49 protein-coding genes, 2 pseudogenes and 1 riboswitch (1 of these 52 running past the window's edge) are annotated in these 51,859 nt (G+C 42.8%); of the genes and pseudogenes, 25 read left to right on the top strand and 26 right to left on the bottom strand.

The annotated features are described in order from the left end of the window. Positions 1-418: 418 nt before the first annotated feature. From RMY31_RS33095 to cobG, 6 genes are all read right to left on the bottom strand, one after another. On the bottom strand, positions 419-625 hold the full coding sequence (locus RMY31_RS33095) for a hypothetical protein (RefSeq protein ID WP_322666702.1): 207 nt from the start codon (positions 623-625) through the stop codon (positions 419-421). A 21-nt stretch (positions 626-646) separates the two neighbouring features. Continuing rightward, positions 647-2,383, bottom strand: coding sequence for a precorrin-3B C(17)-methyltransferase (gene cobJ / locus RMY31_RS33090; RefSeq protein WP_322666700.1), 1,737 nt, complete (start codon positions 2,381-2,383; stop codon positions 647-649). Between the two features lie 470 nt (positions 2,384-2,853). Then, a complete protein-coding gene (locus tag RMY31_RS33085) occupies positions 2,854-3,441 on the bottom strand; it encodes a Panacea domain-containing protein (RefSeq protein WP_322666698.1) in 588 nt (195 codons plus the stop codon). 179 nt (positions 3,442-3,620) lie between these two features. Then, positions 3,621-4,325: a precorrin-2 C(20)-methyltransferase gene (locus RMY31_RS33080; RefSeq protein WP_322666704.1), complete on the bottom strand. Its 705-nt coding sequence runs from the start codon at positions 4,323-4,325 to the stop codon at positions 3,621-3,623. A gap of 2 nt (positions 4,326-4,327) precedes the next feature. Next, the gene (locus RMY31_RS33075; RefSeq protein WP_322666695.1) at positions 4,328-4,954 is read right to left on the bottom strand and encodes a precorrin-8X methylmutase; all 627 of its coding nucleotides are present in this window, start codon (positions 4,952-4,954) and stop codon (positions 4,328-4,330) included. Between the two features lie 72 nt (positions 4,955-5,026). After that, a complete protein-coding gene (cobG, locus tag RMY31_RS33070; protein WP_322666703.1) occupies positions 5,027-6,694 on the bottom strand; it encodes a precorrin-3B synthase in 1,668 nt (555 codons plus the stop codon). Beyond that, positions 6,668-6,810: riboswitch (cobalamin riboswitch) on the bottom strand. It overlaps the preceding gene by 27 nt. A 432-nt stretch (positions 6,811-7,242) precedes the next feature. On the opposite strand from cobG, the gene RMY31_RS33065 reads away from it, so the two are divergent. The 5 genes from RMY31_RS33065 (at position 7,243) to RMY31_RS33045 (ending at position 14,296) form a co-directional block, all read left to right on the top strand. Further along, complete coding sequence (locus tag RMY31_RS33065) at positions 7,243-8,844, top strand: alkaline phosphatase D family protein (protein WP_322666693.1); 1,602 nt, start codon at positions 7,243-7,245, stop codon at positions 8,842-8,844. Positions 8,845-9,357: 513 nt separating this feature from the next. After that, positions 9,358-9,696 (top strand): STAS domain-containing protein, encoded by a 339-nt coding sequence (locus RMY31_RS33060; RefSeq protein WP_322666692.1) that lies wholly within the window; start codon positions 9,358-9,360, stop codon positions 9,694-9,696. Between the two features lie 966 nt (positions 9,697-10,662). Next, positions 10,663-12,375 (top strand): VWA domain-containing protein, encoded by a 1,713-nt coding sequence (locus tag RMY31_RS33055; RefSeq protein ID WP_322666690.1) that lies wholly within the window; start codon positions 10,663-10,665, stop codon positions 12,373-12,375. 42 nt (positions 12,376-12,417) lie between these two features. Continuing rightward, a complete protein-coding gene (locus tag RMY31_RS33050) occupies positions 12,418-13,140 on the top strand; it encodes a hypothetical protein (protein WP_322666687.1) in 723 nt (240 codons plus the stop codon). 43 nt (positions 13,141-13,183) lie between these two features. Continuing rightward, the gene (locus RMY31_RS33045) at positions 13,184-14,296 is read left to right on the top strand and encodes a substrate-binding domain-containing protein (protein WP_322666686.1); all 1,113 of its coding nucleotides are present in this window, start codon (positions 13,184-13,186) and stop codon (positions 14,294-14,296) included. A gap of 133 nt (positions 14,297-14,429) precedes the next feature. Here RMY31_RS33045 and RMY31_RS33040 read toward each other — a convergent pair whose 3' ends face one another. Next, the gene (locus RMY31_RS33040; protein WP_322666683.1) at positions 14,430-16,001 is read right to left on the bottom strand and encodes a B12-binding domain-containing radical SAM protein; all 1,572 of its coding nucleotides are present in this window, start codon (positions 15,999-16,001) and stop codon (positions 14,430-14,432) included. 248 nt (positions 16,002-16,249) lie between these two features. Here RMY31_RS33040 and trpS point away from each other — a divergent pair, with 248 nt between their 5' ends. From trpS to RMY31_RS33020, 4 genes are all read left to right on the top strand, one after another. Further along, on the top strand, positions 16,250-17,260 hold the full coding sequence (trpS, locus tag RMY31_RS33035; RefSeq protein ID WP_322666682.1) for a tryptophan--tRNA ligase: 1,011 nt from the start codon (positions 16,250-16,252) through the stop codon (positions 17,258-17,260). A 59-nt stretch (positions 17,261-17,319) separates the two neighbouring features. Continuing rightward, on the top strand, positions 17,320-18,252 hold the full coding sequence (locus RMY31_RS33030) for a methylenetetrahydrofolate reductase (RefSeq protein WP_322666680.1): 933 nt from the start codon (positions 17,320-17,322) through the stop codon (positions 18,250-18,252). A 110-nt stretch (positions 18,253-18,362) separates the two neighbouring features. Next, the gene (locus RMY31_RS33025) at positions 18,363-19,064 is read left to right on the top strand and encodes a Uma2 family endonuclease (protein WP_322666678.1); all 702 of its coding nucleotides are present in this window, start codon (positions 18,363-18,365) and stop codon (positions 19,062-19,064) included. 231 nt (positions 19,065-19,295) lie between these two features. Next, a complete protein-coding gene (locus tag RMY31_RS33020; RefSeq protein ID WP_409879134.1) occupies positions 19,296-19,589 on the top strand; it encodes a hypothetical protein in 294 nt (97 codons plus the stop codon). A gap of 288 nt (positions 19,590-19,877) precedes the next feature. Here RMY31_RS33020 and RMY31_RS33015 read toward each other — a convergent pair whose 3' ends face one another. Beyond that, positions 19,878-21,107 carry a serine/threonine protein kinase gene (locus RMY31_RS33015; protein WP_409879132.1) on the bottom strand — a complete coding sequence of 410 codons (1,230 nt, stop codon included), beginning with the start codon at positions 21,105-21,107 and terminating at the stop codon, positions 19,878-19,880. A 272-nt stretch (positions 21,108-21,379) separates the two neighbouring features. Next, positions 21,380-21,493, bottom strand: a pseudogene (locus tag RMY31_RS33010) (serine/threonine protein kinase); the annotation flags it as partial. A gap of 314 nt (positions 21,494-21,807) precedes the next feature. On the opposite strand from RMY31_RS33010, the gene RMY31_RS33005 reads away from it, so the two are divergent. The 3 genes from RMY31_RS33005 to RMY31_RS32995 all read left to right on the top strand — a co-directional run bounded on the left by RMY31_RS33005 (position 21,808) and on the right by RMY31_RS32995 (position 23,579). Continuing rightward, positions 21,808-22,038, top strand: coding sequence for a hypothetical protein (locus RMY31_RS33005; protein WP_409879130.1), 231 nt, complete (start codon positions 21,808-21,810; stop codon positions 22,036-22,038). Positions 22,039-22,259: 221 nt separating this feature from the next. Further along, a complete protein-coding gene (locus RMY31_RS33000; RefSeq protein WP_409879142.1) occupies positions 22,260-22,553 on the top strand; it encodes a hypothetical protein in 294 nt (97 codons plus the stop codon). Between the two features lie 279 nt (positions 22,554-22,832). Then, positions 22,833-23,579, top strand: coding sequence for a Uma2 family endonuclease (locus RMY31_RS32995; RefSeq protein WP_409879128.1), 747 nt, complete (start codon positions 22,833-22,835; stop codon positions 23,577-23,579). Between the two features lie 69 nt (positions 23,580-23,648). Here the strand turns inward: RMY31_RS32995 and RMY31_RS32990 are convergent, their stop codons facing one another. The 3 genes from RMY31_RS32990 to RMY31_RS32980 all read right to left on the bottom strand — a co-directional run bounded on the left by RMY31_RS32990 (position 23,649) and on the right by RMY31_RS32980 (position 28,301). Then, complete coding sequence (locus RMY31_RS32990; RefSeq protein WP_409879126.1) at positions 23,649-24,779, bottom strand: CO2 hydration protein; 1,131 nt, start codon at positions 24,777-24,779, stop codon at positions 23,649-23,651. A 91-nt stretch (positions 24,780-24,870) separates the two neighbouring features. After that, positions 24,871-26,376, bottom strand: coding sequence for an NADH-quinone oxidoreductase subunit M (locus tag RMY31_RS32985; RefSeq protein WP_409879124.1), 1,506 nt, complete (start codon positions 26,374-26,376; stop codon positions 24,871-24,873). Between the two features lie 68 nt (positions 26,377-26,444). Further along, complete coding sequence (locus RMY31_RS32980; protein WP_409879121.1) at positions 26,445-28,301, bottom strand: NAD(P)H-quinone oxidoreductase subunit F; 1,857 nt, start codon at positions 28,299-28,301, stop codon at positions 26,445-26,447. A 654-nt stretch (positions 28,302-28,955) separates the two neighbouring features. Here RMY31_RS32980 and RMY31_RS32975 point away from each other — a divergent pair. The 8 genes from RMY31_RS32975 (at position 28,956) to RMY31_RS32940 (ending at position 36,826) form a co-directional block, all read left to right on the top strand. Continuing rightward, positions 28,956-29,264, top strand: a complete 309-nt coding sequence (locus tag RMY31_RS32975; RefSeq protein ID WP_010995042.1) for a carbon dioxide-concentrating mechanism protein CcmK — start codon at positions 28,956-28,958, stop codon at positions 29,262-29,264. A gap of 90 nt (positions 29,265-29,354) precedes the next feature. After that, on the top strand, positions 29,355-29,699 hold the full coding sequence (locus RMY31_RS32970) for a carbon dioxide-concentrating mechanism protein CcmK (RefSeq protein ID WP_010995041.1): 345 nt from the start codon (positions 29,355-29,357) through the stop codon (positions 29,697-29,699). Between the two features lie 6 nt (positions 29,700-29,705). After that, positions 29,706-30,008, top strand: a complete 303-nt coding sequence (locus RMY31_RS32965; protein ID WP_322666518.1) for a EutN/CcmL family microcompartment protein — start codon at positions 29,706-29,708, stop codon at positions 30,006-30,008. 83 nt (positions 30,009-30,091) lie between these two features. After that, a complete protein-coding gene (locus tag RMY31_RS32960) occupies positions 30,092-32,113 on the top strand; it encodes a ribulose bisphosphate carboxylase small subunit (RefSeq protein WP_322666520.1) in 2,022 nt (673 codons plus the stop codon). Between the two features lie 144 nt (positions 32,114-32,257). Continuing rightward, on the top strand, positions 32,258-33,004 hold the full coding sequence (locus RMY31_RS32955; RefSeq protein WP_322666522.1) for a transferase: 747 nt from the start codon (positions 32,258-32,260) through the stop codon (positions 33,002-33,004). A 93-nt stretch (positions 33,005-33,097) separates the two neighbouring features. After that, positions 33,098-33,886, top strand: coding sequence for a BMC domain-containing protein (locus tag RMY31_RS32950; RefSeq protein WP_322666524.1), 789 nt, complete (start codon positions 33,098-33,100; stop codon positions 33,884-33,886). Positions 33,887-34,122: 236 nt separating this feature from the next. Beyond that, positions 34,123-35,076 (top strand): LysR family transcriptional regulator, encoded by a 954-nt coding sequence (locus RMY31_RS32945; protein ID WP_322666525.1) that lies wholly within the window; start codon positions 34,123-34,125, stop codon positions 35,074-35,076. Between the two features lie 121 nt (positions 35,077-35,197). Then, positions 35,198-36,826, top strand: coding sequence for a mucoidy inhibitor MuiA family protein (locus RMY31_RS32940; protein ID WP_322666526.1), 1,629 nt, complete (start codon positions 35,198-35,200; stop codon positions 36,824-36,826). Positions 36,827-36,916: 90 nt separating this feature from the next. On the opposite strand, the gene dacB is transcribed toward RMY31_RS32940, so the two are convergent. Beyond that, a complete protein-coding gene (gene dacB, locus RMY31_RS32935) occupies positions 36,917-38,389 on the bottom strand; it encodes a D-alanyl-D-alanine carboxypeptidase/D-alanyl-D-alanine-endopeptidase (RefSeq protein WP_322666527.1) in 1,473 nt (490 codons plus the stop codon). Positions 38,390-38,596: 207 nt separating this feature from the next. On the opposite strand from dacB, the gene RMY31_RS32930 reads away from it, so the two are divergent. Continuing rightward, complete coding sequence (locus RMY31_RS32930; RefSeq protein WP_322666552.1) at positions 38,597-39,211, top strand: hypothetical protein; 615 nt, start codon at positions 38,597-38,599, stop codon at positions 39,209-39,211. Positions 39,212-39,527: 316 nt separating this feature from the next. Here RMY31_RS32930 and RMY31_RS32925 read toward each other — a convergent pair whose 3' ends face one another. The 4 genes from RMY31_RS32925 to RMY31_RS32910 form a co-directional block, all read right to left on the bottom strand. Then, positions 39,528-39,986: a tellurite resistance TerB family protein gene (locus RMY31_RS32925; protein WP_322666529.1), complete on the bottom strand. Its 459-nt coding sequence runs from the start codon at positions 39,984-39,986 to the stop codon at positions 39,528-39,530. Between the two features lie 196 nt (positions 39,987-40,182). After that, a complete protein-coding gene (gene ilvB / locus RMY31_RS32920; protein ID WP_322666531.1) occupies positions 40,183-42,117 on the bottom strand; it encodes a biosynthetic-type acetolactate synthase large subunit in 1,935 nt (644 codons plus the stop codon). A gap of 124 nt (positions 42,118-42,241) precedes the next feature. Continuing rightward, positions 42,242-43,504, bottom strand: coding sequence for an MFS transporter (locus RMY31_RS32915; RefSeq protein ID WP_322666533.1), 1,263 nt, complete (start codon positions 43,502-43,504; stop codon positions 42,242-42,244). A gap of 245 nt (positions 43,505-43,749) precedes the next feature. After that, complete coding sequence (locus RMY31_RS32910; RefSeq protein ID WP_322666534.1) at positions 43,750-44,322, bottom strand: hypothetical protein; 573 nt, start codon at positions 44,320-44,322, stop codon at positions 43,750-43,752. 310 nt (positions 44,323-44,632) lie between these two features. On the opposite strand from RMY31_RS32910, the gene RMY31_RS32905 reads away from it, so the two are divergent. Next, positions 44,633-45,748, top strand: coding sequence for a ferrochelatase (locus tag RMY31_RS32905; protein WP_322666536.1), 1,116 nt, complete (start codon positions 44,633-44,635; stop codon positions 45,746-45,748). Between the two features lie 54 nt (positions 45,749-45,802). On the opposite strand, the pseudogene RMY31_RS32900 reads toward RMY31_RS32905, so the two are convergent. Together RMY31_RS32900 and RMY31_RS32895 are read right to left on the bottom strand one after the other, a co-directional pair. Continuing rightward, positions 45,803-46,852 (bottom strand): annotated as a pseudogene (locus tag RMY31_RS32900) (IS5 family transposase); the annotation flags it as partial. Positions 46,853-46,864: 12 nt separating this feature from the next. Beyond that, on the bottom strand, positions 46,865-47,137 hold the full coding sequence (locus RMY31_RS32895) for a hypothetical protein (RefSeq protein WP_322666538.1): 273 nt from the start codon (positions 47,135-47,137) through the stop codon (positions 46,865-46,867). Between the two features lie 315 nt (positions 47,138-47,452). Here RMY31_RS32895 and RMY31_RS32890 point away from each other — a divergent pair, with 315 nt between their 5' ends. Genes RMY31_RS32890 through RMY31_RS32880 form a run of 3 tightly spaced genes read left to right on the top strand, consistent with a single transcriptional unit; the run spans position 47,453 to position 47,902 of the window. Next, the gene (locus tag RMY31_RS32890; RefSeq protein WP_322666540.1) at positions 47,453-47,617 is read left to right on the top strand and encodes a hypothetical protein; all 165 of its coding nucleotides are present in this window, start codon (positions 47,453-47,455) and stop codon (positions 47,615-47,617) included. After that, complete coding sequence (locus RMY31_RS32885) at positions 47,544-47,699, top strand: DUF6888 family protein (RefSeq protein ID WP_409879140.1); 156 nt, start codon at positions 47,544-47,546, stop codon at positions 47,697-47,699. Before RMY31_RS32890 ends, RMY31_RS32885 begins: the two co-directional genes overlap by 74 nt. Next, a complete protein-coding gene (locus tag RMY31_RS32880; protein ID WP_322666542.1) occupies positions 47,696-47,902 on the top strand; it encodes a DUF6887 family protein in 207 nt (68 codons plus the stop codon). Before RMY31_RS32885 ends, RMY31_RS32880 begins: the two co-directional genes overlap by 4 nt. A 145-nt stretch (positions 47,903-48,047) precedes the next feature. Here RMY31_RS32880 and RMY31_RS32875 read toward each other — a convergent pair whose 3' ends face one another. From RMY31_RS32875 to RMY31_RS32845, 7 genes are all read right to left on the bottom strand, one after another. After that, positions 48,048-48,260, bottom strand: a complete 213-nt coding sequence (locus RMY31_RS32875; protein ID WP_322666544.1) for a type II toxin-antitoxin system HicB family antitoxin — start codon at positions 48,258-48,260, stop codon at positions 48,048-48,050. A 1-nt stretch (position 48,261) separates the two neighbouring features. After that, on the bottom strand, positions 48,262-48,510 hold the full coding sequence (locus RMY31_RS32870; protein ID WP_322666546.1) for a type II toxin-antitoxin system HicA family toxin: 249 nt from the start codon (positions 48,508-48,510) through the stop codon (positions 48,262-48,264). 194 nt (positions 48,511-48,704) lie between these two features. Beyond that, the gene (locus RMY31_RS32865) at positions 48,705-49,001 is read right to left on the bottom strand and encodes a type II toxin-antitoxin system RelE/ParE family toxin (protein WP_322666548.1); all 297 of its coding nucleotides are present in this window, start codon (positions 48,999-49,001) and stop codon (positions 48,705-48,707) included. After that, a complete protein-coding gene (locus RMY31_RS32860; RefSeq protein WP_409879112.1) occupies positions 48,998-49,276 on the bottom strand; it encodes an addiction module protein in 279 nt (92 codons plus the stop codon). Before RMY31_RS32860 ends, RMY31_RS32865 begins: the two co-directional genes overlap by 4 nt. 247 nt (positions 49,277-49,523) lie before the next feature. Continuing rightward, on the bottom strand, positions 49,524-50,099 hold the full coding sequence (locus RMY31_RS32855) for a Uma2 family endonuclease (RefSeq protein WP_409879110.1): 576 nt from the start codon (positions 50,097-50,099) through the stop codon (positions 49,524-49,526). A 245-nt stretch (positions 50,100-50,344) separates the two neighbouring features. Beyond that, the gene (locus RMY31_RS32850; protein WP_322661941.1) at positions 50,345-51,484 is read right to left on the bottom strand and encodes a hypothetical protein; all 1,140 of its coding nucleotides are present in this window, start codon (positions 51,482-51,484) and stop codon (positions 50,345-50,347) included. Positions 51,485-51,625: 141 nt separating this feature from the next. Further along, on the bottom strand, positions 51,626-51,859 hold the final stretch of the coding sequence (locus RMY31_RS32845) for a magnesium chelatase subunit H (protein WP_322661943.1). The gene runs 3,750 nt beyond the window's last position; only the last 234 of its 3,984 coding nucleotides appear in the window; the start codon falls outside the window, past its right edge; it ends in the stop codon at positions 51,626-51,628.

Raw genomic sequence — 51,859 nt, 5'->3', positions numbered from 1 at the left:
TTGCCACTTGACGAATTGATATTTTCTCCTGAATATGTGCTGCAACTATTTTTTCTCGGAGATCGATTGAATATGCTTTCATGAAAAGATATTATTTTTCTTCTTACTAACTGTACCTCATAACAACGGGAAGTGCTGTATCTCCTGGTATTCAAGCTTTGCGTGACGCTGGTTTGTGGTTATCGGATAGTTTGGTCAATTTACTCAAACAACAAGCAGGGGAATAGCGATCGCTTACAAATTTTAACTTCAAATAGCGATCGCTCCCTTTTAATCTCTTCCTCTGTGTCCTTTGCGTCTCTGTGGTTCGATTCTCATGCTAATTAGCAAAGCGCGTAGGCGTAGCCCGTCGTAGACATCGCCCACTCATGTCCAAAATAAACTGAACCATAGTGCGAACGCATACTTGTTTTAAATTTTAAACCTCAAGTTTGAGTTTTTGAACCTCAACCCTCAGCCTTAAAGGCGCAACTTCCAGCATCAAAGGCTCAACGTTCACCCTTAAAGCCGCAACCGTCACCCTCAAAAGCTCAACTTTCACCCTTAAAGCCGCAATTTTGAGGATTAAAGCCGCAACCGTCACCCTCAAAGCCGCAACTTCGAGGATCAAAGCCGCAACTGTCACCCTCAAACGCTCAATAATCCCCTATATCTCTTTATCTTCCGTGTATCGACGGGGAGTATAGACAGAAATACTACCATTGCTGCGCTGAATAGTGCGAGTTTGCGTCGAACCAACAAGAATAACCGTCCGCATATCCGCAACAGCTGGCATTAACTCCTCAAGAGTAATTACTTTAACCGCTTGCCCAGGTCTACCGAGATTCCGTGCTAGCACCACCGGAGTATCAGGCGATCTATACCGCAGTAAAATATCTCTAGCTTGGGCTAGTTGCCAAGTGCGTTCTTTGGAAACAGGATTGTAAAAAGCAATGACAAAATCAGCTTGAGCAGCCGCCGCAATTCGTTGTTCGATAATTGACCAAGGCTTCAAAATATCAGAGAGGGAAATCGCGCAGAAGTCATGCCCCAAAGGTGCGCCAATCGTCGCCGCCGCAGCTTGCATTGCAGAAATCCCTGGTGCAACATGAATATCGATACTGTCCCATTCCGGTTTGTTGTAATAATCTAATACCTCGAAAACTGCTGTTGCCATTGCATAGATACCGGGGTCGCCAGAAGAAACTACCGCTACATAACGCCCTTGGGCTGCTAAATCCAGCGCTACTTTTGCCCGTGCAATTTCTTCCCTATTGTCAGATTCATGCCTGCGCTTGCCATCAGCAAGAGAACCGACTAAATCTAAGTATGTTTTATACCCCACTAAATCAGTCGCTGACTTCAGAATCTCCCTCACCTCTGGAGACATCCACTGCGATGCACCCGGCCCCGTGCCTACAATTGCCAAATGTCCGCGTGGCTGACCTATGGTGCTAGGGTTGATTGGTTTGGGAGCGATGGCGATCGCAATTTGGGAAGATGAGGGGGTAATTGGTTGAGCAGATGTACCTGTGGCAGCGATCGCTGCTGCTTGAGCGGGGCTATAACCTTGTGATAATAAGCTTTCTAACTGATTTGAGGTAAATAAGCGAACAGGCACTCCGAAGGTGCTAGCAACGGCGTGAATTGCTGGATTGGTAGCGGCGGTGAGTGGTGCAAATATCCCGGCTACTGATGCGGGTGCAAGTTTGGCATCAGCGAGTAACTGCTGCACAGAAGCAATATCAACAATGTGATTGATGGCGATCGCTACAGTTGCTGGATGGTAGACTAAGCGGTTAGGTGCAGGAGTCACCAAGCGTTCTGTAATCTGAATAGTCAAATCTCCATTGGGGTCAATTGGCAGTTGACTATTACTCAACCAGGGTGCTGTTCCTTCTAACTTCACTTGCGCCCCAGCTAATAAATCCGAGATAAATGTCTTGGCATTGTCTGGGTTAGCTAAATTATATCCAGGGGGAGGAGACAAAAGTGCTGTACGAAAACGGATATCGCCTGTAGTCGTAATTGCAGCTTTAACATTGAGTGCTTCGGCAATCCGACGTGCCAAATCATTGACTCCATTGAGTCCGCCCAAAAGGGGAACAACAGCGCTACCATCCTCAGCCACAGCTAACACTGGCGGTTCTTGGCGTTTATCTGAGAGCATAGGAGCTAGCGTTCTAATCAAAATACCAGCAGCACAAATACCAATTAATGGTGTTCCTTCAGCAAATAATTCTCGCAGTGTCTCACCGAAACTCGTGAAGCTGACATCAACCTCAGACGTGCGACCCGCCAAACCGTATAATGTAGCTCCTGGCAAAACGCTCATCATTTTGCGTGCTACTGCCACACTATTTTCACCCAGTACCACAACAGCGGGTGCAGTCTTCGTCATCATAAGAGTTCTTGTTTAATAGATATCTTGCAAAAGTTGATAGCCTTTTAATGAAACCACAGATAAATAACGCACCGCTGACGTTAAAATCAACCACCTGCTGCAACGAAGTGTTGACCGCGCACTAGCAATCTAAGATTTCTTTAATAAGACTCTTCAGATCTGCATCAGCAGGGCGTTTTGTAAACTGCTCGTGACTATAAATCCAAACCAATCTGATTGTGCAAGTAGTTGCATTAACCAAATACATCAACCTGATTTGTCCCGAAGCCCCTTTGGATACTCTAAGTTCTAACTTGTGAAAAGTCCATTCTTCAGGTAAATGAATCTTTCCAGGCAAAGGTTCACTACGAGAGTTATTGGGATACTAGTCTTCAATCAAATCTTCCAGAATTTGCGCGACAAGCTCAACAAAACCAGATCCATGAAACTTTGCAAGTTTTTTGAAAGAACGCTTGAAATTATCAGATTTTTCAATCGAGAAGGGAGTCAAGCCAGTCACGCACCTCTCCTTTGCCAATGCGATTTGAAGATTCTGTATTACAAGCATCTTCTATTATTTTGGACATGACGGATTCATACGCGGGATGATCGCGCTCTATGAGATCGAGCTTCTGATAACCCAATGCCTTCATATCCTCAAGCAGAATTGTTTCAGTTGAACTTGCGTGACTGGGCAAACCCTTGCGAGCTTTCTTCCAAGGAAACTCAACATGAGTCATATCACTGAGTCGGTAAGCATGGTAGCCACCAAAATATCTCCAAATTTCTTCTAAAAGCTTTTTCTCCTCATTAGGAATCTGTAACAAGAATTCTTGACTGGGTATGGGTAACTGTTTAGCTTCAAATTCACTATAAAACTTGTAAGCAGGAGGACACACAGGGCCATATCGCCATGCTTGGATTATTTCATCAAACAATGGCTCATCATATAATGCTAAATGCAAGCTTTGTGAATAGTAAAGAAGCTTTTGAACCTTCATGTTAGTCATTTCAGCTTCTATTCCATCTTCGTAAGCTCTCACTATGAAGTAGCGAGCCGCATTGAGACAATCGATCATAGCTCAGACCCGCAAATCAAATTAAACTCACTATCCTAGCAAATTTAAAATTTGCATATACAAATAGTATTATAGTCAAGAACTATAAACATATAGTACATATTTACTATATATTTTTACTATGAAAATTGAGTTCAACAGCAACTGCTCTCATCAAACCGTAAATTTGTACAAAGATTTTACAGTCGATTCTTACTGGGTATGACAATCATCGCAAAATAGGGCACTTCTGCTGGATTAACCTCATCCAAAGGTACAATCCTTTGCTGTGACATCGTTGCCCGCTCAATATACAATGCCCGTGATGCCAAACCTAATTGATGCAGGATATCCCGCACTTTCGTAAAATGACGACCTAGCTTCATAATCGCTGCTGCATCGGTTGTCAGCAGTTGTGTGGTTAGTTCTTCTGCTGGCATTGGAGCAGGTAAGACGGTAAGAATATCGTTGTAGTAGGTGAACGGTACGCCCAAGGCTACCGGACAAGCCATCAGTGAGGAAACTCCGGGGACAACTTCTGTTTCGTAATGCTCAGATAAACGTGTGAAAACATACATGAACGAGCCGTAAAAAAACGGGTCGCCCTCACACAGCACTACTACATCCCGACCTGCGGCAAGATGTTCGGCAATTGGTTCAACTTCCTTGTCGTAAATGAACTGTGCCTTTTCTGGCTCTAAGGCACGGGGGAGATGAAACTTTACCTCGATTTGATTGCCAGTCAGATATTGGGCGACGATCGCCCGCGCTATACTTTCTTTGTCTGTGGCTGATTGATAGGCGACCACAGGTGCAGCACGCAAAAGCCGCAATGCTTTCAAGGTCAATAATTCTGGATCGCCTGGCCCTACACCAATTCCATATAAACGACCTTTGGTTTGCATATTCATTCTTCCTCCGTTGCCAAGGCGTTAACTGCTGCTGCGGCGATCGCACTTCCACCACGCCGACCATGTAATGTTAAAAATGGTACATTTCTGCTGTCTGCTGCCAGTGCTGCCTTGGACTCTGCTGCACCGACGAATCCCACCGGAAAGCCCAAAATCACCGCAGGCTTAGGACATCCTTCATCGAGCATTTCCAACAGCCGGAATAGTGCCGTAGGTGCATTACCAATTGCTACTACTGCTCCTTCGAGGTGCGATCGCCATAATTCCAATGCTGCTGCTGACCTTGTAGTCCCAAGACTTTTAGCCATTTGTGGCACTTCTGGATAATTCAGAGTGCAGATCGCTTGGTTGTTTACTGGCAACCGCTTCCTGGTGACACCTTCGGCAACCATCCGGCAATCGCAAAGAATAGGTGCTCCTGCTGCTAGTGCTGCCCGTCCCGATTGCACCGCTGTTGGTGAATATCCCAAGTCATTGACAATATCCGTCATTCCACAGGCATGGATAAGGCGTACAGCAACTTTTGCGACATCTGGCGGCAGTACATCTAAGTTTGCTTCTGACCTGATGATGGCAAAGGAATTGCGATATATTTCACTGGCATCTCGGATGTAGTCGGGCATTGGGGATTGGGGGACTCAGGGTCGCCTCTGGGGATAAGGGATAATGGGGACTGGAAAAATACTTTTCTATGCCTAAGAAGGCAGGAGGTGATGATTCTGATCCAAATTAAAAGTATGAGGCTTGTTTGCTGTCTTTTGAGAAAATAACTGCTTTAGTTGGGCGATGCCTGCGGCGGACTGCGCCAACGCATATCGATTGGCAAATTCTCCAAAGGACTCATTAGAGCTTTTTCGTTGTTCTTGATATACGTTTAGTATCTGCTCTAACAGTGCAGGCAGTTCGGCAAAGCTGACATATCTGTAGAGTTCGCGACCAAATTTATGGTTACTGTCACCATCACCAACATAAACCTGATAGCCCTCCACAGTTCCATTTTCTGTTTCCAGACTGACACCGAGCAGGGCAATATCACTTTTGCTATGCTGGGCGCAAGATTTGTCACAACCGCTGAAGTGGATATTAACAGGGCAATCTAAATTGACACGAGTTTCAAGATACTGTGCTAAAGCCAATGCATGACTCTTGGTATCCGTAGCAGCAGCAGCACAACCCCGCTTACCGGAACAGGCAACTAATGCACTCTTGATGTTGCTGTCTGAAGAATCTAATCCTAAGAATGCAAGTTTCCTCTGGACATCATTAACCCATTGCTGGGGAATATTAGTTAAAAGCAAATTCTGCCAAGGAGTTAACCTGATGCCGCTACCGTAGCTTTCTGCCAAATCAGCTAAACCCTGCAATTGCTTACTCTCCAAGCGTCCAAGGGGCAACACGATACCTATATAAAATAAACCTAACTGACGCTGGGGATGAATACCGATGTGTTGATACTCGGTATCCGATCTCACCTCTAATCCCTCACCTGCCAAGATAGGCAAAAATTCCTCCTTCCCTCGTAGGGAAGGGGGTTGGGGGGTTAGGTTTTCTCTTATTTCACTGCGGAAAAAAGGAAAAGGCAGCCTTGCCTCTACTTCCTGAAGATAACTTTCACAACCCAAACAATTTAGTAACTCTCTCAAACGCGGTTTACGCCTACTAGTAGTATCAATATGATTTAGATAGAGATTCGCCAAAGCTGCCAAAACTGGCAAACATTCCTCTGGTGCTAAGAAAATTCCCATATCGCTGGGTGGTTCGCCCTTCGTACCGACACTGAGATAGAGGCGGAAGTAAACTTTAGCGTTAACTAAGACAGCAGCAAAGGTGATATCATTCAGGCGATCGCACACTGATACTAATCCACCACCATCAAAGCAAACGCTAAATTTTGCAGGCAGTCCTGACAGGGTAGGATGTGTGGCGATGTAATTATCCCAACTTTCGACAAAGGGACGGGTATCGATTAATTCTTGAGGATCTATCCCAGCAGTAGGGCTGGTCATAATATTGCGGATGTGGTCTACATCTGAAGTACGAGAACCCAAGCCTATATCTTGGAGGTGCTTCAGGACGGCAGGATTTATCTGGGTACGAATTTCGCGGACTTGTAGGTTGGCTCGATTAGTCACATCGATATAGCTACCACCATACTGTTCAGCGATATCTGCGATCGCACGGCATTGTGTACTATTAAGCATCCCGCCTGGTATTCTGATGCGAGACAATATACCATCTTGAGCAGGTGTGACGTAAAACAAACCAGGACAGGCGTTACCAGACAGCAAAACTGAAACTCCTTCTCCGTGCAACGCAGAGAGTAGATAATAAGTGTGTCTTGAAGACACTGCTGGAGTTGGCATTCTGACTTGGAAAGTCAAAAGTTAATCTGATTTTTTACCTTTTGGCTTTTCCTTACAGCTGCGGCACAGTCCCGGAATTTCACCGGAGTTTCCCGACTCCAAGCTTTAGTAATGTAGCATAAGAAGGCAACTAAGTATGTCAGCGTGAAATATTTATCATCAAAAAAAGCAGAAGGCAGGAGGCAGAGGGCAGGAGGAAAGAGGGTTTTAAGATTTAGCGCTAACTTGTTGACAACCTGTCTTGGACGGTTTACTGGCAAATTTCTGTAAAATCCAAGTTGTGTTGGAATAGCATTAAAGGTGTGACCTCAAATTTAAATTAAGTAGAAAAGCGCAAATCAACAGAACTAAGTAATGAAAAGTAAAGTTAACTAAAACCCTCTTAACTTCTGCCTTCTGCCTTGCCTTAATAATAAAGATTCATGCCGACCTGCTGAGTATAATCTTTTATTAATTTTTTGATAACTCAAGCTTTACTTATTGCCATTGGGAAATATGGTAAACACCTATTCTGTAATATTTTTTGTTTGAGCTTATCATAAATAAGTATGGAATCCAATTCACCATTGAAGCTAAACCGTCGTCAGTTTTTGCTACGTTCAGCTATCACAACAGGTGGAATTATTTCCACAAATCTTATATCCAAATCACAAGTTTTTGCCCAAGCACCTGCAATTATCACCTCCGATAAAATGCGTCCTGGCATACCTTATGGCGTAGCCTGTGGAGACATTACCAACGATAATGTTATCATTTGGAGTCGCAGCGATCGCCCTGCCAAAATGTTAGTAGAATATTCTACCAATGAATCTTTTCGCAATGTGCAGCGTGTTTTCGGATCAAATGCTTTAGAAAATAGCGACTTTACAGCCAGACTTAATCTTAAGAATTTACCACCAAATCAAAAAATATTTTATCGGGTAATTTTTCAAGATTTAGATTATAAAAATATCTATAGCGCTCCTGTAAAAGGTACTTTCCGAACTCCTCCTATATCTGGGCAAGATATATTCTTTGTTTGGGGTGGAGACACTGCCGGTCAAGGATGGGGTATTAATCCCGATTTCGGTGGCATGAAAATTTACGAAACCATGCGCCAACTTCATCCCGACTTTTTCATCCATTCTGGCGACAATATTTATGCTGATGGCCCCATTCAATCACAAGTAACTCTGGACGACGGCACTATTTGGAAAAATATTACTACACCAGAGAAATCGAAAGTAGCAGAAACTCTCAAAGAATTTCGTGGTAACTACATCTACAATTTGCTGGATGAAAATGTCAAACGTTTTAATGCTGAAGTTCCCATATTGGCACAGTGGGACGACCACGAAACAAGAAATAACTGGTATCCTGGACAAATTATCCAGAATGATGACCGCTATACAGTCAAGGATGTTAACTTGCTGGCAGAAAGGGCAAGGCAAGCGTTTTTAGAATATGTGCCTATTAGTTATACAACCAATAATCCAGATAAGACCAGAATTTATCGCTCCTTTGCGTATGGTTCATTATTAGATATTTTCATGCTTGATGAGCGCACCTATCGCGGGCCAAACACCCCCAATAATCAGCCTGTACCAAGCAAAGAAACGGAATTTTTGAGCAGAAAACAAGTGCAATGGCTGAAAAGACAACTGCTGTCATCGAAAGCGACATGGAAAGTAATTGCCAGTGATATGCCCTTGGGACTGATAGTTCCAGATGGCAGCACTAACTTTGAAGCTTGGGCTAATAAAGACGGCCCGGCTTTAGGAAGAGAATTAGAACTTACAGATTTACTCAGATTTATCAAAAACAAGAATATCCAGAATGTTGTTTGGTTGACTGCTGATGTACATTACGCAGCAGCCCACTATTACGATCCTGCTAAAGCGCAGTTTACCGATTTCAAGCCTTTCTGGGAGTTTGTTGCCGGGCCTCTCAACTCTGGCACGTTTGGGCCAAACCAATTAGAAAATACCTTTGGCCCGCAACTAGTATTTCAAAGTTTACCTCCAGGTACGAAAGCAAATCGACCGCCAAGTGAAGGTTTGCAATTCTTTGGTACAGTCAAAATTAATAGTTATACAAAGGTAATGACGGTAACACTGCGTAACTTGGCAGGAAAAACTGTTTACAGCGTAGATTTGCCACCAGAAAAGTAAATCACTAAAAGCACAGCAAAATATAGCCAGTTAGATAGAGTCAGGACTTACGCACAAAGGTTGTCTGTTGAGATTGGGTGTAAGCTTTGAGTAAGTAGAACGGCTGAAATAATTCACGCTATGTCATTGCGAATGGAACGAAGTGGAATGAAGCAATCGCAAGGGTTATATCGATTTTACATTCTGTTACATAGCTAGGTTTATTTTCACCGACTTACTTATCTAATTTCATGATTTTTCCTCAATGTACTCAGCTATTAATTTACGACTTGTTAGCTGAGTAAACAAAGTATTTTAAAAAACACAGTGCTTTTCTTACTTTTTTACTGAGTTTATTTGAGTATTGTGTACTGAAAAATTGGATTGTTGCACTTCCTGTGGATGCTACAGGTGCGGTAGGGGCGATCGGAAAGTATAAAATTTTTATTAAATTCCTTAACTGTCTTAACTGTCCTTGCTTTTTGCTGGACTAATTTTTAATAATTTTTCATTGGGCAAAAGAAGGACATAAATATGTCGGTAGAACAAAGAACTGTGAATGATGTGACTATTTTGGATGTAAAAGGCAGAGTGACCATTGGAGAAGGTTCTGTAGAACTTCGCGAGGCAGTTAGAAACGCCCTTAATGGTGGGGCTAAAAAGATTGTACTCAATTTAAGCGGAGTTACTACAATAGATTCTAGTGGAGTTGGTGAACTGGTATCAAGTTATACTACAACAAGTAACCAAGATGGCAAGCTTAAATTAATAAATCTTCCTTCTAAAGTTCAGGATATTTTGATGATAACTCAACTCATAACAGTTTTTGAGACTTATGACAGTGAGGCAGAAGCAATTGAATCCTTTTCATGAAAATGATTTAAAAAAATAAAATACCTCGTTTCAAAAAATCTCATGCGACTATAAGCGAGGATTTAATAACTTTCCTAAGAACGAAAGCGATCGCACTTTGGTAATGGTAGTGCGATCGCTTTAAAGTATGATGAATACTAATGTAATTGTGTTATTCAAAACCAGCAAGTCGCCTTAATCGCTGGTTGCTTTCACTATTCTCAACAACTCGACGCAAGCAAATATTTCTTACACGGGTAAGGAAGGGTACAGGGGTGTCAGGGTTTTGCTTACTTACACTTTCACACCCCTTGTCCAAAACCTTGATTTTTCGTATCACTGCGTAAGTCCTAAGAGTAATGACCAGGCGTTGCATAACAGTGGGATGAATTGGGGTAAGCAGGGGAGGCAGGGGATGCAGGGGAAGCAGGGGGAGAATTTTAGAAGTTGCTAAATCATCCCGCAACTATGCAACGCCAATGACCAATCATTCCTTGATGGTACAAGCCCCCGGATTTATCCGTGGAACTAATCGAAAATCCAAAATCGAAAATCCAAAATTGTCTGACGCAATTTTTTACTCTGTCTGCTGGCTGTGCTGTTTTTTGGGCTGATACCATTTCCCAAAAATAATGATACAGATCCAAACCCAGAAACCCAGACTAAATGGGACTTTCTTAATTACGAATTACGAATTACGAATTACGAATTGGTATGAGATGGTGCAAATAGCATATGGAGATGGCAAATTTACTGAGTAAAACTTAGGAAACCGCTATGATGTGGCAATTTAGCACAGAAGACTATCAGCCGCAGCAGCTGTAATAGAAAAAGATTGTTAATCCTCAGTAAGGATGAAAATATCAATGTTATTAAAGATGCTATAACCTTTAATTTGGTTGTTACTCCACTAGTGGACATTTCTTTCCATCCCAACTTTTGCTTAATTCATAACCTATTCAACAACATCCTTTTTTGGATAAATGCATGATTTTCAAAGATTTTTTATTAATTCCGCGGCTTGCGGCAGTCTTTAGTGTCCTATTATTAACAGCTTGTAACGGTACTTCCAACTCAGCAAATAATTTTACGGGTTTAAAAGTTAAGGTTTTAGTAGGCAGTGCTTTGGGAGACTTTTGTAACCAAGCTGCAACAAACTTTAATGCTACACAACCCAAGCTAGACAATGGTACGGCTTTTCAGGCGAGCTGCGAAGCACAGGGTAGCGGTGATATTGTCACTAAAGTAGTTTCTTTAGCAACTCAACTGAAGAATGGGACTTTGCAAGCTGATGCGGTAGACTTTCCCACAATCATTTCCCTGGATGGGGATATATATCACAGTCAGCTAATTTACCGCATTAACCAAGTATATCCAGGGCAAAATTATATTCCGCAAATTACGGACTCAGAACTTGTGGCGAGTACGCCAATGGTGTTTATGGCACAGCGGGATGTAGCTGAAGGACTGCGAAAAGTTGCTGATCCTTACAAAGCTTTAGTGACTGCAAAGACCCACCGCGATATCGATGCATCTGGGCCGCCAACAGTAGTTCACTACGTTCACGCTGCGCCGACTCGTTCTAATTCGGGGTTACAAACTTTGGTAGCTCAATACGCCAGTGTATCGAGTAAGCGTCCTGAAGAACTGACAGTTGCTGATGTCCAAAAGTTTCAGCCGCAAATTCAGCAAATTCAAAGCAAGATTACCCGTTATGGTGTTTCTACTAATTCTCTCGCTCAAGCAATGGTTAAAAATGGCCCGTTTTGGGCTTCTGTAGGGTCGGTATATGAGTCTAGCACGATCGCTGCTAATTCTGGGTTACAACCAGGACAAGAACGGTATGAAGCTGTTTATCCCAAAGTAACATTTACCTCTAATATGCGGGCAATTGTGCCGAAAGCACCTTGGGTCAGTGCCGATGAAAGGGCAGCTGCGGAAAAATTTATCATTTATTTGCGATCGCCACAAACTCAAAAAATTGCTACAGATTTAGGTTTGCGACCGGGAACCCCAGGTGTAGCTTTGGGGCCAAAGTTTACTGCTGAATTTGGGGTGAATTCCCAAGCAAAGTACGACTCTTTACGACCACCCAAACCAGAAGTTGTAGAAGCGATGTTGAAATCTTGGCAGGAAGTTGCTAAAAAACCATCTTTGGTGGTGGTAGTTGTAGATTCTTCAGGTTCAATGTCGGGTAACAAGTTACCAGCGGTGCAGAATACTCTGCAAAACTACGTCAAAAATTTGGGGCCAAAAGAGCAAATTGCTTTGATTGATTTTGATTCAGCAATTCGACCGCCAGTGTTAGTAGATGGTACACCACAAGGACGCGATCGCGGTTTGCAATTTATTAGTAGCCTTGCTGTTGAAGGCGGTACAAAATTATATGATGCTGCTCTTTACGCTCGCAACTGGCTACAGCAAAATCTCCGCAAAGATGCAATTAACGCCGTTTTGATATTAACGGATGGGGAGGATTCTGAGTCTAAAATTAATTTAAACCAACTTTCTGAAGAACTGAAAAAAAGCGGCTTTTCTACCGATCAGCGCATTAGCTTTTTCACCGTTGGCTACGGTAAGGAAGGTGAGTTTAATCCTAAGGCATTGAAGACAATTGCTGAATCGAATGGTGGTTACTATTCTAAAGGCGATCCCGAAACAATTTCGCGCCTCATGGCAGATTTACAAGTAGAATTTTAAACCCAAATTTTTTGAAGAAATCTATCTTCTTAATTACGAATTATGAAACTAGCAAACCCATTGTATTACCCTTTAGCAGTGTTAGCTGGAGGAATCAGTCTCATCGTCGGTGTGCGTATTGCCCAATTGCCCAGTCAAATTATGTTACCTGTTGCGGCGGGTATTGCTGTTGCTGGGTCTAGTTTTTTAAAATCACGCGAGCCTAAACATTTGGAATTAAATAATCCTGAGTTAGAACGGGAAATAACATCGGTGAAAACATCGGCTTTAGCTTTAGTAAATAAGTCAAATGAACTGCGTTTAGAGGTAAAAAAGCTGTTAAATGACTCTTTCCAAATGGAACTTTTAGCAGCAGTACAAATGAGTTGCGATCGCGCTCTGGAACTTCCAGCTAAAATTGACAATCTGGCATGGCGTTTACAAGGAAGTAATTCACTTCTTTCAATTAGCGAACTGCAACAGCAACTTGCAGAAGTTCAACAAAAACATCGTTCTAGTTCTGGTATAGCAAAGCAACACCTCAGCCAACTAGCAGATAGTCTCAAGCGTAATATTCAACTAGCCCAAGAAGGTCAAGATACTCGTATAGCACAAATTGTTAGCATTTCTACCCAAATTCAAGATTCTGCTGGTGTATTGCAGCGATTACAAAATAAGCTACATACTTCAGATTTAACTGACTCAGACCAAATTAATCAGTTGCAATTACTCAGTGATGAACTTAGCAGCTTACAAGAAAATATTGATTTGCTAGTTCGTAAATAATTGAATTACTAAAATTTTTCTAGCCACCCGCCAACAAAAATCTATGGTAAAGATAAATTCAAAATCTCGGCGTTATACCACCTCGGTTGCAATCATCTTAGCCGCATTAGGTTTGACCTATGTCCCTATTCCGGGTTTACAAAAAACTATAGTAGTTGTCAGCGGTACAGAATTACAAGAACCTCTACAACAGTTAGAAACAAAATTTGAGCAAGAAAATCCTAATATTAAGTTAGAGCTAAAGTTTCAAGGCTCCCAGGATATAGTTAATCAGTTTATCGATCGCAAAGATGATTTTAAACCAACGGTGTTAATTCCAGCCAATGGTGAAATTTTAACAGAATTAAGCGATCGCCTCCGCGCTACGAACAACACCGATCCTTTTTATGATTCTCCCCGACCCATAGCAAAAACCATACTAGTCGGTATTGCTTGGCCCGAACGCGGGAAAGTCCTCTTCCCAGATGGACGCTTTCAATGGCAAAGAGTCGAACAAGCAATGCAAGCAAGGAATTGGGAAAAAATTGGCGGTTCTAATAACTGGGGTAGCTTTGATTTTGTCACCACAGACCCCACCCGCTCAAACAGCGGTCAAGTGACATTAAACTTGTGGACACAATCAAAATTAGGTGGAACAGTTGACACCAATAGTTTCAACGATTCATCTATACAGTCGCTATTTAGTTTGATTAAGAAATCAGTCTATCAGCCACCCCGGTCTACAGATACTCTTCTGCAAGAATTTATTACCAGAGGAGTTAACGATGCTGATGTGGCGACAGTATATGAAAGTATTGCCCTTTATCGTTGGCAACAATCAACAGCTAATCAAGGAAAACCTTATCAAATCTATTATTTAAACCCCTCAATTGAATCTACCGCCACAGCAGCAATTGTGCGTCGAGATGTGGATAGTGGTACTGCAAATGCTGCAAGAAAGTTTGTTGATTTCCTGATACAACCAGAACAACAAGCAGTACTAGTTCAGTATGGCTTCCGCCCGGTAAATAATGCTGTTGATTTAAAAGCTGTGCCTAGAAGTCCGTGGAATCAAAATATTCCTGGTGCGGAAGTAAAACCCACTGTCCAAACTTTACCACCACCTAACGCTCAGACACTTACGGAAATTCAACGCCTGTGGGAAAGGGCGAATTGAAAAGAGACGCGATTAATCGCGTCTGTACAATAGTCAGCAGAGACGCGATCAATCGCGTCTGTACAATGGTCAGTAGTTATTCTCTTTGTCCCCGCGTCCCCGCGTCCCCGCGTCTCCCTCACCCCCCTAAACATCAACTAACAGGCTCTAGCTGATAACTTTCTTGCTCCTGTGTTTGCTTGTGTTTTTGTAATACTTCCAGCTGTGCTTCTAGTTGTGCTTTCACCTGATGACGGAAACTGAAAAAGTGTTCGCCTAAACTCAAAGCCACAAAATAGTCGTAAAATAAACTGGGTTTTTGTAGTGCGATCGCAATTAATTGCCACCAAAACAGCAAACGCGTAGTGCGAACTACACCTTGTCGCCAGCAAACTACCGGAAACAAGCGCATTTCATGCCACGTAAATCGACGTTTGATTTTAGGACGCTGACCATTCATCATCTTAAAATGGCGAAAAGTCCGCTTCAAGTAAGGTAGCGGCTCATAAAGATTCCAGAAACAATCAATATATTCCGCCACGATTTCTTCTACAGGTCGAGTCGGTTTAAAGTTCATCAACGAACCTTGATAAACTGTTGCTAAACCTTCATGCAAGCGGTCTTCTTGCTTGAGGCGAGTCCACATCGCTGTATTGTGCAATGCTTGCAACAAACTCAAATGCGCTTGCGGAATACCCGTTTCTTCAATAAACTCCTGAATGCGTTTCCCTGCACCAGTACGTTCATTGTCAAAGCCAATGATAAAGCCGGACATAATTTGTAATCCCGCTCGTGTAATTTTGTGGCATGATTCCATCAAAGACTGACGGGTATTCTGTTCTTTGTGAATTCCTGCTAAGCTTTCAACGTCTGGTGTTTCAATGCCCATAAATACCAAAGCGAAACCAGCTTTCACCATCAATTCGATTAATTCATCATCTTCTGCCAAATTTAGCGAAGCTTCTGTGAGTAACGGGAAAGGATAGTTGCGTGCTTCCATCCACGGAATAAGTTCTCGTAGTAAGACTTTGGCATTACGCTTATTGCCAATAAAGTTGTCATCAACGATAAACACATAGCGATACCAGCCCATTTGATACAGTACTTCCAATTCCGCTAGCATCTGTTCGGGTGTTTTCGTCCGTGGCTTGCGACCAAACAAGTTGATGATGTCACAAAATTCACACTGAAATGGACATCCCCGTGAAAACTGTACCGTCACAGCCATGTATGCATCTAAATCTAACAAGTCAAATCGAGGTATAGGAGTTTGGGTGACATCCGGTTTTTCAGTAGCACGAAAAATTCCTCGTTCTTCTCCTCGTGCCAAAGCTTCCAAAAACATGGGGACAGTGCATTCTCCCTCATCTAATATTAGATAAGCAGCTCCTGCTTCTGTGGCAAATTCCGGTACTGATGTGGGGAAAGGGCCGCCGACTGCTACCTTTTTACCTAATTCAACCCCTTTTTGAATTAATTTACGGAAATCTTCTTTTTGGATAATCATTGCAGAGATGATTACCAAATCGCACCAATCCCAGTCTTCATCTGTTTCCAAACGGACATTGCGATCTATCAATCTTACTTCCCAATCACTTGGCAGCATTGCCGCGACTGTAATTAAACCTAAAGGCGGATTTGTAGCGTGTAAACCTGCCAAATCAAGAGTTTCCTGGTAAGACCAGAAAGAATTGGGCATTATGGGCCAGAGTAGTAAAGCTTTCATAAGCAGACACCCCGGAGTGGAAGTTAATTAATATTCTCAGAGTACTGCTACTGTCTCTAACAAGAGCTTAAATTTTGTCTATTTCTGTAAATGAAGGTGTATAAATTTTTTTGGAGAGGATAGAGAGATGTTAATTACCAAATGTCTCATTCCCGGACAGCGAGTTGTCCTGGAAAATGTCAAAATTAAATGAGTTTTATGGCCGCCACTTTACATAGTGCGGATTTGAGATAACTAAATTGAAATTTATGGGCAAGCAGCGTGTTCTTTCTGGAGTTCAACCAACGGGCAATTATCATCTAGGCAACTATTTGGGAGCGATTCGCAACTGGGTAGAAGGTCAAAGCGAATACGAAAATTACCTTTTCGTGGCTGATTTACACGCAATAACAGTACCACACGAGCCAAAACAGTTGGCATCTGATACCTACACCCTAGTTGCACTCTATTTAGCTTGTGGTCTAGATTTAACTCACTCCACTATCTTTGTGCAATCGCACGTTTCTGCCCACAGTGAACTCACCTGGTTGCTCAACTGCATCACACCTCTAAACTGGCTGCAAGACATGATCCAGTTCAAGGAAAAGGCTGTCAAGCAGGGAGAAAATGTGAGTGCAGGTTTATTAGATTACCCTGTATTGATGGCATCTGATATTTTGCTTTACCAAGCAGATAAAGTACCAGTAGGTGAAGACCAAAAGCAACATTTGGAACTTACACGAGATATTGCTGCGCGGTTTAACCATTTATTTGCTAAACCAGATCGACCAGTGCTGAAATTACCAGACCCTTTAATCCGCAAAGAAGGAGCAAGGGTGATGAGTTTGGCGGATGGTACGCGCAAAATGTCCAAGTCCGATCCTTCCGACTTAAGCAGAATTAATTTGCTAGATCCACCGGATCAAATTCAATACAAGATTAAGCGCTGTAAAACCGACCCAGTTCGAGGTCTGATTTTCGACGATCCAGAGCGCCCAGAGTGTAACAACTTGTTAACACTGTATACGCTGCTGTCTGGAAAGACGAAAGAAGAGGTGGCGGCGGAGTGTCAGGATATGGGTTGGGGACAATTCAAGCCATTATTGACAGAAACAACGATCGCAGCTTTAAAACCAATCCAAGAAAAATATCAAGCAATCACAGAGGATAAAAGTTATTTAGAGTCTGTATTGCGTGACGGCAGGGTAAAAGCCGAAGCGATCGCCAACCAAACTCTCGCACAAGTAAAAGCAGCTTTGGGTTACTCTGTCCCTCTGTGAGGGTTTCTCTTTCAGGTGTGGTTCGTTATACCCTGTAAGAGAACCAACATATTAATGTTATGGACGATAACCATAGCCACACCGTCTTAAATTCCTTTCGCAGAGCCGCGCAAGCGGGTGAATTTTTAGTTACCGCCGAGGTTGCACCACCAAAAGGCGGTAATCCACAACACATGCTCCAAATGGCGGCGACCCTTAAGGGGAGGGTTCATGCCGTCAATATTACCGATGGTAGCCGAGCTGTGCTGAGGATGTCTTCTTTAGTAGCGTCGGCGATTTTATTGCAAAACGGGATTGAACCAGTTTGTCAAATTGCTTGCCGCGATCGCAACCGCATTAGTTTACAAGCTGACTTGATGGGCGCTCATGCCTTGGGTATTCGCAACATTTTAGCTTTGACTGGCGACCCAGTAAAAGCAGGCGATCACCCAGAAGCCAAAGCCGTTTTTGATTTAGAAGCTGTGCGGCTGCTGCAACTAATTCGGAAAATGAATCAGGGTTTTGACTGCAACGAGAAACCATTGACTGATGGCGCATTAGATTTATTTGTCGGTGCAGCAGTCGATCCGCAATGTGCGAGTTGGTCAGGTTTGCAAAGTCGATTTGAACGCAAAATCGAAGCGGGGGCGCAGTTTTTTCAAAGTCAATTAATTACAGATTTTGAAAGGCTAGAAAAGTTCATGGATAAAATTGCTGCTGGCTATAAAAAACCAATTTTGGCAGGAATTTTTCTGTTGAAATCGGCAAAAAATGCTCAATTTATTAATAGATGCGTTCCAGGTGTAAATATACCCGAACATATTATTGATAGATTGGCACAAGCAAAAGACCCGCTTGAAGAAGGAATGAAAATTGCAGCAGAGCAAGTTCAGTTAGCACGGCAATTGTGTCAAGGTGTCCATATGATGGCGGTGAAGCGAGAAGATTTGATAGCCCCAATTTTAGATTTAGCTGGGGTTGCGCCAGTTAATCAATTGGTATCAATTAAATAAATAGGGTGAGGCGATCGCATTTCCTAGTGTATTGGCAGAGGTGCGATCGCTCCTCTCCTGTTTCATTGCTAAACTAAAAAACAACCCTTATCCAGTGCAAAGGTAATGTTATGACCTCTGCAACCAATCCAGCCGCTGAACTTACCCCTTTCCCAGACCATACGCAGCTGCCAGACTCCAATGGTACATTCATGAGAAGTTGGCAACAACATGCTCAAAGTATCTTACTAACTGACTCAATTACACCCGTCTTAAAGCAATTACACTCTGACGGTCAATATTGTATTGGTCAAGACTTAGGCATTTACTGGCGTTTAACTAACCCCCCTGAAAAAGGAGTAGAAGCACCAGATTGGTTTTTTGTAGCGAATGTCCCACCCCTACTGAATGGACAAACGCGGAGGTCTTATGTATATTGGCAAGAGCATATTGCCCCGTTGATTGTCTTAGAATTCGTTTCTGGAGACGGGAATGAGGAAAGAGACAAAACACCTTGGACGGGTAAAGTTTGGATTTATGAGCAGGTTATTCGTCCTGCCTTCTACGGTATTTATGAGGTTAAAAAAGCTAGTGTAGAAGTCTATAGATTCGCTGGTGGAAAATATCAGTTGTTAGCAGTAAATGAGCGCGGACATTATCCGATCGCACCTATGGGTGTTGAGTTAGGCATTTGGCTAGGAGTTTATCAAAATGTAGAATTACCCTGGCTGCGCTGGTGGGATTTACAAGGTAATTTATTGTTGACTGGTGAGGAAAGAGCCGATCGCCTAACTGAACAGTTGCGATCGCTCGGCGTTGAACCAGAAGCTTAAGTCTTTTCTTTAAAGGTAGCGTAGACGCATATTGTATGACAGTTTATACTTAGCTCTTGCCATTAAGCAACAATGCCAAATGGTGACAGCAGACGAAAAATTTTACAATGCTCTTAAAATCGGTAGCTACGCAAATAATCTTCTGTGGGTGGAGAATATTTAGGCGATCGCGTAAGTTTTACAGAAATGTAGCGATTGTCTGGAAAGTCAAGCGTTCGCAAACAAAAAACTGTGAGTAAGATTGACGCAACTGGGAACGCTTCGCCGCTGAATCTTCTAGTACTTCGACACAATTTCAAAGTACCTCAATACAACTTTGAAGTACCTGAACGTGATTTCAAAGTACCTCAACACAACTTTGAAGTACCTGAACATGATTTTGAAGTACTCCAACACGACTTTGAAGTACTTGAATATGATTTTGAAGTACTTCAACACGACTTTGAGGTACCTGAACATGATTTTGAAGTACTCCAACACGACTTTGAAGTACTTGAATATGATTTCGAGGTATTTGTTGCTTAAACATTAGCTGAGGTAATTGGTTCATTGAAAATTGCCTTGCAAATTGTTAATGGTCGCACCATTAGTAAAACTCAAGCAGAAGCGTTGGCGGACTATTTTAATGTAGATATCAGTTTATTTACCTAGCTTATCTTCCATAACAACGCTGTTAAAACCAGCGCTTGGTATTGAGCCGGAAATTTAATATTTTGGTATGAGGTTAAAGGTGCGTAGATGTGTAGCGGCTTGTCCTTAAACATTGCTTCTCTACTCAATACAGCAGTTACAAAATCTTTTATCATTTAGCTTTTAGAGCTTGAGTAAGCTATGAACCTGTATAAAAATTCTATGTCCTAACCATCCCAAACCCAAGCCTAGACTAGAAGTGCTAGCTAAAATTAGAAAAGTATGAAACTTGCTAAAAGATTTTCGTAATTCATATTCAGCCCAAGCCACAGCCAAAACCACAGCCACAGCCAAAACCACAGCCACAGCCCCAGCCACAGCCACAACCCAAATTATGTACGGAGCGTTAGACGCTGCTAACAAGTAGCCTATCAATAGGTAGCTTAATAATACACCAATCAACCAGCCCCAGGGAATAATTCTAGGTGATTTAGTACTTGGTTTAATTGGAATTGCCTCTGAGTTTGGCTTGGCTTCAGGACGAACAACTTCTTTTTTATAATCTCGATCAACAGGTGGTGGAGGCGTTGCTTTTGGTGCTTCTAACATTGCCAACCACCTCTGCATTGACTGAGGACGGTCTTTTGCCTCCAGTGCCATACCCTTGAGAATTGCTTGATTTAATTGCTCGCTAATGCTTGGATTAATTTGTTTAGGTGATTTCAGATCAGCATCATCGAGTTTGCGAGCTAAAGAGGTTGTGGGGCGTTGACCAGTCACGGCATAATAAAGTGTAGCAGCCAGACAGTAGACATCGACAGTTGCCTCCCGACTACCTCTACTCATCTGTTCATAAGGCGCAAACCCTTCATTACCTGCAATTCCCTTTGAACTCAAAGTCTTAGGCAAAAGTTCTTTAGCGATTCCAAAGTCAATTAAAACCGCTTTGCCATTTCTCCGCAACATAATATTTCCAGGGTGGGCATCTCGGTGTACTAGCCCTGCCTGATGCACTACGCTCAAAGCTTCCCCAATCTGGTGGATGCAAGGTAGGATCTCCGCTTCTGGTAAAGCCCCTCTACGCCTCACTGCCTCAAACAAATTTTCTCCCTCAACAAAGTCCATCACTAAACAGTGGGTATCACCTTCCCGAAACAAATCAATCACTCCCACAATATGAGGATGAGGTTCTTGAGATAAGCGTGCCAGTATTCGCCCTTCTTGGATAAATCTCTCTATGTACTTTTCATATTCCGGATCGTGGCTGAGATATTCATTAGGTGTCTTAATTACAACTGTTTGGTTTAGTTCAACATGCAAAGCCTTATAAGTAATCCCAAATCCCCCCTGTCCCAGGACTTTCTCAATTACATATTTGCCACTTTGCAATTGTTGTCCTGCTATCCAGGGCATGAAAACCTCTAAATAATTCTTAATTCGTAATTCGTAATTCGTAATTAAAAGACTTTAAAAAAGCTGGATATGGGTGTTTTCTATGACTTAAGTGTGTTTCATAAATAATACAGTTTTGCAGAATTTTGCACAACACACAATGAAAGTTGAGCTAAATCTACGGTGTTTTGCTAGATGATGAACTGGGAGACTGTGAAGGTTGATTGGAAGATGGAGATGGGTTAAAAATAGGAATCCAAGAAGGTATGGCTGCAAGTATGGCTACAAAAACTGCGATCGCTATTCTTATTTTTGACCAAATAAGTAATGCCAAAACGTCCTTTTCCCAACTCTTTCTCAATGGTGTATTTTCCGCCTTGCAAGCGATCGCCAGCGACCCAAGCCATCTTTGCAACTCCCAAAATGCTTAGATTAATTCTCACACAAGAGAGCCTTAATAACTTGAGCCTAACTTGGCAGAATGAATGCGATCGCCTAACTGCCCAAATGAATACGCGATCTACTGAAATTAACGTGAGTTCGACAAGCCCTTTTTTGACCTCTCCCCCAACCCCTCTCCGACACGGAGAGGGGAGCCAAAACCCTAATTTCTCGTTGCTCCTCCCTTTCCCGTGGGAGAGGGAGGTTGGGAGGGAGAGGTTCATCAAACTCACGTTGAAATTAGTAAATAAACTGCGGTTTGTTTACACAATCTTTTGAAATGAGTACGCGATCTACTGAAATGAGTAAGCAAAAGGAAGTTTTACTTTCTCAATATGAGCGATCGCTTACTCATTTTGGTGTTTTCCGCAAGCAAAAGGAAGTTTTGCTTTCTCAATATGAGCGATCGCCTTCTCATTTTGGTGTTTTCCGCAAGCAAAAGGAAGTTTTGCTTTCTCAAACCCCAGTTTGCTTACTCATTTTGGTATTTTCCGCAAGTAAAAAGCGCTAACGCTTACTAAATTCAACTTTATTAATTAAGAAATAAAGTAAAGACAAAAGGACGGATATTATTCTTTTCTGCGCGAAGCCTTTTCCTAATTCTTTTTTCAATTAGTAGTTGACAAGTATAAAATTATACTTTATTATTTAGATATGAGAAAGGCGATCGCCCTCTTGCAAGAATCCGCGATCGCCTTTCTTTCAACCCCACATCAGGAGTCAACTATCATCATGACACAAGTACAAAAGTTCGGAGATAATCAAGAGTTCCCTCAAGTACAGTCAGAAGAGTATTTGCCTAGTGAGGACTTCGATGCACCCGCCCTCAAATCTGCTCAAAAGCGATCGCCAAAAAGAGAACCAATTAAACATATATTGATTGGTTCTCCCAAAGCTGTCACTAGTACAATTCACTTTTTGCAGGTGGTTGGTTATGCAAATGTCGGAGATTGGAGTCAACTACTACCAACCGAAAACCCTGATGAGGTGATGAGTATTTTAATCCGTCAGATTTTAACGCAATAATCAAAGTTCAAAACCTCCAGCCATATTGGATAGCTGGAGGTTTTTTAGTTGTATATTAGACCTCTTGCATAAATCCTTAAAGTGTCATGTTAAGCAAAGCGACACATTGGGTGAGATTCTTCACTACACTACGTTTCGTTCAGAATGACATTCCTAATTTCTTGACTTTTGCAAGAGGTCTATTCTTTAGCATCTAGTGTCAGATATTAAGAGCGATCGCTTCTTTCCTGTTTCATTGCTAAACTAAACAACAACCCTTATCCCTGCAAAGGTAGCGTTATGACCTCTGCAACCAACCCATCCACTGAAGAACTCACCCCGTTCCCAGACCATACGCAGCTACCAGAGTCTGATGGTACATTCGTGAAAAATTGGCAAGAACATCCGCAAAGCATTCTACTAACCGACTCTATTAAACCGATACTGCAAAAACGTCACCCTGATGGGCAATATTGTATTGGCCAGGACTTAGGCATATACTGGCGCTTAACCGATCCTCCTGAAAAAGGAGCAGAAGCACCGGATTGGTTTTTTGTACCGAATGTACCGCTTACGCTCAATGGGCAAACGCGACGCTCTTATGTATTGTGGCGAGAGTTTATTGCCCCATTAATTGCTTTAGAATTTGTTTCTGGCGATGGGAGTGAGGAACGAGATAAAACTCCTTGGAAAGGTAAATTTTGGATATATGAGCAGGTGATTCGTCCTCCCTTTTATGGCATTTATGAAGTGAGTAAAGCCAGCGTAGAAGTTTACCACCTAATTGAAGGACAGTATCAGCTATTACCAGCCAACGAACGGGAGCATTATCCCATACATCCTTTAGGTGTTGAGTTAGGTATATGGCAGGGAGGATATCAGAATATAGAATTACCTTGGCTGCGCTGGTGGGATTTGCAAGGTAATTTGTTGCTAACTGGTGAGGAAAGAGCCGAACAAGAAAGTCAACGAGCAGAAAAAGAACGCCAGAGAGCCGATCGCTTGACTGCTCAATTGCGATCGCTCGGCGTTGAACCAGAAGCTTAAGTCTTTGGTTTACTATGTAGAGAATATTTAGAGAGCGATCGCTCTGACTTATAGAGAAACTACGACTGCTTATTGATTCACATCTAATAACCGCGAAGTTTGTAACCGATCCATCCACTTTTCTAAATAAACTCGATTTGCCTCTTGCTCTGATGAATCTTGGGTATCTACAGGATGAGGCATCAACCCTAAAATCGCTGCTGTTGTCACACAAAACATCGATTTTTGGAAAGTGATACAAATTTGCACTCGCAAATCATCTTCACCCCGCAAACTGCGACGATAAACTTCGTGCAAATACTCTGGCAGATAATGACGCATATCTTGCATCAGCAATGTGGGAGGAATACCAGCACCACCAATAGGCAAAGGATCTGCATAGAGTGCGCCATACTGAAATCGACTTTGATCTGGGGAAATTTGATATGCTTGGGCATTGTATGAAACTGTGCCGTGGAAAGGTGTTCCCCTAAAAAATACTGCTTCTACATAAGGTACTGCTGTATCTGCTAAGAAGGTTAAACCAACGTTTTTAGGAATGATGTCATAGACTTTATCTCGAATTTTTACAGCATAGGTAATTGGCTTTACTGCATCTGCTACCAACCCAGCTTTGATATAGTCTACAACTTGGGGAATTGATTTAATTTCGCCTTCGTCATAGCGGTCTGATAGGGTGAGAAATATATCAGCCATTACTCGCCAAAACTGACCTAAACCGCTGTAGTAAGCAGAAACTCGCAACTGTTCGGTTAAGAAGTCTGGAAATAGTTCGTTAAGTCCTAATACGAGCGGATTTGTCTTAAATTTTGCTTTAATAACTGCTTGCGCTCTTTCTTGAAATTCTTTTGTATCCAAATAAGTATCTAATCCACCACCACCATGCCAAAGCATAGCTTTCATGCAATACTCGGCGTATTCAAAATTAATTCTATCGTGCCACCAATGCCGGAGTAATTTGGAAAAAGAAACTTCTCCATTGAAATATTTAAAAAATGGAAAAAATACTAAGAACTGATTATCAGCTATATAAATGAGGTTTTTTGAGTAGGCATCTAAAACTACGCCATAACTTTTAAGAATACCCACTACTTCCAGCACATTTTCTGGAGTATCTGGTAATAACGTTCCTCCTGTTTGTAAGCGTTCAATATACTCAGATAATGGGTTCTTTTTTAGCTTCTTTTTAATAGTTACCATTGTCAGTTCTCCAAAAATAGGAATTGAGAATTGGGGATTGGAAAGGGGATTTTTTTACCCCCGACTCTTGCCTGTAGCCAGTACTCACTCCTTATTCCCCAGCTCCCTTTGCCTTCTCTAAGGACACCGTTGCCACTACGTTTTGCACGCTTGCCATTGCTGTAATAGTGGGTTCAGTCCAACGTATTAACCAAGCGGGTTGGATGCCGAAAATCACAATTAATACAGCTAGTACCACAGATGGAAAGCGATCGCTCCAATACACACGCGGTAAGTTGACGACTTGTGCAGACAAACGCCCAAAAAAGGCGCGATTCATCAGAATTAAAAAGTAAACTGCTGTTAAGCCTGTACCAATCATGCACAGCAGAGTTTGTATAGGAAAAACTGGAAAACTGCCTCGAAAAATAATAAATTCGGAAATAAAGCCTACCATTCCCGGTATGCCAGCACTGGCCATAACTCCCACAACCATTAAGCTACCAATTACAGGCATACCGCGTTCTGGGTTCAGCAGTCCTTGAAGAACTTCTAAATCTCGGCTGCCAGCTTTTTTATACACAACCCCTACCAATAAAAACAGCAGTGCAGAAATCAAGCCGTGGCTAATCATTTGCAGAACAGCACCTAATATGCTTAAAGGTGTAGCCGCTGCCGCCGCTAATAGCACGTAGCCCATGTGTCCAATGGAACTGTATGCCACCATTTTTTTCATATCAGTTTGAGCGATCGCGCAGGATGCACCATACATTACACTGACCACAGCCCAAATTGCCAACCAAGGAGCTACATAATTCCAAGCTTCTGGCAACAAGTTCATGCCAAACCGCAGTAAGCCGTAGGTTCCCAACTTCAACAGCACCCCAGCCAATAGTACAGAAATTGGTGTAGAAGCTTCAACGTGAGCATCTGGCAACCAAGTATGGAAAGGAACTAGGGGAATCTTAATTCCAAAACCTACTAAAATCCCCGCTAGCAGTAAAAGTTGTGTTGCCAAAGGTAGAGTCGTGGCATCCAAGGTTGTTAGTGCAAAGTTAGAACCCCCACTCAGCCAAACCATACCCAGGAAACTTGCCAAAATCAGGATTCCAGAAACGGCAGTATAAATTAGAAATTTCGTAGCGGCATAACCCCGTCTTGCACCACCCCAAATAGCAATCAGCAGATACAGAGGAATTAGTTCTAGTTCGTAAAACAGGAAAAATAACAGTAAATCCTGCGCTAGAAAAGCTCCAGTTACCCCAGCACTTAACAGCAGTATTAAAGAGTAATAAAATTTAGGACGACCAAGAGACTCATCGCTGCTGTAGATGGCAATGCCAGTCAACAGTCCATTCAAAACTAGCAATGGCAAAGATAAACCATCTACCCCCAGGTTATAGTTCAAGCCTAAGGCATCAATCCAAGACAAAGACTCAGCAAACTGTTGATTGGCTTCTCCTGGATTGAACTGAATTGCTATGACAACTGACCACAAGAAAGCGATAGTGGCAAAGACTAAAGCCACTGTACGGGTCAATTTCCCACTGATGTCAGAGGGCCAGAAACCAATTAAAGCTGCACCGAACAACGGTACTAAAATCAAAGCACTAAGCATAGACAGAATCTAGGGAAAAATTAAAAATGTGGTTTTTGAATTTTGCATTTTTAATTCAAGCTGGACTATTAAAAAGGCAATTTATCTAGTAGACCTAATGACCAACTAATGAAAAAACCGAGGACGCTGACGACTGCTAGGATGGTCAACATGTATCCTTGGGATTGACCAGAAATGCTGTACTTCAATCCTTGTCCACTAAGAATTGTGGCAAATCCAACCAGGTTTACTAAACCATCAACTAGATAGCGATCGCTCCAAGCCGATATCTTAGATAGCAACGCTACTGCATTTACTATGGTCAGGCGATAAACTCGGTCTATGTAAAAATCGTAACCTAGCAAGTCCTGTACAAATCTCCACGTCAGGATTCTGGATCTAGACCAAGCTTTGTGTAAATAAACTGTAGAACCTATAGTTAACCCAGTTACAGTAGAACCAATCAACACTAACGCTACATACCAATTAATACTGCTCCAATCAGGTAGCAAATACCATTGCTGTAGCATCAGGGGTAATAGTAGAGTCAGCACAATTAGTGCCACCATTGGGAATGCCATCTGCCAACCAACTTCTGGGGTACGGCGGGTCTTTTGTTGCGGCGTACCCCAAAATACTAATCTAAATACTCTGGTCAAGTTCAATGCTGTTAAGCCGTTGACTATTACTAAAACCCCAATCACCCAAGGGCTAATATCCACAAAACCATCAGCCCATGACAGCATTGCCCAAAAGCTTCCCAATGGTAGCAGTGTTACCATGCCAGCCGAACCGACAACAAAGGCGGTGGTGGTGGCTGGCATCCGCGACCACAATCCACCCATTTCTGTAAGGTCTTGTGTACTGGTAGTATATATTACTGAACCAGAACTCATGAATAATAGTGCTTTAGCGATCGCATGGGTTAACAGTAACATCAAAGCTACACCTCCTTGCTGTAATCCCACCGCCAGAAACACTAATCCCATGTATGCACTGGTGGAATGAGATAGCGATCGCTTAATGTCAATTTGAGCTATGGAAACTAATGTTGCACCAACTGCCGTCACCGTACCCATGATTACCAAGGCATTCAATGCAACTGGCGATAGTGCTAGGACTGGTTGAAGTTTATACAGTATATAAGCACCACCCGCTACTACCAATGAATTTCGCAGTACTGAAGCGGGGTTAGGTCCTTCCATGGCTTCATCTAACCACAAGTGTAGGGGGAATTGGGCACATTTGCCCGCAGGCCCTGCAATCAACGCTAACCCCAATAATGTCGATGTGACTGGGCTTAAGTTAGCTGTTTGCGCCCATTCATATAAATCAGAAAAGTTCAAACTGCCTGAGAAGGTGGAAAGTGTTACTACACCCATTAGCAACAACAAGTCTCCCACCCGCTTGGTTAAAAAGGCATCACGCGCCGCCGTTACTACTAGCGGTTGAGCATACCAAAATCCTACCAGCAAGTAAGTCGAAAGCGTCAGAACTTCCAAAAGCGCATAGCTGAGAAACAAGGAGTCACTTATGGCTAAACCAGTTAGGGCTGCTTCAAAAAATCCGAACAGCGCAAAAAAACGCGCCAATGACCAGTCCTTTTCCATGTAACCCAAGGCGTAAATTTGTGCCAGCAGACTTAAGCCTGTAATTAAAACTGTTGCCCCAATACTAACTGGTGATAGTTCCAAGCTAATGGATAAGTCTAAATCCGCAGCTTTAAACCAGGTAATCAGCAACTTTGCTGGTTCTCTATCCCATATCTCGTTAAATGCCAACAAGCTATGGACAAAAGCCAAAAGGGTTGACAACAAGTTGAAATATGCCGCAGGTTTAGGCCCTGTACGCTGAATTATTCCTATTCCCCACGGCAAGGTTAAAAGTGCGCCCATTAAGCTATAGAAAGGCACCCACCAACTTGTTAAAAATAGAAACTGATTCATTTAAATTTCCCTTAACGACTCAGCCTTGATTTTTTTAAACAGCTTCAAAACAATTTTTAAGTAAAAAAAATAACTTTCGAATAATCCATTATTTTTGAAATATTTTACGACTAAACTTGAATGAGCATTTTTACTTTAAATTAGTCTATTAATCTTTAATTAAATATAACTTTACATATTTAAAAGCATTTACTCTGTTTATATTGTTTTTATTTGTAAATTTATATTTCACCTTTTAACAGCGTACTTTATACGATATATTTAAAAACATTATGTATTTTTCACCTAGTCTTTGTTTCGATAACAAAATCTAGGAAAAACAGATGCAGCAAGATGTACAGCCTCCGATCGTCCCTCCACAGACAGGATTACCCTGGGTTATGAATGTCGATTTTTAAATGTAATAAAGAAATTATAAAGCATAAGGGACTGCTCTAGGAATCAGTGAACTTTGATTGAGTAGAACCCTGGTATAAATTTTTGTTAAGTTTTTTAAAACTATTTTATCATAAACTATTATAGTAATTTATATTGCCAGGAACGCCAAGCTTTCCTATGCTTAATTTGGAAGTGTTTTTGTAGCTCAAGATGAGCTTACCCGTCAAATTTTTCAAACCACAGTACTGATTGGATTAATTTTTTAGGAGTTCTGCGATGCCAATTGCAGTTGGAATGATTGAAACTAAGGGCTTTCCGGCAGTAGTAGAAGCTGCTGATGCGATGGTGAAAGCTGCGCGTGTAACTTTGGTAGGATATGAAAAAATTGGTAGCGCTCGGGTAACCGTAATTGTCCGGGGAGATGTATCTGAGGTACAAGCTTCAGTTGCAGCAGGAATTGAAGCAGCTAGAAGAGTAAATGGCGGTGAAGTGGTATCCACTCACATCATTGCTCGCCCACATGAAAACTTAGAGTACGTCTTGCCGATTCGTTACACAGAAGCTGTGGAACAGTTCCGTACCTAAAAGCTGATTAAACAAAGTAATTAACGGGTTTGCCTTCTTGAAGCTCTCACTTTCGTCCAAGTCTAGAAACGTTATTAAGGGTTAGAACTAATGTCAATCGCAGTAGGAATGGTTGAAACGCTAGGCTTTCCAGCAGTAGTGGAAGCGGCTGATGCGATGGTGAAAGCTGCTCGTGTCACCTTAGTAGGCTACGAAAAAATCGGTAGTGGTCGGGTTACAGTCATCGTACGGGGGGACGTTTCAGAAGTACAAGCTTCTGTAGCAGCAGGAGTTGAATCAGTCAAGCGAGTGAATGGCGGACAAGTGCTGTCTACTCATATCATTGCTCGTCCTCATGAGAACTTAGAATACGTCCTGCCAATTCGTTATACAGAAGATGTAGAACAGTTCCGGGAAAACGTGAACGCAATTCGTCCCTTCGGTAGAAGACCATAATTTGTAATGCAAATTGCCAAAGTTCGTGGCACAGTAGTTAGCACGCAAAAAGAGCCAAGTCTCAGAGGTGTGAAACTACTTTTGTTGCAATTAGTAGATGAAGAAGGAAACTTCCTGCCAAAATACGAGGTAGCAGCAGATAGTGTCGGTGCAGGAGTAGATGAGTGGGTACTTGTCAGTCGTGGCAGTGCCGCTCGTCAAATTCTGGGTAATGAACAGCGTCCGTTGGATGCAGCAGTGGTGGCGATAATTGATACTATTCATGTGGAAGATCGCCTGATTTACAGTAAAAAAGACCAATATCGATAGTCAGTGGTCAGTGGTCAGTGGTCAGTGGTCAGTGGAAAAAACAACCAACAACTGACAACTAACAATACAGGAGGAATCTCGCAATGGCAGTCCGCAGCACGGCGGCACCCCCAACCCCATGGTCGAGGAATTTAGCTGAGCCAAAAATCCATGAAAGCACATTTGTACACTCGTTTTCCAATATTATTGGGGACGTGCGGATAGGTGCAAATGTAATCGTTGCTCCGGGGACTTCGATTAGAGCTGATGAAGGCACACCTTTTTATATTGGTGAAAACACTAATATTCAAGATGGTGTGGTGATACATGGGTTAGAGCAAGGCCGAGTGGTTGGCGATGATGGCGATAGTTACTCGGTTTGGGTTGGCAAAAATGCGTCCATTACTCACATGGCTTTGATTCATGGCCCAGCTTATGTAGGGGATAATTCCTTCATTGGCTTTCGCTCCACGGTATTTAATGCCAGGGTGGGTGCAGGTTGCATCGTGATGATGCACGCTTTAATTCAAGACGTAGAAATTCCCCCAGGTAAATATGTACCTTCGGGAGCGATCGTCACTAGCCAGCAGCAAGCTGACCGCTTGCCAGATGTGCAAGCTCAGGATCAGCAATTCGCTCATCATGTGATTGGGATTAATCAGGCACTGCGAGCTGGTTATCGCTGTGCTGCGGATAGCAAGTGTATTGCACCCATTCGGGATGAAAATGTTAAATCTTATACAAGTAATGGTCTGACTGTTTTAGAGCTAGAAAGGAGTAGTGAAGTGGCGAGCAATGGCTTGGGTGCAGAAACAATAGAACAGGTACGCTATCTGTTAGAGCAAGGGTATAAGATTGGTACGGAACACGTAGACCAAAGACGGTTCCGTACAGGTTCTTGGACTAGTTGTAAGCCGATTGAATCGAGATCGGTACGCGATGCAGTTGCAGCTTTAGAAACTTGTCTAACAGAACACAGTGGCGAGTACGTCCGTCTGTTTGGCATTGACCCCAATGGTAAACGGCGCGTGTTAGAATCCATTATTCAACGCCCAGATGGTACAGTTCAAGCAACTGCCAGCTTTAAAGCTCCCACTAGTCGTAGTAATAGCAGCTATAACGGCAATAGTAGCTATAACAGTAGTAATGGTAACGGCTCTAGCAATGGTCAAATTGGTAGTGAAACCGTAGAGCAAATCCGCCACTTGTTGGCTGGTGGTTACAAAATTGGCACTGAACACGTAGATGAGCGCCGCTTCCGAACAGGTTCTTGGCAAAGTTGTGAGCCAATTAACTCTAGTTCTACAAATGAAGTGATAGCAGCCTTGGAAGACTGTATAAGCAATCATCAAGGCGAGTATGTACGTTTAATTGGCATTGACCCCAAAGCTAAACGCCGAGTTTTAGAAAGCATTATTCAACGACCCAATGGTCAAATCGCTCCATCAAGTAGCCAAAAATCATACAGTAGTCCGGCTAGCACGTCCTCTGCAACTGCAAAAGCCACTAGTAACCGCTTAAGTTCTGAAGTAGTAGACCAGTTGCGACAATTACTGAGTAGTGGGCATAAAATCAGCATCGAACACGTAGACCAAAGACGGTTCCGTACAGGTTCTTGGACTAGCAGTGGTCAAATTCAAGCGAAGTCTGAAAGAGAAGCGATCGCAGCTGTAGAAGGATACCTTGCCGAATACGAAGGAGAATACGTGCGGTTGATTGGTATTGAACCTAAAGCTAAACGTCGAGTCTTGGAAACAATTATCCAACGACCCAATGGTCAAGTCGCCCCATTAACTAGCCAAAAATCATATAGTAGTGAGTCTAATGCGTCCTCTGCAACTGCAACAGCAAAAGCTACTAGTACCCGCTTAAGTTCTGAAGTTGTAGACCAAGTGCGACAATTACTGAGTAGTGGGCATAAAATTAGCATTGAACACGTAGACCAAAGACGGTTCCGTACAGGTTCTTGGACTAGTACTGGTCAAATTCAGGTTAACTCTGAAAGAGAAGCGATCGCAGCCGTAGAAAGATACCTTGGCGAATACCAAGGGGAATATGTGCGATTAATTGGTATTGACCCTAAAGCTAAGCGCCGAGTCTTAGAAACAATTATTCAACGTCCATGAGGAGTTATGAGTTATGAGTTATGAGGTAGGGGTTATGAGGTAGGAGTTATGAATTCTGGATAAAAACTCCTTATTTCTAAACTTTTAACTCACTTCTAACTCCTAACTCTCTAAATTTCTTCCGGCTTCCGAGGTTAAAATTTCATGTCTGTGCCGCCACTGCGCCTCAACAACAACTTCGATCCTTATATTAGTGGCGAGGTGACTATTCATCCGAGTGCGGTCCTGGCACCTGGGGTGATACTCCAAGCGGCTACAAACAGCAAGATAATCATCGGCCCAGGTGTCTGTATTGGTATGGGGTCAATTCTCCAAGTTGCTGAAGGAACCCTAGAAATAGCAGCAGGAGCCAACTTAGGAGCCGGTTTTTTGATGGTTGGCAAAGGTAAAATTGGTGCAAATGCTTGTATCGGTTCAGCAACAACAGTTTTTAATTGTTCAGTTGAACCTGGAGCAGTAGTCCCACCTGGCTCTATATTAGGAGACAGTGGTCGGCAAATAACCGACCAAAAACAACTAGAACCATCCAAAAATCCCACTACTTCTACAAGTTCTCAGAAGCAAGAAGATAAAGTGATTTCCTCAACTAGTCTCTCGGCCGGTTTTTTGGAATTGAAACACCAGTCTTCCCATGTTCAATCTTCGCCAACTGCGGAAAACCAATCTTCTTCTCTAGAAGAAAACAATAATGGTACTGGTTCTACCTTAAAGGAAGCCTCAGCATCTACAGAACTCAATGAAAACTCACAATCCACTCCGTCTGACACAGAATCACCCAACAGTTTGGGGACGCAAATTTATGGACAAGGAAGCATACAAAGGCTATTAGTCACATTGTTTCCCCATAGACAATCTTTGAACGAGCCAATCTCTGACGATCGCTCTGAATAAGTGTTAATTGTGAAGTATGAAGTGTGAAGTATCAAATTTCAGTCTTCATTCTTTATCCTTTGTCCTTTCTGTGAGTATCTTTGGAAATTTCACATGGAAACATACAATCAACGGGACATTAACACAGTTCAGTCATCGCGTCGTCAAGACGACTTTAGAGACACTGCTTTGGGTTTAGTATCCACCGCCAGCTTTCCCGCCATAGTTGGTACAGCCGATATGATGTTGAAATCGGCTGGAGTTCACCTAGTAGGTTATGAAAAAATTGGCAGTGGTCACTGTACTGCAATTGTCCGGGGTGGAATTGCTGATGTCCGTCTGGCGGTAGAATCTGGTGTCCAAACTGCTGAACAGTTTGGTCAATTGATTTCTAGCTTGGTGATTCCTCGACCTTATCCCAATCTCGATGTAGTGCTGCCCATTACTAATCGCCTCAGTAAATTCATTGACGAAGGTAGTTACAGCCGCCTGAGTAATTTAGCAATTGGTTTAGTAGAAACACGCGGATTTCCGGCGATGGTAGGGGCTTGTGATGCTATGCTCAAAGCTGCTGACGTACAATTATCGGCGTATGAAAAAATTGGTGCGGGTTTGTGTACAGCTATCATCCGCGGTTCTGTGGCAAATGTGGCAGTAGCAGTAGAAGCTGGAATGTACGAGGCAGAACGGATTGGGGAGTTGAACGCAGTGATGGTTATTCCTCGACCACTGGGTGAACTGGAACAAACCTTGCCTGTGGCAAGTTGCTGGATTGAAGAACGTCAACCGTTAAAGTTGCCAATAAATATTAAAGAACAAGTTGCTGAGATAGAGGTAATGAGGTTGCCGGATTTAGCCAAGCTACCTGCAAAAGTTACAGAAGAAATATGGAATGATGAATGATGAATCATGAGTTATTCATGATTCAACATTCATCTTGGGTTGGAAGGCATCTTACGCTTTATTTATTGTTTTGATAATAACTGCTCAATACCATAAATAAAATAACTTTCTTTGAATAGGAAGAATAGATTTTTATCTATATAAAAGCTCATAAATTTGTATGAGCCATACAGCATCATGGTAAGTGTTCAGTGATAGTAGTTTTATATCTATCACTATTATCAGGAGAGTCACCCTTGAACCAGGCGACGCTACACCAGTTGAAGGTGTTCGAGGCGGCAGCACGGCACGGTAGCTTTACTCGTGCTGCTGAGGAATTATTTCTCACCCAACCCACTGTCTCCATGCAAATCAAACAACTTACAAAATCAGTAGGGTTGCCATTATTTGAGCAGGTGGGTAAGCGCCTGTATCTAACGGAAGCTGGACGGGAATTATTTGCCACTTGCCGACAGATTTTTGAAACCATAGCCCAGTTTGAGATGAAGGTAGCAGATTTAAAAGGGCTAAAACAAGGTCAATTACGATTGGCAGTGATTACAACAGCAAAATATTTTATACCGCGTTTGTTAGGCCCGTTTTGTCAACTTTACCCAGGAATTGATATTTCGCTGCAAGTTACAAATCACGAACGTATTTTGGAACGGATGGTGAATAATCTTGATGACTTGTACGTGATGAGCCAAGTTCCAGAACATTTGGATGTGAATTGCCAGCCATTTTTAGACAATCCTTTGGTAGTATTTGCACCTGCGAATCATCCCCTAGCGAAGGAGAAAAATATCCCCATACAACGTTTGTCCAATGAACCCTTTATTATGCGGGAACCAGGTTCAGGAACCCGTCGTGCAGTCCAAAGCCTTTTCGACGAACATGGGCTAACAGTAAAAGTAAAGCTCGAATTAGGCAGTAACGAGGCGATTAAACAAGCGATCGCCGGGGGTTTAGGAATTTCTGTTTTATCTCGCCATACCTTATTGACAGATGCAGCAGAGTTCAGCATTCTAGATGTACAACAATTTCCCATTCAGCGAACTTGGTATATGGTGTATCCAGCTGGTAAACAGTTATCGATAGTCGCTCGTACTTATTATGAGTATCTATTGGATGCAGCAAAGAAGTTTGTAGAGCAAACTGGTTTTTCTATGCATAATCGAGCTGAGTCGGATCGATTGAACGCTGAAGTATAAGGCAGGAGGTAGGGGGAGATGTAGGGACGCGGGGACAAAAAGAATAACTAATGACAACTGACAACTGACAACTGACTAATGACTAATGACTCAGCACTTTTAACATGAGGAAAATCTGGCAGTGGTTAACCCAGAAACACCATCTTTACGAAAAACAGTACAAAGTCAGATTGTAGCTGTGACTGTGTATGGTGATAGAGCATTAGTGACACGACGGGGTATTGTCTCTTTAACAGGACTGGAACGAGAATTAGTCATTAGCCCACTGCCATTGACGCTAGAAACGGAGTCTGTCAGGGTTAGCGGTACTGGTACGGTAGGGGTGCAGTTGTTAGGAGTTAGCAGCGATCGCATTTACACTACCGAACCTGTAGCCGAACGAGTAGCACAGTTAACAAGGCAAATTCAGCAACTAGAAGCAGAAAAACGTCACTTGCAAGCTCAAGTAGATGCATTAGCATTGCAATCTGGTTTTATCGATGGCTTGCGGGAAAAAACACAAGAACCTTTTGCCCAAAGTTTGTCGCGGAAAAATCTCAGCCTCAGCGAAACTTTGGATTTCCTCAACTTTTTAGGCAGCCAGTACAGCGAATATGCGATCGCTTCTGGAGAATGCAAAAGCCAACAGCAGGAATTAGAAAAGCAATTGCAAGCACTTCATACCGCATTACAAACAATCCAAACACCCCATCCCAAGGAAAGCCTGAGCTTGATTGTGGGAATTGCAGTGTCGGGAGAAGGTGAGTTTGAGCTAGAGCTATCCTACATAGTGAATCGCGCCAGTTGGACTCCACTCTATGACTTGCGAGTTGATAGTACGAGTAATATCGTACATTTGAGCTACCTAGCAGAAGTTACCCAAAGTACTGGCGAAGATTGGATTGATGTAGTGCTTACCCTTTCTACCGCTAAACCAGGATTAGGTACGCTCCCACCCAAACTTCAACCCTGGTATATCGACACCCCAAGTCCACCACCAATAGCGCGACGACGGCAATTAGCTGCCAGCCCATCACTGCCGACTCTAGCAGTTCCTGCTCCAGGTGCTGAAGGAAATTGGCAAGAAGAAGATGAAGTTGCAGAAGATAATCTCATCCCAGCGGAAATGGTTTTGGCAGAAGTATCTCAAGAAGGAAGTGTAATTAATTTTCAACTGAATAGCGGTGGTAACATTCCTAGTGATGGCACACCCCATAAAACAACAATTTTCAAAGATGATTATTCTTGTAGCTTCAATTATGTGGCAATGCCGCGCTTGGTCAGTTTTGTTTATTTGCAAGCTAATGTAAAAAATAGCTCCAACAGCACAATACTACCAGGCAAAGCAAATATTTTCCGTGACAATACTTTTGTCGGCACAACAAAGTTAGAAAATATTGCACCAAGACAAGAATTTAAATTGAATCTGGGTATTGATGAAGGTTTAAAAATTGAGCGTGAATTAGTTGAGCGTCAGGTAGATAAAAAACTGATGAGCAACCAACGTCGGACTACTTTTGGTTATCGGTTGTTAATTACTAACTTGCTTAATCAAGAAACTAATTTGACAATTACTGAGCAATTGCCAGTTAGCCGCAACGAGCAAATTAAAGTACGCTTGATTCGGAGCAACCCGCAAATTCAACTAGGTGAAATGGGTATTTTAGAATGGATGCTGACTATTACGCCCAACGAGAGACGAGAGATATCTTACCAGTTCACCATCGAACATCCAACCGAATTAATGGTGGTTGGGTTAGATATCGCTTAATTCTACTATGAGAATGAGAATACTACTAAATAGCGATCGCTATTTGGTATTTCAACTGCGTTCACGAAGTGTGCCGTAGGTATCGCATCATTAACAACGCTGTAATTGCACTAACAACACGACAATTTCATCCATTGCTTGGCGGATAACGCTTGCAGGCTGTTCCGATTGATTCACAATAATACTGAAAACCAACGGCTCATATTTAGGCGAATTCACATACCCAGATAGAGAAACAACACCCGTCAACGTGCCTGTTTTTGCTTGCACAATAGCCTCAGCAGGTGTACCGCGAAAGCGATTTGCCAAAGTACCGCTTTTTCCTGCTACAGGTAAAGACGCACGATACACAGATGCTGCTGGTGTTCTGGCTATTCCCCGCAAAGTTTGTACGAAAGCTTCTGGAGTCACCAAGTCACGACGTGATAACCCCGAACCATCCACTAAAATATAATTTGCTGAATTAACTCCCAATTGAGTTAAACTCGCCTTCAGTGCTTCTAACCCCAGATCGGCAGTACTCTTGTTTGGGACTCTGGGTTGTTTAAAAGCTAATGCTCTCAGCAGTGCCTCAGCATAAAGATTATTACTATTCTGATTAGTCTCCATCAACAATTCAGATAAAGGCGGCGATTGCACAGCTGCTAATTCCTGTAGATTTGTACCGCCAGTCGCTACCAATGTCTGTCCCAAACTGATTTTTTCCGTTGCCAAAGCCGTACGGAAACGCCGCAAAAAGTAGTAATTAGGGTCAACTACAGGCAAATTGACTAAATACGGTTCAGAATTCGCTGCTACTTGTCCTTGAATTCGCAATACACCTCCCGATAAATCGCGGGTAACGTTAATATTGCTTGGCTGGTTTTGAGCAACTGTAATTGACTGATTAATTGTCCGCCATTGTTTCGCCTCGTTAGCATCAGTCCAGACTAATTGGGAAATTTTACCCACAGCTTGCGGTACAAGTTTTAAGCCAAAAACATTTTGATTCAGGATAAAGCTGTTGACTGGTGCGCCGTAGTCTGATTGCACATCTTCCCATTGCCAAGTGGGATTTACAATATCCCCTTGAATATAACTATCATCGGCAATCAACTGCTTAATTTGAGTAATACCTTTTTGTTTCAACTGCTTTGCTAATGCTTGCAACTGAGTATCATTTAAGCTGGGATCTCCTCTACCGACCACACGCAAGACACCATTAGCATTTTGATAAACAGAGGTGCGAATGCGAAAATTTGCACCTAATTGCTGCAACACCGCCGCTGTTGTTAGCAGTTTGAGATTAGAAGCTGGAGTAAAGAACTTCTGGGCATCTCGACCGTAAAGAGTTTGCACAGATGATAGGGGTTGCACTAAAATTCCCCAACGTGCCCGACTGAATAAAGGACGATTAATCACAGCATCCACAGATGTTCCCAGTTGGGCAGGACAAATTGATTTTGTGGTCGTTGCTGGTGAGACTTGTGTTTGTGCTTGAGCAACTTTATGACTAAATGCTGTCTGGGTACTCAAAAATAGCAGCAAAAAACCCAGTGGTCTACTAAATGTGTTAAGTCTCACCAATATTCCTCATCCTTAAGATAGGTGTTATCACCGTTTGCTCAAACTTCTTTCCTCAGAGAGAAGCAGATCGGCTTAATTAATTAGTATATGAAAGATGCTGAACATATTTAATACGCAGCGGTTAATTAAACATAAATCATGGCATTCCAAAATCGCGAGGTTAATCAACCTGCATACACAGAAATACGGAATAGAGGTAAAGGTGTGAGTACATTTCTGTCTGGTGTAGCTGTATTGCTTTCTACTTTGGCTTTATTGTGTAGTGGCTATACAGCTTACGAAATTTTCACGCTGCGGCAAACATTGAATGCCACTAAAACGGCGAGTAATACTTTTCCTATACAAGCATCAAGTCCAACAGCCCCAACCGCTAGTTCCCCAGAACCAACAGCATCACCATTGTCGGCAACTACACAAGCTGCTGCCACTTCAGCAATTCAGCCCGGTCAATTTGTGCAGCCTGCTTTTGGCAATAAAGCAGAAGTAGAGTTACTCTCAGCAAAGCGGATTAAAGATCCAGAAACCGCAAACCGTGATGTGGTGAATGTGCAAATGCGTGTCCGTCGCCTTGCTACAGATAGAGTTGGTGGTGGTGATATTATATCGATAGCTAGTACAACAGCTCGCAATCCTGAAACTAGCGTAACTTACAAAGGAGTTGCTCTAGACCGCTCTACGGGGAGTGTTTCTTTATTTCAGCTACGTCCAAAAGCTTCGGCTGATGCCTATGTTTGGGTAAGGGTTCCTGAAGGTGTCAATTCTCTAGATATCTTTGTGCCAGATACAGGTGCATTTAAAAATGTACCGATTTCTAATTAGTCTTAAGTTCTGAGTAGTAAGACATGTCTACTCAGGACTTATTACAGTTGTCTCACACACTCAGTGCCAAAGTTTTTAGTGGTTCGTTTTTCCGTTACAAGTGCGTAAGTCCTGACGAATTTATCATGCTCAATATTTTAACAATATCAGCAAAATAGAGCGGGCAACAAAATTATAAGTTGCCCGCTCAAAGTTGTTTGATTTCTATTCCCTAAAGCTTGATGATAATACCTTGGTGTTGCACTTTTGAATGTGAGGAAATTCGACGGAAATGCACTGATGGTATTAGCTGACTGGGGCTGCAATTCAAACAGGATTACTCTTCTTCCTCTTCTTCTGCTCCAAACACTGCGTCTATGAGTTCTTGCGCTCGCTCGTCTGAAATCTTCAAAGTTTCTTGAAGTTCTGAAATATAATCCTGTTCATTTTCGGGTACTTCTTCGTCAATCCCCACAACTAAGATAGCTGTAATGTATGCAGCTTCTCGATAACCTCGATTCGGTAAAGATTCGATCGCCTGAGCAATTAATTCTTCTGGTTCTTCTTCTTCGACCAAACTGACTACTTTTTCTGTCAACTCTTCAAAGTCTTCGTCAGAGTAATCTTCAAATAAACCAACCTGACTGAGAAATTCACTCAAAGCATATTCTTCTGTTGAAGAAATACCTTCATCATCAGCAGCTGCGGAAAAGAGTCCAATTATTGCGATCGCAACTTCTGGTTCTAGAGCAACTGAACTGCTGCTACGCTTTTTGATCGACGCGCTTTTAGACATAATTCTCCTGCAAAAGTACTTTTATCGTTTTAGAAGCTATTTATTGTGGTTTATACAGCTTCTTATGGTTTAGGTTTCCCAAAAGAATGCGTAAAATCACAAACACTAGTGTTTTTTGATAGAAATTTTTTACAAAAAAATGCAGAGAATATACTTCTCTGCGTAGAAATTAAGATTTAGTTAACCGTAAAAATACTTACAACTTAGTGCCGCACTCCGAGCAGAAGTTATGTGCTGGAGGATTGCTTGCACCGCAGTGGCTACAATACACTGATTCGACAGCAGCTTTCGGCGGCTGCTTGGGTAAGCCGACCATTTGAGCATTGTTTTTGCCAGGAGCTACCATTGGATAGCAGTTTTCGTCTCTGGTGACTCGGACATCCACGATTACCGGGCCTTTATGTGCCAGCATTTCGGCGATCGCATCTTGCAACTGGTCGCGATCGCGAATCACCATGCCCTTAATACCATAGGCTTTGCCCAACAACTCAATATCTGGCATTCCTACTTCCATATTCGAGCAGGAATAACGCTCGCCGTAGAAGGCTTGTTGCCACTGGCGTACCATTCCCTGCCAGCCATTATTCATAATTACTGTCTTGACATTAATACCATACTGTGAAAGCGTACCAAGTTCCTGCAAACACATCTGGAAACTGGCATCGCCGCTGATACAGATGACTTCTTCATCAGGGAAGGCAACTTTAGCACCCATTGCCGCAGGTACGCCAAAACCCATTGTTCCCAAGCCAGCACTAGAAATCCAGCGCCTTGGCCCATTCTTGAGGAATTGTGCTGCCCACATTTGATGTTGTCCCACATCTGTGGTGTAGAAAGCATGGGGTGCTTGGCGGCCAACTTCTACAATTACCTCTTGGGGCGATATGCTGTCAGCATGGTGAGGCACTTCCAGGGGATATTCTTCGCGCCAACGGTTGACTAAATTTAGCCATTCTTGGGTTTTGGCTGTATTTTTGATCCCTAATTGCTTGCAACGACGCAACAAGTCAACTAACACGTTTTTTACATCACCAACGATGGGCACTTCCGGAACGCGGTTTTTGCCAACTTCTGCGGGGTCAATATCGATATGAATTACTTTAGCGTGGGAGGCAAATTCGTCTAATTTACCAGTCACTCGGTCATCAAATCTAGCGCCGACGCAGATCAGTAAGTCACAATCAGTAACGGCAAAGTTAGCATAGGCGGTACCATGCATCCCTAACATTCCCAATGCCAAGGGATGATGTTCGTCAAAAGCACCGATACCCATTAACGTTGTAGTAACGGGGATATTAAATAACTCAGCCAGTTCTTTAACTTGTTCGTGGGCATTAGAAGCGATCGCCCCGCCACCCACATACAATAATGGACGACGACTTTCACGAATCAACTTAATTGCGGCATTTACTTGCCGCGGATTTCCTTTCACCGTCGGACGATATCCACGTAGCTTGACTGAACCTGGTTCGACAGGTGTGTAGTCAAATTCTTCTAATGCCACATCTTTGGGGACATCAATCAAAACCGGTCCCGGACGGCCAGTACTAGCGATGTGAAAGGCTTCGGCAACAATCCGCCCCATATCAGCCGGGTCACGCACTACATAGGAATGCTTAACTATTGGTAGGGTAATTCCGTAAATATCGGTTTCTTGGAACGCATCTGTACCGATTGATTTCCGATTTACCTGTCCTGTAACCACAATCATCGGAATTGAGTCCATGTAGGCTGTGGCGATACCTGTCACCAAATTAGTCGCCCCAGGCCCAGAAGTACCAAAGCATACTCCCACCTTGCCAGTAGCGCGGGCGTAACCATCTGCGGCGTGGGCTGCACCTTGTTCGTGCCTCACCAAAATATGCTTGATTGCACCAGTTGCTTCCACCTTGTATAGGTCATCGTAAATCGGTAGGATTGCCCCACCAGGATAACCAAAAATATATTCAACGCCGTGGCGCAGGAGACTGTCTAGCAGGGCAAAGCCACCAGTTGCACGCTGGAGTGTGACGACTGGCGTAGTAGTAGCATGGGTAAGCACTGCGTTGCTCTGGTTTCCAGAGTTGTCGCCAGTACCATTGTGATTCTCGGCTTGTGGGATACTTATTGGGGAAGGCAAACGCACGGTCACAGTCAAACCTCAGACGATAGCTAAGTTAACGCTTAAATTCTGTAGTTAAGATTTCATTTTAATGGAAAAGTTCAATCAAATCCTGAGATAAAAATATTAAAGATAGACTTAATTCTATTTTTGATTAAATTGCGTCTTGTAGAACCCTACGAGTATTTTTCCACGCCCAAACACCCACAATTACCACTACAACACTCATTCCCACCAATACAACTCGCAAGCCTAGAGCATCAGTTAATGGACCGGTAATTGCTAAGGGTGCTGACAGAGCAATGTTAACAGCATGATTTTGAAAGCCAAATACTTTACCATGCATGTTAGGCGGGGTTTGCTGTTGAATTAAAGTTTGCATGGGCACGCCAATCAAGGAAGCACCTAAACCCAAAAATACACAAAGTCCTAACGCCAATACTAAATTGTGGGTAAAAGTGAACACTCCCAACACTAGCGCCATCATCAAAAATCCAATTAAAGGTAAGGGTTTGTGATGAAATTTATCGCCCCAGTGACCTAAAATCCCTGCACCAAATACCATACCCACCCCTGCTGCTGCCAAGAAAAAGCCAAATTGTTTTTCTTTTAGACCAAACTCCTCTGCTAATCGAATGGTCAGCACTGTTAACGCTGCAAATACGCAATATAAAGTTGTCAGTTGCAGCATGGCATTTAATACCAAGCGGTTTTTCTTGAGATAGCGCAGACTCTCGGTGAATTCAGTCCAAGGGTGATTTGAGTCTTGATGTTCCCTAAGTGGTTTGTGTTCTTTAAATTTAATCGGCACCATAATCGCACTCGATGCCAAATATAATGCACTGACTATAATTTCTTGACCATACTGTTCTCCCAGAAAGCTTTTCGCCCAACTCAACAATGGCTCTCCTACTGCAAAGCCAACTATTAATGCTCCCATCATCGTGCTGCTAAACAGGGCATTGGCTGCTAACAAATTTTCGCGCCGCACCAATAGAGGAATAGCTGCTTGCTCGGCTGGTGCAAAAAACTGCGTCACCGTGGAAATGGCAAAGGTAACGATCAATAGAATCAAAAACTCCCGTGGCAAGAGCGGAATCAGTAGCGTCAATACCCCACGCACGACATCCGAACCGACCATAATCAGCTTTTTTGGCAAGCGGTCTACAAAGATACCACCAGCAGAACCGAACAAAATTGCCGGTACTGTAAACGCCACCATCAAAGTTGAGTACATCGAGTTTTCTGCTAACCCAGGTGGTGGTGGATAGAACTCCAGTAAGGCAATCATCAAAACGAAGAAAACCTTATCTGCTAACTGGGAAACTAGTTGCCCAATCCACAGGAGCATGAAACCACGGTTTTTTAGCAGTGCGCCAAACCCATTATTTACAGCAGCAGGTTCAGTTGGAAACATTTAGATACTTGGGAATAGTGACTAGGGTAGATGGGATAGGGGCAAACGGGAAGTAAACAGGTAATACCAATTTTGGATTAACAATCTCGATCGAAAGGCTTTTCCAGGAATATCAAACAATACTAGCTATTCCAATTTGGGTCTGAGTAGGTAGAGAAAATCTCACCCTATCACTCGTTACCTCATTACCCCACCGTAAAATCCCCCCTATTTCTCACTCCTGCTTACCCATTCTGTTTTCCGGACTATTTTTCGTCATAACGTTTTACCAGTGAATGTAAAAATTCGGCTGCGCTCAGGCGAACTGGCGTTTGAGAAACATCAACCGATGGGTCTACCCACCAGCCTTGAACTGTTTGGGGCGATCGCCACATGCTTAAATGATCGACTGGTGGTTCTGCATAAAAATTATTGTGCCCCCCACCCAGCAAGGCAGAACTCCAATGAGTGAAATAATCATGACTCAGCCGATGAATCGGAAAATTACCCCATAAGGGCATTCCCCATCCATCTATAGCAATAAAAGCTTTCACATGACCCCCTAAAAGTTGCCACTGCCAAGCTGCCATTATTGCCCCAACCACTCCAGCACTAAAGCTAATGAATACAACTGGCGATCCTAGCTTATCTCTCAAGCGATCGCGCAAAAACTGCAAAATGTGAAGTGATGATAAAGCTAAAAAACCTTCACACGGAAAAACTATTATATCCAGTGTTTTTTTCCCGATTGAGCTATCAGTAAATAGAGATGACCACCCTGATATAAAGCTTTCTGTTAAAGCTAGCTCATGGATTCCAGGGCAAATGATTATACTCATTCATCTTTCGTGTTAACAGATTTCAGGCAGAGGGTCAGGGGAGCAGAGCAGCAGAAAAAGATAAAACTCTGACTCAATAATTATTTAGTACTCAGCACTTTCCGAATGTACTGGATACAGCATACTAAATCAACTCTTTTGCAATACTCAGTATGTAGTAATAACCCTAGTATGTCTTTTGATATATTGTTTTAACTGTTGTGTCTATCCTATCCCCCTGGATGGGATAATAGTTGACGAGTAGGGGAAAAACTCAAGCTGTTCCCTACTTTGTTTTGCTCTTAACTCTGGTTATATTGAGGATTTTATTGTGGTTGCTACACCAGAAAAACTGCACGCCACTCACGAGCATCTATCAAGTCAAGACCGTGTAGCCGTATTGCTCATGGGTTACGGCGAAGTTGAAAGCTACGAAGATTTCGCTAACTATAACGAACAGGCTTTAAATCTACTGACAGCAAAATTTGCACCAGTACCAACCTGGATTTATCCCCCCTTAGCAAGGTTATTGGCATTATTCGATCGGCATGAATGGGGACACACACATCATGATTTTATTTCCCCACACAACGCTATTTTTGAAAAGCAACGCGCTGGTATCGAAAAGGAGTTGCAAGCAAAGTGGGGCGATAGCGTCCAGGTTTTCAAAGCCTTCAACTTTTGCGCTCCCTTTCTACCCCAACAAGTCCTGACAGAAATCCAAAACCTTGGCTTTGAGAAACTTCTAATTTACCCACTGCTAGTTGTTGATTCTATATTCACTAGCGGGATTGCGATCGAGCAAGTTAACAAAGCTCTCGCTGAAATGGGTGATGGCGAGGAACACTGGGTAAAAGCACAACGCTACATACCTTCTTTCTACAACGAACCAGCCTACATCGATTTGATGGCTGATTTGGTTGAGGAAAAAATAACCGCTGACTTAGCAGCAGCTTATCTACCTTCTCAGATCGGCATTGTGTTAATGAACCACGGTTGTCCCCACAAAGCCAAAGGATTTACCTCTGGGATCGTCGAGAGTCAGGCACTATACGACTTGGTACGCGATAAGTTAATTAATCGCTATCCTTTAATTTCGGTTGGTTGGCTTAACCACGACACACCCCTAATCGAGTGGACACTACCGAATGCCGAGCAAGCTGCTAATAACCTCATTCAATTGGGTGCAAAAGTAGTACTGTTTATGCCAATTGGCTTCGCGACAGAAAATCACGAAACTCTATTGGACGTACATCACATCATCCATGCTTTGGAGAAAAAGCATCCTGATGTAGACTACGTGCAAATGGCTTGTGTAAACGATCGTCCAGAGTTTTTGGCGATGGCAGCCCAGTGGGCAAATGCTCATATTGCTGAGTTGAAGAACGAGCAAGGAGCGACGGTTAATCCTCAGTTAGCCGATCGTCACCATCATCACCATCATTAAAGTATAAAATGGGGTGGGTAATTAGTCGTGCCTGAAGAATAGAAAAAGAGTAATCTAAGCTACAAGGCTTTGAAGTGGAGCGGACATAAAAAAGCGATAAAGCTTTCGGAGGTTAAATCCACAGCCAGCTAAAAAAGAATTGATGCGATCGCCGATCTGACCATGTAGGTAATTGCGTCGCATCCGGTGGTCATGTTTGGTATGTCCAATGACAGGCTCAATGGCACTACGACGTTTAAGGAGTCGTTTGAGAAAGCCTGCTCGCTTGCGGTTGCCAGCAACTAAAACTTGTACCCCTTGCGGATGATATGTGCTGCCGCGAAAGCCTTGGTCTACAATCGCCAGTTGAGGTTTGACATGAGTGAGGTTTTCGACCTGAAGCAATGCGGGAGCAAGGGTTGCGCCATCATAAGGATTACCGTGCTGGGCATCAATGCCGACAATCCAGTTGCTGTGATGCGTCGTCACAACTGCTACTTTGCAACCAAATTCGTATTTTTTATTGACCTTGCCCTTGGCGATACATTCGACCTCTGGAGCGTGAACACTGTAAAGTTTGGCAGAATCATTGCGCTGTTGTTGGTAAATGCGTTTAGCACATTGCAACAAAGATGCCAACATTGGTGAGGCGAGTGCGTTCCTGTGGCCTTGCGTCGGAAAGCAACTTGCCGATGATGGGTTGGGTAATTTTCGCTCAATGTCGCGAATCACTGGTCCCAAATAGGTACGCAATTTTTGTGTTTGGAGACTCGCGCGTCCGCCTTGTTGTGCTACTGCATAGCGGCTTTGACGAAATAATGCTTGTTTACCCAAGCGCGAATAGTTTTGACGCAATTTGATTTGCTGTTTACCTGCTGCACGTACCAATGCCCGTCGTGCTTTGTCATACAACCGCGCATCGGTGGGAAAAGCAATCGCTTTCTCCTGTACGGTGGTATCAACATTCACACGCTCAATCTCCCTCGGTTTGAGTGCTTGTTGCTGCTGGGCTGCTTTCAACACGCCTTTGAGCAGTTTTTCTACCCCTTCGGCTCCAACTCGCTGTCGCCACTTCACCAAACTTGTCGGATGGCAAGGTAATTCATGTTGAAACGTTATTTCACCGCAAAAATACTGCTAGTAGGGATTTTCCACCCATTTGGCGACTACCGATTCATCGCTTTCATCGTACATTGTTTTCAAGTAATGCAGTCCCACTAACAACCGACTTGACAATGCTGGGCGGCCTACATCTGTTGTGCTTGCTGTTCTAAACTCTTGCTCAAAGTACTGCCAATCCAACGCTAGAGCCAGTTTGACTAGCGGATGTTGTAGATTTAATTGACTCTCCAGTAAAGGTAGTTTTATTTCTTCTACTGGTGTCTTATTTTCACCAAAATTACCGCTCATGTTCACCTGCTTTTTCAAGCTTTGGACGATTTTCTGGCAATCTTACACACGGTTTTTCTCTCTGAAATCCCTCTTAATACTGGCTTTCATCTATTTTTCAGGGACAACTAATTAATAGTTTGCACACCCCACACGTAATTCGTAATTAACGCTCCAGAGATGATATTACTAAGAGCGATCGCTTGTTGTGGAAGAGTAGAGCGTAGACGCGCAGCGGCTTGTCGTTAGACATCGCCTTGCAGAAAACCTCAAAAACAAAGCGATTGTCTGTATGGAAGATGAGCGATCGCCTGAAGCAATGTTCAACTATCGCAATTGTCCGCAGATTTCACTTTGTCAGGTATGCTGTGGTCTGGTTACTGTTTATATATTATTGTAGGGAAATGGGATGCCTACCACAGCACAGGTGTTGAAATGTTTTCAGCTTTGCTGCGATCTTACCAGCAAGTACTGCTCTATCGACCTGGTGACTCTGGATAAGCGCACTGGGAACGTAATTATTCTAGCAAAAGAGGAAATTAATCTTGAGATTAAGCCTACTGGAGAATGGGAGTTTGTATGAGTGTCAAACCAGACTTTGCTACCATGACCACGATTGAACTTCGAGCCTACATCCTAGAGCATCGGGATGATGAGGAAGCATTACATGCATACCTTGACAAGCTTCATGCCGAGAAACCAAGCTCACGGATATATAGACCTGAAGAAGACGTAGCTGAAGCGATCGCAGAATACCTGAAAGATAAAAGACACGAGGAAATATAAGTTTCACTGGAAGCGATCGCCTGTTGTGGAAGAGTGAGCGATGTCCGACGACAAGCCCTTCGGGTTCAGCAGTCGCCTGCGGAGGGAAACCCTCCCGCAGCGCTGCTTCACCGCTGCGCGTTTACACACTTCATATTGTCATCAATTAAGCAGACATCAAACGCCGTCTTGGCTGAGGAATTGAACGACTTAGTTCTTGAGCAGTTTCAATCCACTCCTGCATAATTATTTCTACATTTTGCAGTGCTTCTTGATAAGTTTCACCATCAGCAGCACATCCAGGTAATTCTGGTACTTCGGCTATAAATGCTTGGTCTTCTTCACTCCAGTAGAGAATTATTTCATAATGAAGCGTCATCTTAACCTCCTAACTGGTATTTTAGAATTACTGCACGGACTTGTTTAACTTGATAGGCTTTGGCTTGAGAACCTTTAGGTTGCAGGTTAAGAATTTCTTCTATTCGCTCCTGGGTAAAAATATGGTGACTTCCACGAATACGTTCGTCAAACCCCAAACTGCGTAACAGTTGGCATAGTTCGGTAAATAAAATGTTGGCATCAGATGTACCCAATAGAATTTTAGCTAAGAGCTTATCTTGTTGGCTCACAACTTATGATATTTTTTTCTAAAATGTTTATAATAACCGCAATCTATGACACAGCCACATTTATCAAATCGCATTTATCACTTTCTAAAAAAGCGATCGCCTGTTGTGAAAGAGTAAGAGATCGCCTTGCAGAAAAACTCAAAAACAAAACTTAGATACGTGCGCGGCTCTCCTCTGTCCACTGCATTGCAGTGTTAGGTTCGCGTCTGCCACGATTTTGGATCTCTGCGACTATGAAAAATTGCTGTGACAATCACTCGACTCGAAACAATTCGATAGTACACAGCATAGGGAAATCGTTGCACTAATGCTCGTCGAATATCACGATAGGCAATTACATAGGATTCTGGCATCTGGGAAATTCGATTCACCGTCTCGTCTACACAGTCTAAAAACTCGTCACCCAGACCAGGTTTTTGGCTCTCGTACCAACTGTACGTCTCATTGAGTTCTTCTTGAACTTCTGGGCGAAATACCAGCACGTAATTCATCGTTGTCTCTTAATTGATGCTTTGATTTCCTCCCAAGTCAGCACATTATCTGGATTTGAATCATAGTCAGCAATTCGACGATCGAGTTCTTGCTTTTGTGCATCGGTTAAATCAGGGTAAACTTGCTCCGCCGCAATGGTATCCCAAATTGCCTGCACAAGACGGATTCTATCTTCAACACTGAGAGTTGCGATTTCGTTCAAAGTAGCTGTGATATCCATGCTAATTAACTTGGAGTGAGGAAGCAACTGGTACACCTTAAATATAGCGGACAAGATTTTGTCCATCAAATCAAACGCTGCATCTGCTTTGATGCCCAATAGAGTGATCGCCTTGCAGAAAACCTCAAAAATAAAGCGTAGACACGTAGCAGCTTGTCGTTAGACATCGCCTGTTGCAGAAAAGTAAGTGCGTTAGCAAAGCTCACCGTAGATATCGCCTTACAGAAAACCTCAAAAACAAGGCGATCGCCTTGCAGAAAATCTCAAAAACAATGCGATCGCATTTCGTATTTTAATCAATTCACCAGATATCTTTAAGATTAAGCACAAATTGCGGTAGCACATCTTCTCCTGATAAACTAGCAGGAGATTGCAGCACTTCAACATCTCTACCAGAGCGATAAATTTCTACTTGCCGAGTGTCTAAATCAATTAACCAACCTAATCTAGCACCGTTGTCTCGGTACTCTTGCATTTTATTTTGTAGCCTTGTTAAACAATCAGTATCAGAACGCAATTCCACTACAAAATCAGGACATACAGGCAGAAATCTCTCTTTTTGCTCCTGTGTAAGAGAATCCCATTTGTCACGTCTTAACCAAGATGCGTCAGGCGAACGAACTGCCCCATTTGGTAAAATAAACCCAACCGAAGAACAAAAAGCTATACCTAGTGACTCATCACGATTCCACACTCCAAGTTGAGCAGTTAAATTAGCATTGCGGTTGCTGGTTAAACCTCCTACCAAAGGCATTAGTATCAATGTGCCATCAGCATTACGTTCAAATCTGATTAATTCATTTATCTGACATAACTGGAAGAATTGCTCATCTGTTATTTGAAGAACAGGAGCAAAGTTGATAGTTAACGCATCCATAGAAAAACTTAAACTTGAATATTCCCATAAAATTTAATATAGAAGCGATCGCACTCCCTCATTACCAAAGCGATCGCTAATTGTATGATGGCATTGTAGGCGATCGCCTTACAGAAAACCTCAAAAACTAAGCGTTGACGCGAAGCGGCTTGTCGTTAGACATCGCCTATTGTGGAAGAGCGATCATTTGAAGCAACGTTAAACTGCCGCAATTGCTCGCAGTTTCCGTCCGCTACGCTGAAGTGCTACCTCACTTCTGATGATCGCAACTCTAACCATCGAGTTTTGGTAATAGGAGCTACACTTCCAACATTATTCAGTAAGCTTTGCCGTTCTGTTTGAGAAAGACTTGTTGATTGCTGGATTGAAGAAATTAAATCAAGTCTGTCCTCAAATACCTCAATCGTAGGGAAGTATGATATTGCCTCTGCGAAGCAATACATTGCCATAGCAGCAAGACCAAGTGTTAGATCTCCTGCTGATTGTTCGATTCTATCTCCATTGTGGACATACCCATGACGTAACTTCATTACAAGTTCGATTTTTTCATGGTTCTGAGTATCAATCGGTAGAAGAGCGCTCAAACGCCGAGTTAATAATGAAAAGTTTGTCGTACCGGAGAACAACATCTCAAGGCTTGTAACTGCTTGAGTTAACCTTTGTTCAGGTGTAGCACAATGATGGGCATCATAAAGATGAAGAGCAGCACGAACCAATCGTTGTTGAGCTGCTGTTCTCTTGAAAGTTTTCATCACTGTAATAAAGTGATCTGCAACATAAATTGACCAAACTCGACCATCTATAGTTTGCAAGGAAGTACCTTGCTCAAGCGATGAAGATAATTCTGCTAGTGAAAATCTATCAGGTTCACGAAGCCAACGGGCACAGTAAATCCGATGCTGTGAGGAAAACTGTCCAGTTGCATTGTCAAGTCTTGGATAAGGGATAATTCCAATTGTAGGAGTTCGCTCAAGGCTAGATACATCCATAAAACCATCTATAGCGAAAGAGCCGTGGCTTCTCGCAATTGTTAACATTGCAGCTATTTCTCGCGCTCTATTCAAAGCACTTTCAGCAATCTCATTTTCCTTGTTCGGTTTTCTGTTTCGCCGAATTGCGATGAATGCGTCAGGTGGAGGTTGTTGAATAAGGTTACCGAACTTTACAGAAGACATATCTAGAATTTCCCTCCAAGGACGCATACCAAGCATTGCCAGAGTCGCTGCACGAGCAGCTTCATCAGTTTCTTCGTTTGCTTGGAGGAATAAATTTGTCGGTGCAATAGTTGAGTCACTAAATAGCATTTGCTCTGGTGTCCAATTATTGTCAGTCAATGTCAAACCGTAAAGACCAACAAAGAACCACCAAGAATGTTTTGCAGTCATCTGTTCAGGAAAGCATTAAGCCATAAATTGTAGTATATGTATTATAAAACTTGTCTTCTTCCTCTACATTCTGTGAAAATTCCGATAAACGAGAAAGGCACGGTGATCCCGTGCCTTCTACCTCATTGGTTAGGTATAAACCTACTCTATTCCTTCAATCCGGTCTTCAACCTCTTGGTACAACTCGCGCAGACGATCTAAATTCTCCTCGCTAGTCTCCCAATAACCGCGTCCATTCACTTCCAATAAAGTTGATACAACCTTGCGGAAAGAATGGGGATTGAGGTTCATCAACCGTTTCTGCATTTCTTCATCTTTGATGAAGGTTTCGTTAGTGTCCTCGTAAATCCAGTTATCAACTGCGCCAGCTGTCGC

It is taken from the genome of Dendronalium sp. ChiSLP03b (genome assembly GCF_034531165.2).
Taxonomy (GTDB): domain Bacteria; phylum Cyanobacteriota; class Cyanobacteriia; order Cyanobacteriales; family Nostocaceae; genus Dendronalium; species Dendronalium minutum.
The sequence above is the reverse complement of the archived record's forward strand: the minus strand, read 5'-3'. Positions and strand labels throughout refer to the sequence as shown.

Coding starts and splice junctions, on each gene's coding strand:
- RMY31_RS32965 (WP_322666518.1), top strand. CDS start 29,706: ATGCAAATTGCCAAAGTTCGTGGCACAGTAGTTAGCACGCAAAAAGAG.
- RMY31_RS32950 (WP_322666524.1), top strand. CDS start 33,098: ATGGAAACATACAATCAACGGGACATTAACACAGTTCAGTCATCGCGT.
- RMY31_RS32850 (WP_322661941.1), bottom strand. CDS start 51,484: ATGACTGCAAAACATTCTTGGTGGTTCTTTGTTGGTCTTTACGGTTTG.
- RMY31_RS32990 (WP_409879126.1), bottom strand. CDS start 24,779: ATGGTAACTATTAAAAAGAAGCTAAAAAAGAACCCATTATCTGAGTAT.
- RMY31_RS32960 (WP_322666520.1), top strand. CDS start 30,092: ATGGCAGTCCGCAGCACGGCGGCACCCCCAACCCCATGGTCGAGGAAT.
- RMY31_RS33015 (WP_409879132.1), bottom strand. CDS start 21,107: ATGCCCTGGATAGCAGGACAACAATTGCAAAGTGGCAAATATGTAATT.
- RMY31_RS33080 (WP_322666704.1), bottom strand. CDS start 4,325: ATGCAAACCAAAGGTCGTTTATATGGAATTGGTGTAGGGCCAGGCGAT.
- RMY31_RS32970 (WP_010995041.1), top strand. CDS start 29,355: ATGTCAATCGCAGTAGGAATGGTTGAAACGCTAGGCTTTCCAGCAGTA.
- RMY31_RS33025 (WP_322666678.1), top strand. CDS start 18,363: ATGACCTCTGCAACCAATCCAGCCGCTGAACTTACCCCTTTCCCAGAC.
- RMY31_RS33000 (WP_409879142.1), top strand. CDS start 22,260: ATGACACAAGTACAAAAGTTCGGAGATAATCAAGAGTTCCCTCAAGTA.
- RMY31_RS32910 (WP_322666534.1), bottom strand. CDS start 44,322: ATGAGTATAATCATTTGCCCTGGAATCCATGAGCTAGCTTTAACAGAA.
- RMY31_RS32995 (WP_409879128.1), top strand. CDS start 22,833: ATGACCTCTGCAACCAACCCATCCACTGAAGAACTCACCCCGTTCCCA.
- RMY31_RS32880 (WP_322666542.1), top strand. CDS start 47,696: ATGAGTGTCAAACCAGACTTTGCTACCATGACCACGATTGAACTTCGA.
- RMY31_RS32895 (WP_322666538.1), bottom strand. CDS start 47,137: ATGAGCGGTAATTTTGGTGAAAATAAGACACCAGTAGAAGAAATAAAA.
- RMY31_RS32985 (WP_409879124.1), bottom strand. CDS start 26,376: ATGCTTAGTGCTTTGATTTTAGTACCGTTGTTCGGTGCAGCTTTAATT.
- RMY31_RS33030 (WP_322666680.1), top strand. CDS start 17,320: ATGGACGATAACCATAGCCACACCGTCTTAAATTCCTTTCGCAGAGCC.
- RMY31_RS33065 (WP_322666693.1), top strand. CDS start 7,243: ATGGAATCCAATTCACCATTGAAGCTAAACCGTCGTCAGTTTTTGCTA.
- cobG (WP_322666703.1), bottom strand. CDS start 6,694: ATGCCAACTCCAGCAGTGTCTTCAAGACACACTTATTATCTACTCTCT.
- RMY31_RS32980 (WP_409879121.1), bottom strand. CDS start 28,301: ATGAATCAGTTTCTATTTTTAACAAGTTGGTGGGTGCCTTTCTATAGC.
- RMY31_RS32955 (WP_322666522.1), top strand. CDS start 32,258: ATGTCTGTGCCGCCACTGCGCCTCAACAACAACTTCGATCCTTATATT.
- RMY31_RS33045 (WP_322666686.1), top strand. CDS start 13,184: ATGGTAAAGATAAATTCAAAATCTCGGCGTTATACCACCTCGGTTGCA.
- RMY31_RS32975 (WP_010995042.1), top strand. CDS start 28,956: ATGCCAATTGCAGTTGGAATGATTGAAACTAAGGGCTTTCCGGCAGTA.
- RMY31_RS33060 (WP_322666692.1), top strand. CDS start 9,358: ATGTCGGTAGAACAAAGAACTGTGAATGATGTGACTATTTTGGATGTA.
- RMY31_RS33005 (WP_409879130.1), top strand. CDS start 21,808: ATGAGTACGCGATCTACTGAAATGAGTAAGCAAAAGGAAGTTTTACTT.
- trpS (WP_322666682.1), top strand. CDS start 16,250: ATGGGCAAGCAGCGTGTTCTTTCTGGAGTTCAACCAACGGGCAATTAT.
- RMY31_RS32925 (WP_322666529.1), bottom strand. CDS start 39,986: ATGTCTAAAAGCGCGTCGATCAAAAAGCGTAGCAGCAGTTCAGTTGCT.
- RMY31_RS33055 (WP_322666690.1), top strand. CDS start 10,663: ATGATTTTCAAAGATTTTTTATTAATTCCGCGGCTTGCGGCAGTCTTT.
- RMY31_RS33040 (WP_322666683.1), bottom strand. CDS start 16,001: ATGAAAGCTTTACTACTCTGGCCCATAATGCCCAATTCTTTCTGGTCT.
- RMY31_RS32855 (WP_409879110.1), bottom strand. CDS start 50,099: ATGGATGCGTTAACTATCAACTTTGCTCCTGTTCTTCAAATAACAGAT.
- RMY31_RS33050 (WP_322666687.1), top strand. CDS start 12,418: ATGAAACTAGCAAACCCATTGTATTACCCTTTAGCAGTGTTAGCTGGA.
- cobJ (WP_322666700.1), bottom strand. CDS start 2,383: ATGATGACGAAGACTGCACCCGCTGTTGTGGTACTGGGTGAAAATAGT.
- RMY31_RS32865 (WP_322666548.1), bottom strand. CDS start 49,001: ATGAATTACGTGCTGGTATTTCGCCCAGAAGTTCAAGAAGAACTCAAT.
- RMY31_RS33085 (WP_322666698.1), bottom strand. CDS start 3,441: ATGATCGATTGTCTCAATGCGGCTCGCTACTTCATAGTGAGAGCTTAC.
- RMY31_RS32875 (WP_322666544.1), bottom strand. CDS start 48,260: ATGACGCTTCATTATGAAATAATTCTCTACTGGAGTGAAGAAGACCAA.
- RMY31_RS32915 (WP_322666533.1), bottom strand. CDS start 43,504: ATGTTTCCAACTGAACCTGCTGCTGTAAATAATGGGTTTGGCGCACTG.
- RMY31_RS33075 (WP_322666695.1), bottom strand. CDS start 4,954: ATGCCCGACTACATCCGAGATGCCAGTGAAATATATCGCAATTCCTTT.